Origin of the sequence: Salirhabdus euzebyi (assembly GCF_014207435.1) — a bacterium.
In the GTDB taxonomy this organism is placed as follows: domain Bacteria; phylum Bacillota; class Bacilli; order Bacillales; family Alkalibacillaceae; genus Salirhabdus; species Salirhabdus euzebyi.
The window spans coordinates 1-56,363 of the sequence record NZ_JACHGH010000011.1 but is presented as its reverse complement, the minus strand read 5'-3'; the positions used below and the strand labels follow the sequence as shown (position 1 = coordinate 56,363).

64 protein-coding genes and 1 pseudogene (1 of these 65 running past the window's edge) are annotated in these 56,363 nt (G+C 35.2%); 21 read left to right on the top strand and 44 right to left on the bottom strand.

From position 1 onward, the window contains the following. Positions 1 to 39, top strand: the 3' portion of a protein-coding gene (locus tag HNQ94_RS15605; RefSeq protein ID WP_174497183.1) for a ferritin-like domain-containing protein. The gene continues 393 nt to the left of window position 1, outside the view; 39 of the gene's 432 nt are visible here — the last part of the coding sequence; its start codon lies beyond the left edge, outside the window; it ends in the stop codon at positions 37 to 39. A gap of 171 nt (positions 40 to 210) precedes the next feature. Beyond that, positions 211 to 1,386, top strand: a complete 1,176-nt coding sequence (locus tag HNQ94_RS15600) for a M20 metallopeptidase family protein (protein ID WP_174497182.1) — start codon at positions 211 to 213, stop codon at positions 1,384 to 1,386. A 46-nt stretch (positions 1,387 to 1,432) separates the two neighbouring features. On the opposite strand, the gene HNQ94_RS15595 is transcribed toward HNQ94_RS15600, so the two are convergent. The 3 genes from HNQ94_RS15595 to HNQ94_RS15585 are packed head-to-tail and all read right to left on the bottom strand — an operon-like array spanning position 1,433 to position 4,114. After that, positions 1,433 to 2,140 carry an EcsC family protein gene (locus HNQ94_RS15595; RefSeq protein ID WP_174497181.1) on the bottom strand — a complete coding sequence of 236 codons (708 nt, stop codon included), beginning with the start codon at positions 2,138 to 2,140 and terminating at the stop codon, positions 1,433 to 1,435. Positions 2,141 to 2,151: 11 nt separating this feature from the next. Then, positions 2,152 to 3,378, bottom strand: coding sequence for an ABC transporter permease (locus tag HNQ94_RS15590; RefSeq protein ID WP_174497180.1), 1,227 nt, complete (start codon positions 3,376 to 3,378; stop codon positions 2,152 to 2,154). Next, positions 3,371 to 4,114, bottom strand: a complete 744-nt coding sequence (locus HNQ94_RS15585) for an ABC transporter ATP-binding protein (protein WP_174497179.1) — start codon at positions 4,112 to 4,114, stop codon at positions 3,371 to 3,373. Before HNQ94_RS15585 ends, HNQ94_RS15590 begins: the two co-directional genes overlap by 8 nt. 436 nt (positions 4,115 to 4,550) lie before the next feature. Here HNQ94_RS15585 and HNQ94_RS15580 point away from each other — a divergent pair, with 436 nt between their 5' ends. From HNQ94_RS15580 to HNQ94_RS15570, 3 genes are all read left to right on the top strand, one after another. Then, positions 4,551 to 4,970 carry an HIT family protein gene (locus tag HNQ94_RS15580; protein ID WP_174497178.1) on the top strand — a complete coding sequence of 140 codons (420 nt, stop codon included), beginning with the start codon at positions 4,551 to 4,553 and terminating at the stop codon, positions 4,968 to 4,970. A 140-nt stretch (positions 4,971 to 5,110) separates the two neighbouring features. Further along, positions 5,111 to 5,632, top strand: a complete 522-nt coding sequence (locus tag HNQ94_RS15575) for a tryptophan transporter (RefSeq protein WP_174497177.1) — start codon at positions 5,111 to 5,113, stop codon at positions 5,630 to 5,632. A 182-nt stretch (positions 5,633 to 5,814) separates the two neighbouring features. Then, positions 5,815 to 6,180 (top strand): YtxH domain-containing protein, encoded by a 366-nt coding sequence (locus HNQ94_RS15570; RefSeq protein WP_174497176.1) that lies wholly within the window; start codon positions 5,815 to 5,817, stop codon positions 6,178 to 6,180. Positions 6,181 to 6,548: 368 nt separating this feature from the next. On the opposite strand, the gene HNQ94_RS15565 is transcribed toward HNQ94_RS15570, so the two are convergent. From HNQ94_RS15565 to HNQ94_RS19835, 4 genes are all read right to left on the bottom strand, one after another. Continuing rightward, positions 6,549 to 7,511 (bottom strand): glycine betaine ABC transporter substrate-binding protein, encoded by a 963-nt coding sequence (locus tag HNQ94_RS15565; protein ID WP_174497175.1) that lies wholly within the window; start codon positions 7,509 to 7,511, stop codon positions 6,549 to 6,551. A gap of 71 nt (positions 7,512 to 7,582) precedes the next feature. Beyond that, positions 7,583 to 8,428, bottom strand: a complete 846-nt coding sequence (locus HNQ94_RS15560) for an ABC transporter permease (RefSeq protein WP_174497174.1) — start codon at positions 8,426 to 8,428, stop codon at positions 7,583 to 7,585. Continuing rightward, the gene (locus tag HNQ94_RS15555; RefSeq protein ID WP_282960581.1) at positions 8,418 to 9,617 is read right to left on the bottom strand and encodes a quaternary amine ABC transporter ATP-binding protein; all 1,200 of its coding nucleotides are present in this window, start codon (positions 9,615 to 9,617) and stop codon (positions 8,418 to 8,420) included. The genes HNQ94_RS15560 and HNQ94_RS15555 overlap by 11 nt, the downstream gene beginning before the upstream one ends. A gap of 21 nt (positions 9,618 to 9,638) precedes the next feature. After that, positions 9,639 to 9,755, bottom strand: a complete 117-nt coding sequence (locus tag HNQ94_RS19835) for a hypothetical protein (protein WP_174497172.1) — start codon at positions 9,753 to 9,755, stop codon at positions 9,639 to 9,641. Positions 9,756 to 9,901: 146 nt separating this feature from the next. On the opposite strand from HNQ94_RS19835, the gene HNQ94_RS15545 reads away from it, so the two are divergent. The 4 genes from HNQ94_RS15545 to HNQ94_RS15530 all read left to right on the top strand — a co-directional run bounded on the left by HNQ94_RS15545 (position 9,902) and on the right by HNQ94_RS15530 (position 12,289). After that, positions 9,902 to 10,426 carry a GbsR/MarR family transcriptional regulator gene (locus HNQ94_RS15545; protein ID WP_174497171.1) on the top strand — a complete coding sequence of 175 codons (525 nt, stop codon included), beginning with the start codon at positions 9,902 to 9,904 and terminating at the stop codon, positions 10,424 to 10,426. Between the two features lie 152 nt (positions 10,427 to 10,578). Continuing rightward, a complete protein-coding gene (locus HNQ94_RS15540; RefSeq protein ID WP_376697754.1) occupies positions 10,579 to 11,121 on the top strand; it encodes an HTH-type transcriptional regulator Hpr in 543 nt (180 codons plus the stop codon). 340 nt (positions 11,122 to 11,461) lie between these two features. Further along, on the top strand, positions 11,462 to 12,004 hold the full coding sequence (locus tag HNQ94_RS15535) for a DUF3267 domain-containing protein (protein ID WP_174497169.1): 543 nt from the start codon (positions 11,462 to 11,464) through the stop codon (positions 12,002 to 12,004). A gap of 105 nt (positions 12,005 to 12,109) precedes the next feature. After that, positions 12,110 to 12,289, top strand: coding sequence for a hypothetical protein (locus tag HNQ94_RS15530; RefSeq protein WP_174497168.1), 180 nt, complete (start codon positions 12,110 to 12,112; stop codon positions 12,287 to 12,289). 227 nt (positions 12,290 to 12,516) lie between these two features. On the opposite strand, the gene HNQ94_RS15525 is transcribed toward HNQ94_RS15530, so the two are convergent. After that, a complete protein-coding gene (locus tag HNQ94_RS15525) occupies positions 12,517 to 12,606 on the bottom strand; it encodes a YjcZ family sporulation protein (RefSeq protein ID WP_174497167.1) in 90 nt (29 codons plus the stop codon). A gap of 174 nt (positions 12,607 to 12,780) precedes the next feature. On the opposite strand from HNQ94_RS15525, the gene HNQ94_RS15520 reads away from it, so the two are divergent. Beyond that, entirely contained in the window at positions 12,781 to 13,650 is an 870-nt protein-coding gene (locus HNQ94_RS15520) for a peptidylprolyl isomerase (RefSeq protein WP_174497166.1), read from the top strand. Positions 13,651 to 13,693: 43 nt separating this feature from the next. Here HNQ94_RS15520 and HNQ94_RS15515 read toward each other — a convergent pair whose 3' ends face one another. The 9 genes from HNQ94_RS15515 to HNQ94_RS15475 all read right to left on the bottom strand — a co-directional run bounded on the left by HNQ94_RS15515 (position 13,694) and on the right by HNQ94_RS15475 (position 23,791). Continuing rightward, positions 13,694 to 13,906, bottom strand: a complete 213-nt coding sequence (locus HNQ94_RS15515; protein WP_174497165.1) for a sporulation YhaL family protein — start codon at positions 13,904 to 13,906, stop codon at positions 13,694 to 13,696. A gap of 75 nt (positions 13,907 to 13,981) precedes the next feature. Continuing rightward, a complete protein-coding gene (gene yhaM, locus HNQ94_RS15510; protein WP_174497164.1) occupies positions 13,982 to 14,923 on the bottom strand; it encodes a 3'-5' exoribonuclease YhaM in 942 nt (313 codons plus the stop codon). 121 nt (positions 14,924 to 15,044) lie between these two features. Further along, entirely contained in the window at positions 15,045 to 15,587 is a 543-nt protein-coding gene (locus HNQ94_RS15505) for a GbsR/MarR family transcriptional regulator (protein ID WP_174497232.1), read from the bottom strand. Between the two features lie 95 nt (positions 15,588 to 15,682). Then, the gene (locus HNQ94_RS15500; protein ID WP_174497163.1) at positions 15,683 to 18,640 is read right to left on the bottom strand and encodes an ATP-binding protein; all 2,958 of its coding nucleotides are present in this window, start codon (positions 18,638 to 18,640) and stop codon (positions 15,683 to 15,685) included. A gap of 11 nt (positions 18,641 to 18,651) precedes the next feature. Next, positions 18,652 to 19,878, bottom strand: a complete 1,227-nt coding sequence (locus HNQ94_RS15495) for a metallophosphoesterase family protein (protein WP_174497162.1) — start codon at positions 19,876 to 19,878, stop codon at positions 18,652 to 18,654. A 374-nt stretch (positions 19,879 to 20,252) separates the two neighbouring features. Next, positions 20,253 to 20,765 carry a helix-turn-helix domain-containing protein gene (locus HNQ94_RS15490; RefSeq protein WP_174497161.1) on the bottom strand — a complete coding sequence of 171 codons (513 nt, stop codon included), beginning with the start codon at positions 20,763 to 20,765 and terminating at the stop codon, positions 20,253 to 20,255. Positions 20,766 to 20,792: 27 nt separating this feature from the next. Continuing rightward, positions 20,793 to 21,506 carry a hypothetical protein gene (locus tag HNQ94_RS15485; protein ID WP_174497160.1) on the bottom strand — a complete coding sequence of 238 codons (714 nt, stop codon included), beginning with the start codon at positions 21,504 to 21,506 and terminating at the stop codon, positions 20,793 to 20,795. A gap of 133 nt (positions 21,507 to 21,639) precedes the next feature. Further along, positions 21,640 to 22,899, bottom strand: a complete 1,260-nt coding sequence (locus HNQ94_RS15480) for an ABC transporter permease (RefSeq protein WP_174497159.1) — start codon at positions 22,897 to 22,899, stop codon at positions 21,640 to 21,642. Further along, the gene (locus HNQ94_RS15475; RefSeq protein ID WP_174497158.1) at positions 22,892 to 23,791 is read right to left on the bottom strand and encodes an ABC transporter ATP-binding protein; all 900 of its coding nucleotides are present in this window, start codon (positions 23,789 to 23,791) and stop codon (positions 22,892 to 22,894) included. The genes HNQ94_RS15480 and HNQ94_RS15475 overlap by 8 nt, the downstream gene beginning before the upstream one ends. 144 nt (positions 23,792 to 23,935) lie before the next feature. Between HNQ94_RS15475 and HNQ94_RS15470 the strand changes: the two genes are divergently transcribed. After that, positions 23,936 to 24,118: a YhzD family protein gene (locus HNQ94_RS15470; protein ID WP_174497157.1), complete on the top strand. Its 183-nt coding sequence runs from the start codon at positions 23,936 to 23,938 to the stop codon at positions 24,116 to 24,118. Positions 24,119 to 24,240: 122 nt separating this feature from the next. On the opposite strand, the gene HNQ94_RS15465 is transcribed toward HNQ94_RS15470, so the two are convergent. Next, complete coding sequence (locus tag HNQ94_RS15465; protein WP_174497156.1) at positions 24,241 to 24,588, bottom strand: YlbF/YmcA family competence regulator; 348 nt, start codon at positions 24,586 to 24,588, stop codon at positions 24,241 to 24,243. 85 nt (positions 24,589 to 24,673) lie between these two features. Continuing rightward, positions 24,674 to 25,810: a DUF445 domain-containing protein gene (locus HNQ94_RS15460; protein WP_174497155.1), complete on the bottom strand. Its 1,137-nt coding sequence runs from the start codon at positions 25,808 to 25,810 to the stop codon at positions 24,674 to 24,676. Positions 25,811 to 25,934: 124 nt separating this feature from the next. On the opposite strand from HNQ94_RS15460, the gene HNQ94_RS15455 reads away from it, so the two are divergent. Continuing rightward, entirely contained in the window at positions 25,935 to 26,141 is a 207-nt protein-coding gene (locus HNQ94_RS15455) for a hypothetical protein (RefSeq protein ID WP_174497154.1), read from the top strand. Positions 26,142 to 26,187: 46 nt separating this feature from the next. Here the strand turns inward: HNQ94_RS15455 and HNQ94_RS15450 are convergent, their stop codons facing one another. The 3 genes from HNQ94_RS15450 to fumC all read right to left on the bottom strand — a co-directional run bounded on the left by HNQ94_RS15450 (position 26,188) and on the right by fumC (position 28,585). Then, the gene (locus tag HNQ94_RS15450; RefSeq protein WP_174497153.1) at positions 26,188 to 26,442 is read right to left on the bottom strand and encodes a hypothetical protein; all 255 of its coding nucleotides are present in this window, start codon (positions 26,440 to 26,442) and stop codon (positions 26,188 to 26,190) included. A 78-nt stretch (positions 26,443 to 26,520) separates the two neighbouring features. Continuing rightward, positions 26,521 to 26,733, bottom strand: coding sequence for an alpha/beta-type small acid-soluble spore protein (locus HNQ94_RS15445; RefSeq protein ID WP_174497152.1), 213 nt, complete (start codon positions 26,731 to 26,733; stop codon positions 26,521 to 26,523). Between the two features lie 463 nt (positions 26,734 to 27,196). After that, on the bottom strand, positions 27,197 to 28,585 hold the full coding sequence (gene fumC / locus HNQ94_RS15440; RefSeq protein WP_174497151.1) for a class II fumarate hydratase: 1,389 nt from the start codon (positions 28,583 to 28,585) through the stop codon (positions 27,197 to 27,199). A gap of 242 nt (positions 28,586 to 28,827) precedes the next feature. On the opposite strand from fumC, the gene HNQ94_RS15435 reads away from it, so the two are divergent. Then, entirely contained in the window at positions 28,828 to 29,745 is a 918-nt protein-coding gene (locus HNQ94_RS15435; RefSeq protein WP_174497150.1) for a zinc dependent phospholipase C family protein, read from the top strand. A gap of 41 nt (positions 29,746 to 29,786) precedes the next feature. Here HNQ94_RS15435 and HNQ94_RS15430 read toward each other — a convergent pair whose 3' ends face one another. The 5 genes and pseudogenes from HNQ94_RS15430 to HNQ94_RS15410 form a co-directional block, all read right to left on the bottom strand. Next, on the bottom strand, positions 29,787 to 31,085 hold the full coding sequence (locus tag HNQ94_RS15430; protein WP_174497149.1) for an MFS transporter: 1,299 nt from the start codon (positions 31,083 to 31,085) through the stop codon (positions 29,787 to 29,789). 303 nt (positions 31,086 to 31,388) lie between these two features. Further along, a pseudogene (locus HNQ94_RS15425) lies at positions 31,389 to 32,174 on the bottom strand (M15 family metallopeptidase). Between the two features lie 139 nt (positions 32,175 to 32,313). Then, a complete protein-coding gene (locus HNQ94_RS15420) occupies positions 32,314 to 33,804 on the bottom strand; it encodes a methyl-accepting chemotaxis protein (protein ID WP_174497148.1) in 1,491 nt (496 codons plus the stop codon). Between the two features lie 166 nt (positions 33,805 to 33,970). Further along, positions 33,971 to 34,213 carry an IDEAL domain-containing protein gene (locus HNQ94_RS19760; RefSeq protein ID WP_174497147.1) on the bottom strand — a complete coding sequence of 81 codons (243 nt, stop codon included), beginning with the start codon at positions 34,211 to 34,213 and terminating at the stop codon, positions 33,971 to 33,973. Between the two features lie 247 nt (positions 34,214 to 34,460). Beyond that, positions 34,461 to 35,333: a DUF5667 domain-containing protein gene (locus HNQ94_RS15410; RefSeq protein ID WP_174497146.1), complete on the bottom strand. Its 873-nt coding sequence runs from the start codon at positions 35,331 to 35,333 to the stop codon at positions 34,461 to 34,463. 290 nt (positions 35,334 to 35,623) lie between these two features. Between HNQ94_RS15410 and HNQ94_RS15405 the strand changes: the two genes are divergently transcribed. After that, positions 35,624 to 36,493, top strand: coding sequence for a cation diffusion facilitator family transporter (locus tag HNQ94_RS15405; RefSeq protein WP_174497145.1), 870 nt, complete (start codon positions 35,624 to 35,626; stop codon positions 36,491 to 36,493). Between the two features lie 44 nt (positions 36,494 to 36,537). Here the strand turns inward: HNQ94_RS15405 and HNQ94_RS15400 are convergent, their stop codons facing one another. The 6 genes from HNQ94_RS15400 to HNQ94_RS15375 form a co-directional block, all read right to left on the bottom strand. Further along, complete coding sequence (locus HNQ94_RS15400; RefSeq protein ID WP_174497144.1) at positions 36,538 to 37,065, bottom strand: GNAT family N-acetyltransferase; 528 nt, start codon at positions 37,063 to 37,065, stop codon at positions 36,538 to 36,540. A 66-nt stretch (positions 37,066 to 37,131) separates the two neighbouring features. Then, positions 37,132 to 37,527: a hypothetical protein gene (locus tag HNQ94_RS15395; RefSeq protein WP_174497143.1), complete on the bottom strand. Its 396-nt coding sequence runs from the start codon at positions 37,525 to 37,527 to the stop codon at positions 37,132 to 37,134. Between the two features lie 67 nt (positions 37,528 to 37,594). Next, the gene (locus HNQ94_RS15390) at positions 37,595 to 37,888 is read right to left on the bottom strand and encodes a branched-chain amino acid transport AzlD family protein (protein ID WP_174497142.1); all 294 of its coding nucleotides are present in this window, start codon (positions 37,886 to 37,888) and stop codon (positions 37,595 to 37,597) included. Continuing rightward, entirely contained in the window at positions 37,885 to 38,622 is a 738-nt protein-coding gene (locus HNQ94_RS15385) for an AzlC family ABC transporter permease (RefSeq protein ID WP_174497141.1), read from the bottom strand. Before HNQ94_RS15385 ends, HNQ94_RS15390 begins: the two co-directional genes overlap by 4 nt. Positions 38,623 to 38,752: 130 nt before the next feature. After that, a complete protein-coding gene (locus HNQ94_RS15380; RefSeq protein WP_174497140.1) occupies positions 38,753 to 39,562 on the bottom strand; it encodes a cobalamin-binding protein in 810 nt (269 codons plus the stop codon). A 12-nt stretch (positions 39,563 to 39,574) separates the two neighbouring features. After that, complete coding sequence (locus HNQ94_RS15375; protein WP_174497139.1) at positions 39,575 to 39,967, bottom strand: VOC family protein; 393 nt, start codon at positions 39,965 to 39,967, stop codon at positions 39,575 to 39,577. Between the two features lie 221 nt (positions 39,968 to 40,188). Between HNQ94_RS15375 and trhA the strand changes: the two genes are divergently transcribed. Beyond that, positions 40,189 to 40,836 (top strand): PAQR family membrane homeostasis protein TrhA, encoded by a 648-nt coding sequence (trhA, locus tag HNQ94_RS15370; RefSeq protein ID WP_174497231.1) that lies wholly within the window; start codon positions 40,189 to 40,191, stop codon positions 40,834 to 40,836. A 38-nt stretch (positions 40,837 to 40,874) separates the two neighbouring features. On the opposite strand, the gene HNQ94_RS15365 is transcribed toward trhA, so the two are convergent. After that, positions 40,875 to 41,870, bottom strand: coding sequence for a zinc-binding dehydrogenase (locus tag HNQ94_RS15365; protein WP_174497138.1), 996 nt, complete (start codon positions 41,868 to 41,870; stop codon positions 40,875 to 40,877). Positions 41,871 to 42,061: 191 nt separating this feature from the next. Between HNQ94_RS15365 and HNQ94_RS15360 the strand changes: the two genes are divergently transcribed. After that, the gene (locus tag HNQ94_RS15360) at positions 42,062 to 43,306 is read left to right on the top strand and encodes an MDR family MFS transporter (RefSeq protein WP_174497137.1); all 1,245 of its coding nucleotides are present in this window, start codon (positions 42,062 to 42,064) and stop codon (positions 43,304 to 43,306) included. A gap of 32 nt (positions 43,307 to 43,338) precedes the next feature. On the opposite strand, the gene HNQ94_RS15355 is transcribed toward HNQ94_RS15360, so the two are convergent. Then, positions 43,339 to 43,812, bottom strand: a complete 474-nt coding sequence (locus HNQ94_RS15355) for a YndM family protein (protein WP_174497136.1) — start codon at positions 43,810 to 43,812, stop codon at positions 43,339 to 43,341. 120 nt (positions 43,813 to 43,932) lie between these two features. Here HNQ94_RS15355 and corA point away from each other — a divergent pair, with 120 nt between their 5' ends. Next, a complete protein-coding gene (corA, locus tag HNQ94_RS15350; RefSeq protein WP_174497135.1) occupies positions 43,933 to 44,883 on the top strand; it encodes a magnesium/cobalt transporter CorA in 951 nt (316 codons plus the stop codon). A gap of 14 nt (positions 44,884 to 44,897) precedes the next feature. On the opposite strand, the gene HNQ94_RS15345 is transcribed toward corA, so the two are convergent. Then, positions 44,898 to 45,605 carry a Na-translocating system protein MpsC family protein gene (locus tag HNQ94_RS15345; protein WP_174497134.1) on the bottom strand — a complete coding sequence of 236 codons (708 nt, stop codon included), beginning with the start codon at positions 45,603 to 45,605 and terminating at the stop codon, positions 44,898 to 44,900. A gap of 157 nt (positions 45,606 to 45,762) precedes the next feature. Here HNQ94_RS15345 and sda (HNQ94_RS15340) point away from each other — a divergent pair, with 157 nt between their 5' ends. Then, positions 45,763 to 45,906 carry a sporulation histidine kinase inhibitor Sda gene (gene sda / locus HNQ94_RS15340; RefSeq protein WP_174497133.1) on the top strand — a complete coding sequence of 48 codons (144 nt, stop codon included), beginning with the start codon at positions 45,763 to 45,765 and terminating at the stop codon, positions 45,904 to 45,906. Between the two features lie 99 nt (positions 45,907 to 46,005). Here the strand turns inward: sda (HNQ94_RS15340) and sda (HNQ94_RS15335) are convergent, their stop codons facing one another. Further along, complete coding sequence (gene sda, locus HNQ94_RS15335) at positions 46,006 to 46,155, bottom strand: sporulation histidine kinase inhibitor Sda (protein WP_174497132.1); 150 nt, start codon at positions 46,153 to 46,155, stop codon at positions 46,006 to 46,008. 259 nt (positions 46,156 to 46,414) lie between these two features. On the opposite strand from sda (HNQ94_RS15335), the gene HNQ94_RS15330 reads away from it, so the two are divergent. After that, entirely contained in the window at positions 46,415 to 46,771 is a 357-nt protein-coding gene (locus tag HNQ94_RS15330; protein WP_174497131.1) for a helix-turn-helix domain-containing protein, read from the top strand. A gap of 82 nt (positions 46,772 to 46,853) precedes the next feature. On the opposite strand, the gene HNQ94_RS15325 is transcribed toward HNQ94_RS15330, so the two are convergent. Continuing rightward, positions 46,854 to 48,917 (bottom strand): peptidoglycan D,D-transpeptidase FtsI family protein, encoded by a 2,064-nt coding sequence (locus HNQ94_RS15325; RefSeq protein ID WP_174497130.1) that lies wholly within the window; start codon positions 48,915 to 48,917, stop codon positions 46,854 to 46,856. Between the two features lie 236 nt (positions 48,918 to 49,153). Here HNQ94_RS15325 and HNQ94_RS15320 point away from each other — a divergent pair, with 236 nt between their 5' ends. Then, entirely contained in the window at positions 49,154 to 50,014 is an 861-nt protein-coding gene (locus tag HNQ94_RS15320) for a TVP38/TMEM64 family protein (protein WP_174497129.1), read from the top strand. Positions 50,015 to 50,069: 55 nt separating this feature from the next. Here HNQ94_RS15320 and HNQ94_RS15315 read toward each other — a convergent pair whose 3' ends face one another. Next, the gene (locus HNQ94_RS15315) at positions 50,070 to 51,830 is read right to left on the bottom strand and encodes an ABC transporter substrate-binding protein (protein ID WP_174497128.1); all 1,761 of its coding nucleotides are present in this window, start codon (positions 51,828 to 51,830) and stop codon (positions 50,070 to 50,072) included. Positions 51,831 to 51,928: 98 nt separating this feature from the next. Here HNQ94_RS15315 and HNQ94_RS15310 point away from each other — a divergent pair, with 98 nt between their 5' ends. Next, positions 51,929 to 52,825, top strand: a complete 897-nt coding sequence (locus HNQ94_RS15310) for a DMT family transporter (RefSeq protein ID WP_174497127.1) — start codon at positions 51,929 to 51,931, stop codon at positions 52,823 to 52,825. 105 nt (positions 52,826 to 52,930) lie between these two features. On the opposite strand, the gene HNQ94_RS15305 is transcribed toward HNQ94_RS15310, so the two are convergent. The 5 genes from HNQ94_RS15305 to HNQ94_RS15285 all read right to left on the bottom strand — a co-directional run bounded on the left by HNQ94_RS15305 (position 52,931) and on the right by HNQ94_RS15285 (position 56,111). Then, positions 52,931 to 53,251 carry a winged helix-turn-helix transcriptional regulator gene (locus HNQ94_RS15305; protein WP_174497126.1) on the bottom strand — a complete coding sequence of 107 codons (321 nt, stop codon included), beginning with the start codon at positions 53,249 to 53,251 and terminating at the stop codon, positions 52,931 to 52,933. An 81-nt stretch (positions 53,252 to 53,332) separates the two neighbouring features. Beyond that, complete coding sequence (locus tag HNQ94_RS15300; RefSeq protein ID WP_174497125.1) at positions 53,333 to 53,836, bottom strand: DUF1648 domain-containing protein; 504 nt, start codon at positions 53,834 to 53,836, stop codon at positions 53,333 to 53,335. A gap of 178 nt (positions 53,837 to 54,014) precedes the next feature. Then, on the bottom strand, positions 54,015 to 54,827 hold the full coding sequence (locus HNQ94_RS15295; RefSeq protein ID WP_174497124.1) for a bifunctional hydroxymethylpyrimidine kinase/phosphomethylpyrimidine kinase: 813 nt from the start codon (positions 54,825 to 54,827) through the stop codon (positions 54,015 to 54,017). 92 nt (positions 54,828 to 54,919) lie between these two features. After that, a complete protein-coding gene (locus tag HNQ94_RS15290; RefSeq protein ID WP_174497123.1) occupies positions 54,920 to 55,465 on the bottom strand; it encodes a histidine phosphatase family protein in 546 nt (181 codons plus the stop codon). Positions 55,466 to 55,487: 22 nt separating this feature from the next. Then, on the bottom strand, positions 55,488 to 56,111 hold the full coding sequence (locus HNQ94_RS15285) for a YczE/YyaS/YitT family protein (RefSeq protein ID WP_174497122.1): 624 nt from the start codon (positions 56,109 to 56,111) through the stop codon (positions 55,488 to 55,490). Positions 56,112 to 56,363: the final 252 nt, after the last annotated feature.

The following is a 56,363-nucleotide window of genomic DNA, read 5'->3' as shown; positions in this document are numbered from 1 at the left end:
CACAAAGAGGAAATGGAACGACTATTAGCAGATTTTTAAGTGAAACGAACACCAAGTAAAAACACTTTACACAAAAAAAGCCTCTCTCTACATGTAAGTTATTATGGGGAGAGGCTTTATTTTGTTATACTTAAACTATTAGAAAAACATAGTAAAAAAGTTTTTCACATACTTATATATAAAACAGCATTAGTTGCAGGGGGATATCGAATGAGAGAAACAGTGTTCAAGAAAATTGATGAGCTCTATGAAGAAATGGTAGAAATCCGCCGCTACCTACACCAACATCCTGAACCTTCTTTTCAAGAGGAAAAAACAGCTCAATTCATTGTAGATAAATACGAACAATGGGGCATACCATATCAAAAAAATATAGGCGGCTTTGGTGTTGTAGCAACATTAAAAGGGGGAAAACCTGGAAAAACAGTGGCATTACGGGCAGATTTTGATGCATTGCCAATCCAGGATGAAAAAGAGGTACCTTATAAATCGAAAGTTCCAGGTGTGATGCACGCTTGTGGACATGACGGTCATACAGCAACCCTATTATGTCTAGCGAAAGTCCTATTAGAAAATCAAAGCGATTTGGAAGGCACGGTCGTTTTTCTACATCAACCTGCTGAGGAGTATGCTCCAGGTGGGGCTAAACCGATGATTAATGATGGGGCACTAAACGGTGTGGATGCTGTATTCGGTACTCATCTATGGGTAACAGCACCAGTAGGTATTTTACAAACAACAAAAGGTCCTTTTATGGCTGGTGCTGATCGTTTTGAAATTACGATAAAAGGAAAAGGCGGACATGGTGCCATTCCGCATGAAACAAAGGATGCAATCGTCATTGCATCTCAATTAGTTACACAGCTACAACAAATTGTGAGCAGACGAATTGATCCACTTAAAACAGCAGTAGTTAGTGTTGGTACGTTTAATGCGGGGCAAGCCTTTAACATTATTGCTGATAAAGCTACGTTAACAGGAACAGTTAGAATGTTTGATCCTACTATACAGGAAACGATTATAAATGAAATAGAAAAAATAGTGAAAAGTGTTTGCATACCATATGACGCGGATTATGATTTAAATTATCTAAAAGGTTATCCACCAGTTATCAACCATAAAGAAGAGGCTGAAATTATTTTAGATGGATGTAGAAATGTTCCAGGAATTGAGGGAACGGAAGAAATCAAACCTGTCATGCCTGGAGAAGACTTCGCTTATTACTTATTAGAAAAACCGGGTGCCTTTTATTTCACTGGAGCACATAAAGAAGGACATGACTACCCTCATCATCATCCGAAATTTGACTTTGATGAGCGTGCCATGCCGTTAGGTGCCAAAACATTATTTCAAGCGTATCAGTTGTATCAAGAAAAAAATAAATAATATAAAAAACTGAGATTTTAAGTCTCAGTTTTTTTAATACAAAAGTTTAATGAAGTAGTCTTAAACGAAAACCGTTTATTGCCGTTTCTCCTAATTGAGTGAGTAATTTAGAGTTTGCCCAAGCTCCAATGAAAGCACCGAATCCTGGAACTAACTGAAGCATTTTCACAAGATCTATTGTATCTCTATATTCTTGTTGTAAATCCTTCCAGTCTACCTCTTTCCAATACCCTTTTACTTGTTCCCAATGCACGACTCGTTCCAATACTTCCTTTTTCTTTTTGTCACTTGAGTAAGCAAGCATAAATAAATGAAGCAAAAACATTTTTTCTTCATAGGACGTGACATCTTTCCCATATAATTGACCTGCATCAAACAAGAACTTCATTTTAATACTTAAAAGCATAGGAAAATCTGCAAGGCCTAACCACAAACCACCAGCACCCGTGCCAGCTCCTTCAATCATTGCAGTTTTTCGGTATGTTTCTAAACGAGTTTTCACTGCCTCTTCCCTCTGCTGGAAATTCCAATTTGAATCGATGTCCATTTTATAAATATAGGAAGAACTCGTTAAAGCCGCTTCAATCATTTTTTTAATACTGTCAGTAATAACAGCATGCACTTTATCCGGAATCTTGTTGTTTATTTTGGTTTGAACTGATTTGGAAGCAACCTTAAACATCGATGCTTTTTTTAATTGTTTTCGCTCCCATTTTAACGCCTCATACAAAACCTGCTGCTCGTATGTTTGCATAATCAGTCTCCTTAAATCAAACGTTTATCTAATCTCTTCTTTACATATGTCTCCACAAAGACAAACGAGAATAACCCACCAACACCCCAAAGCATCAGCATCTCTTGCCAGGAAGCTGCAAAATACAGAAATATCCCTAGCACTAATGTTTTGACAAGCATTAACAGCAATAAAAAGTCTACTAAGGAGCGTTTCTTTTCTGCTATAGACACTGGATATAAATCAATCCATGCAATGGTTCGATGATGATTCCATAACGTCATTAGTTGAAATCCACTTAAATAAATGAACAGTAGTGCGAAAGCGAGCTTAAACCAAATGTTTGGGATCCAGAAGATAAAAAATATAGCAAGTAGAAACAATCTAACATACATTCCTAAGTAATCGCTGCTACGAACAAATGTGATGCGATACAAATAGGTATATGTGTTTTTTTGATTAAATGGTACTCCTCTTGTTAAAAGGTGAACGAGTAGATGACGTTTTTTTGCCTTTTTACGTAAATGTGGAACATCTGTGAACATATTAGCTAATCGATAAAAAGCTTGCATACGGGCATCTTCCTTTTCGATTAACAAATCCCAGGCAATCCCCTTTTTACCCACAGTATTGTAAGTATATAGCAAAAGTAACACAAACATTACAGTTGTAATGCTTGCATATATATACCCATCTTCTTGTAAAAAGAAGAATAACGTCAAAATGTTTAATATGAGTCTAATAGTCATGTCCATAAATCGACTATTTGCATCCCGTTCCTTCAGCATCCACCAGCTAGATAACAAATTCCAAATTTTAAAGATTACTAAAATAATCCCTAAATAAAGTAACCAAATACTAGGGCGCTCAGAAAACACAGCAAAATATAAAGGGGTTAAAGCTGCTAATGCTAAGGTTACAATATAAAGCTGAATCATAAAGCTATACCAAAAACTTCTTTGAAAGTACTTATCCATCTTGTATTCAGCTGGCAACAGAAACACTGTATCTGCTTCTTTTAATAATGTCCGGATAGGACTGCGAGTTAAGAGAGCTCCTAAAACAATTGCTATAATCCAATCTGCCGGAAAATTATCAGGTATCGTTTGGAGCCATTGCTGATAAAAATAGGCGAAAGCTGCAACAAAAAACAATAAGGCAAAGGCTAAATGATCGTTAAACATTAAGCGCAAATAACGCCCCGTTTCTTTTGCATGCTGACCTAACCTTTTTCTCCATAACTGCGATGCATTAAACATAATCATCTTCCTTTGTTAACTGAACATATAAATCATCTAAAGTTGCATGTGGCATGTTAAATTGTTCCCTTAAATCACTTAACGTTCCCTTAGCCCTCACTTCACCTTCGTGCATAATGACAAATCGATCACAGTATCTTTCTGCTGTAGCTAATATATGCGTCGACATTAAAACACCTGCACCTTGTTCTTTCATATCATTCATCATTTGCAAGTAAGACTGGATTCCTAAAGGATCTAATCCTACAAATGGTTCATCCACAATGTATAAAGATGGCTGTATTAAAAAAGCACACATAATCATTACCTTTTGTCGCATTCCTTTGGAGAAATGAACAGGGAACCATTTCAGCTTTTTTTCTAAACGAAATTCTTTTAACAAAGGCTGGATTCGACGTTCAAAATCTTCCTCCTTTATGTCATAAGCCATTGCTGTTAGCTTTAAATGCTCGTACAAAGTAAGCTCATCATATAAAACCGGCATTTCTGGTATGTAAGCAAATTGTTTGCGGTACATTTCCGGATTTTCCTGAAAAGATTTTCCGTTAATAGTGATAGATCCCTTTTTAGGTTCCATTAAACCAATAATATGTTTAATCGTTGTACTCTTTCCTGCCCCATTGAGCCCAATTAGACCAACAATTTCATGGGGTTTAATATCAAAAGAAATACCGTGTAAAACATTTTTTTGTGTATAACCTCCTACAAGGTTTTCTATATGTAAAAGTGAGTTCATTTTTTCCCCTTCTTTCTTATAGACCTAATCTAAATTTTACCATCATCAAATACAAATGCAAAAGATGAATATTATTTTTTGTCACTGAACAAAATAGGAGTAAGGAACGGGGATTAAGTTAGTCAGTAGTGAAACATTGTCTCAAACGATAAACCATTTAGAAATGGGGTGTCTGTGAAAGACAACTTCCTTTCACAACCAGAAACCATTTAAGAAATGGGGTGTCCGTGAAAGACAACTTTCTTTCACATTGATAACGAATAAAGCATCTGTAGACTTTCTTACGCTGGGCAAGGGTCTCAGCGTAATCCCCATCTCATCGACAGTTGCAACAACCCCGTTCCTTGGGCAGGGCACATGAGGTGCCCTGCTTTTTTCTTTACATATATAGCTTTACTTACTAAAATGAAGTAAAAATAGACCGAGGAGGATATTTATGGAAGACTGCATTTTTTGTAAAATTATAAACGGTGAAATTCCTTCAGCAAAAGTGTATGAAGACGAGGATGTTTATGCCTTTTTAGACATCAGCCAAGTAACAAAGGGACATACGTTAGTAATACCGAAAAAACATGTGAAGGATGTTTTTGAAACACCAGAAGAAATTGCTCAAAGCTTATTCGCTAGAGTACCAAAAATTGCAAAGGGTATTAAAAAAGCTTATGAGCCAAAAGGTTTAAATATTTTAAATAATAATGGTCAATTTGCCGGGCAATCTGTCTTTCATGTACATATTCATTTAATTCCACGATACAGCGACAATGATGGTTTCGGGGCAAAATGGGTGACACATATGGACGATTATAAACCTGAAGACTTACAGCAAATTGCTCAAGAAATAGCAACAAATATGTAGGCTAGAGAAAAATTCAGAATTTTTCCTTTAACCTATTTATATCTTTTGTTATAATACCAATATACCTTTGCAATCGATCATGAGGATACGGTTGAAGGGTAAAAGAGATGAGTTTAGCTTAGAAGAGGAGAGGATTACAAATGAATACACGTGTTTTAGCTGTTTTATCACTTTTAGTTGGGATTGGTACGGTTTTTCATGCCATAACACCAGGTGTTTTTCTAGGGATGAAACCAGACATGCAACTAGCAATGATGTTTTTAGGAATTTTATTATTTCCTAAAGTAAAGTACGTATTTCTACTATCGATGGTAACAGGATTGTTATCAGCATTAACAACTACTGTTCCAGGTGGTCAAATTTCAAATATTATTGATAAACCAATTACAGCATTCGCATTTTTAGGTCTGTATTTATTCCTAACTAAATATGCAAAAGATGTTATTGCTGCTCCAGTTGTAGCAGCAGTTGGAACGTTGATTAGTGGGGCTATATTCTTAACCGTTGCGTTGTACATTGTAGGATTACTCGAAGGCGCATTCCTAGCACTCTTTACTCTAGTAGTGCTACCAGCAACAGTTGCCAACACAGTAATTATTCTTGTACTATACCCTATCTTACAAACAATTATGAAACGATCATCTGTTTCCTTACAAGCATAAAACAACCCATCCCTGACGTATAATATACACGTCAGGGATTTTTATTTAATTTTTTATAAATTCGATATAATATTATTTTGTCATATACTAAACAACACCCAACAAAAACGTTATAATAGAGTGTAGAAAGACATGCTTCATTCCAAACAACGTGACCGGAAATACTAAAGGGGGGTCTGAATATGGCGAAAGGAAAATCTCTATTTTTAGGTTTTCTTTTTGGTACCGTAATTGGTGCTACAACTACTTTATTTACAACACCTGCATCAGGAGAAGAAGTTCGTCGTCGAGCAAAGGAACAAAGCTTGAAATTAAGACAAACAATTTCAGAACTAAAACGTGAAGGTTTAGATTTAAAAGACCAGTTAACAAAAACAACTAAGGAAGGTGCAGCTTTACTGAAAGAATTATCAGAAGATGTAAAGCATTCAATCGATAGTTGGAAAAAGACGATTGAACCACACCAACAGAGTATACAAGAACACTTGCAAAGTGTAGAAGAAAGTCTAAAAGAGTTAGAAGATAAAATGAATCAAAATAAAAAGTAAAAGAAGGGTTGCCCCAAAATGTTTTTACGCTTAGGGGACAACCCTTTTTTGCTACTTGTTAGACGTGATTGTTTCGTTTAATCAAATGTCAGCGCATTAGTAGAGCGATTGTGTTTCCGTATTGATGTTTATGGGGGATTCCTGGCACCATATATTGATTCAAGTATGATCTTTAAAGGTTCAGCTAGAGTTTTATCTATTCAAGCATTTCAATTGAAGGTTCAGCCTCATTTTTTACCAATTCATGCACTTTATTTGAAGGATCAGCTTCACTTTTGTCAATTTAGGTATTTTGTTGCCCCGCAGAATTTCAAGACATAAAAAAACGACTCGCACAAAATGCGAGTCGTTTTTAACATTATAAATTATTACTCAAGTCCTGAAACCCATTCGCTAACTTTATCTTGGTTATTTTCTACCCAAGCTTTAGCAGCTTCTTCTGGAGTTGCACCGTTTGAAACTTCAAGCATAACAGATTCCATGTCAGCAGCAGTCCAGTTGAATTGATCAAGGATAGTGTAAGCAGCTGGGCTATCTTCCTCTAAACCTTGACGTACCATTGTGCTAATATGCTCTTCTCCACCGAAAGAACCTTCTGGATCCTCTAAGTATTTAAGATCATATGCAGCAAATTTCCAGTGTGGAGTCCAACCAGTTACAACAATTGGCTCTTCGCTATCTACAGCATCACCTAAAGCGGCAGCCATTGCACCACTTGAAGAAGTTTGAACTTCCCAACCATCTAAACCATAATCTGTGATAGATTGCTGTGCTGCTTTAACAACACCAGCGCCTTCTTCAATACCAGTAATTTTGCTGTTTAAATCTTCAGAGAAATCTGCAAGGTCTCCGATTGTTGTAGCATCCATGTATTCTGGTACTACAAGACCAATTTTAGCTCCTTCTAGGTTAGCACCTAGATCTACTAAATCTCCACCAAATTGATCAAACAAATCACCGTGTGTAGCTGGTAACCATGCAGCTACCATACCATCAGCATCGCCTTCTGCTACTGATTGCCACATTAGTGCATTGTCAATCGGTGTAACTTTTACATCATAACCTTGATTACGTAATACTTCTGCAATAACGTTTGTAGATGCAATTTCAGAATCCCACTCAACGTATACTAGCTCAATTTCTTTTTCTCCAAGAGCAGTACCTTCACTAGCTGCATCTTCACCTTCGTTATTATCTTGCGTATCTTCCGTATTTGTATCATCGCCAGTTGTGTCTTCGCCTTCTTCATCAGAAGATCCACAAGCTGCTAACACTAAAGATAGCATTAGAACTGCAATTAAACCTAAATGTTTCCATTGTAGTTTGAACATAATGAAAATCTCTCCCCTTTTGTTTTAAATATATATAGTAAACTTTTCGAATGAAAAGTTACCAACAATAACTAAGCCTTACCTTTGTTCATGTATTGTGTAAATCGGTCAATAATAATAGCCAAAATAACAATACCTAAACCTGCAACAAAACCTGCCCCAACGTCTGCACGTTGTAGAGCTCTAATTACTTCTCTTCCAAGTCCTGGTGCTCCAATCATGGATGCTACAACAACCATGGATAGGGATAACATAACCGTTTGGTTAATTCCAGCCATTATGGTTGATTTCGCCATTGGTAGTTCAACCTTTATTAGCTTTTGTAAACCAGTACTACCAAATGCCTCTGAAGCTTCAACAAGCTCTTTCGAAACTTGACGGATTCCTAGATTTGTTAAACGAATAGTAGGTGGTGCTGCGAAAATTAAAGCAGCAAATACACCTGGTGGCATACCGATAGCAAAAAATGCTGCAGTCGGAATTAAATATACGAATGCTGGCATCGTCTGCATAAAGTCCAATACGGGGGTCAAAATCGATTGGATAACTTTACTTTTGGACATTAAAATCCCAATTGGTATACCTATAATAATTGCGAGAAAACTGGCTGCTATAACTAATACAAAGGTAAACATTAGTTCTACCCATTGTCCTTGGTTATATATAAATACAAGTCCTAGTACAGAGAAAATGGCAAAACCAAACTTTTTCCCACTAACAAAAAATGCTAGCACAGCTACGATTAGAATGAAAAGCCATGCCGGAATCGCAGCTAACCATTCTTCACTTAGTTTTTCTAAAAATGGTCCAAAATCATCTTTAATTGGATTAAATATAAATTCGAATTTTTCCTTTATCCAGTCAGTAAGATCCCTTACAGGCTGTGCGACCTCTAACTTAGGTAATTTATCCAACATCTTCTGTATTCACCTCACTACCTGCTAACGCTGCAATCACAGCTCCTCTAACTATAATTCCTTTTAAAGTACCGTCATCAACAACTGCTACTGGAACAGGTGAATTATAAATAATATTGAATATTTCAGTCATCGTTGTCGTTGGTGTAACTGTAGGTACATCTGTTCTTAATATTTCATTTAAATCTTTGGTATCTTTCTTTACTGCTGCAGAAGCATCATCTGCCGTTACATAACCATGTAACTTACGCTGGCGATCCACAACATACATGCTAGATAATCCTTCCTCTTTCATGCGCTCTAATGCCACACGAGGACCATGTTTTTCAATATTAATCGTTTCTGGACGCTTCATAATATTCTCGGCCGTTAATACTTTCGAACGATCGACATCCTCTACGAATTTTTCTACATATTCATTTGCAGGATTTACAAGAATATCTTCTGGTGAACCAATTTGAACAATTGATCCATCCTTCATTAACGCAATTCTATCGCCTATTCTTAATGCTTCATCTAAATCATGTGTAATAAAGATGATTGTCTTTTTCATTCGGTCCTGTAAGTCTAGTAATTCATCTTGCATTTCTTTGCGGATTAATGGATCTAATGCAGAAAAAGCTTCATCCATCAATAACACTTCTGGATCGTTCGCTAATGCCCGCGCTAATCCTACACGTTGTTGCATACCACCGGATAATTGAGCAGGCAACTGATTAATATAACCACCTAAACCAACTAATTCAAGTGCTTTTTCAGCTTTTTCTTTCCTTTGTTCCTTATCAATACCTTGGATTTCTAATCCATATTCCGCATTTTCTAATACAGTACGAAATGGAAACAGAGCAAATTTCTGAAAAACCATACTCATTTTTTCTCTGCGAATTTGTCTCAGCTCTTTTTTATCCATTTTTGCTAAGTTTTGTTCATTAATATATACGCTGCCTTCTGTAGGCTCTATTAATCTATTAAGTAATCGAACAAGTGTAGACTTACCACTACCAGATAAGCCCATGATAACGAAAATCTCTCCTTCTTCTACATCAAACGTTGCACGATTAACCCCAACCGTGTTTCCTGTTTGTTCAAGAATTTCGTCTTTTGATTTACCTTCATCTAAAAGTTCAAGGGCTACCTGTGGCTTTTTTCCGAAAACCTTTGATAGATTTTCTACTTTTATAATCGGCACCATATTTCACCTCACTACCTTTTATTTCGTGTCAAAAATAACGAATTTGGGCATATTCCCAATCACTTGTATAACTATATCCTTTACATACCCAAAGTACAAACCGTAAAAACCTTTGTTTTTGTATATATTTTTCATACAGTTAAAACTGTACGAACTAATCATAATGAATTCTTTGTTTTACTTTCATTTCCTAAGAATTACTCACCACCTTGTCGTTTCCATATTTTCTTAACTTTTAGTAAGGTGATACATAGAGCAGAGTTTAAGGAGGCCTCCCCGTAATGCCCGAGACAAATCATGAACGATTACTAGAGCAAATACACAATCAAATGATTTCTGAGTTCTCTAAAACATTAGAGATGTTTGATCTGTCTCCATCTGATGCAAGGCTTTTCGTCACACTGTATATAAATAAAAAACCTATGACTTTGGATGAAATGAGTCACGCTCTTGGTAAAAGTAAAACATCCATGAGTACAGGCATTCGAAGCTTACTTGATTCCAATTTAGTTGAACGTGTATGGAAAAAAGGTGTTCGAAAGGATCTTTATCAAGCAAACGAAAACCTTTACCGTAAGTTTATGCGGACTTATGTGGATAAATGGCTTGATGCGGCAGATAGACAAAAACAATCGTTAAAAGAAATTAAAACCCAGCTAAAACAACAAACAAAAAGTGAAGAAGTTAGAAATTTTGAGTATGTTCAATCCTTACAAAAAAGAATTGAGGATATGATTAAGTTTCATTATTTAATTGAAGAAACATTTCAGGATATGGACCCTAATGACCCTTCTACAAATTCTTAAAAAATCCCTCGATTTCGGCAGTTGAAATCGAGGGATTTTTTCTTTTTCTTCCCCTTTTCCCCCTAATTATTTCGATGTTCGTGATAAACTTTATTATTCTAGTATTTACTGGCATAATAGAAAAAAAGGGATGTTAAGATTGGAGAGTTTATCTGATGGAAGAAAAAGTAGAGTATTCAATTCAAGAAGCCATCCTGTACAGTCATAAAATGGCACAAATGAGTAAAGCATTGTGGAAAGCAATAGAAAAAGATTGGCAGGATTGGGTCAAGCCTTATGGCCTAAATATAAATGAGCATCATATTTTATTGATTGCTTATCATTTAAAAGGTTCTAGTATTTCAGAAATCTCCAAATTTGGTGTTATGCACGTTTCCACAGCGTTTAATTTTTCTAAAAATTTAGAGGACCGTGGTTTACTTACTTTTTCCAAAAAAGAAAACGATAAACGTAATACATATGTAGAATTAACAGACAAAGGCGTAAATCTTCTTTTAGAAATCATGGAAACCCATGATGTTGAAAGTAGACAAATTGTAAAAGGATCTTTATCCTTAAAAAAACTTTACGGTAAATTCCCTGAATTTTTAGAAATGGTTGCTGTAATACGTGATATATACGGAGATGAATATATGGATATTTTTAACCGTACGATACAAAATGTGAAACAAGAAATGGTTGAAGAAGAGAAGTAAAACTCCGCACAAGACCTAGAAATATTTTCATTTTATTTATTATAATGTATATTGATTGCGAAATTATTACTTTCTATATAGTCACGATTAAGTAATTACATCGCATCCCTTTTTTTACTAGTAAAAAAAAAGACATAACTTAGCTTACTTGTCTATATTTATATGATAAGCGTTTCCCTACTAACAAGATTAATATTCTTCTTAATATCATTAACTTTTTTTTGAAAAACTATTGATTTAGATAATAAAACAAAGTATGATACGACAGTGGAAAAAATGAAGGTTTATTATTTCTTACGACTAAGGATAGGAACAACACAAGTTAAAGGGGGACCTGGAAATGAATAATTGTTGGAAAACAGTGAACATTACCAGGGAGTTGGGTCAGGGTAGAATTTACATTATGTCCTGTTTAATCGGTCTTTTTGCCTTTATTCTATTATTTTTACCTTACTCCATTCTACATCAACATACACCAATAAAAGATCTTGGTTTTGGGGCATTATTAATCATATTAGTACTGTTACCTACTCTGCATAAAATGACTCATGTACTTCCTTTAGTTTTATTAAACAAACGAATGAGAGTACGTTGGCAGTTAGAAATGGGATTTATTCCTACTATTTCTTATCAGACGAAGACACAATTATCTAAAGGTAATTCCATTTTCATGTGGCTTTCACCTACTATCTTTTTAACAATACCTGGGTTAGTAGTAGGTTTCGTGACGCCGACATATTATCCGTATATCATTGTATTTACAGCAATGAATATCGGTATGTCTTTCAAAGATTTTTTGTATATTAAACAATTTATTTATGCACCCAAAAAATGTATAATTGAAAATGCAAAAGATGGCTACGATATACTAGTACAAAGATAGCACCCACTTTTGGGTGCTTTTCCTTTTTAAAAGCATATTTTACTGTTCAATAAGCATATTTTTTGGTAAAGTGATACTCACAAGGACATGGAGGAGGGTTGAGACGTGGAATTGTTTTATGTACCATTTGCCGTTTTCATTCTATTTATCTTTAATTCTTTAACACACTCATTTTGTTTGAAGTCTGAAATGTCTAACGAACGTTCTCACAGAATGTTCCGAACCATTAATGTCTCGATCACCATCTTACTTATTTCATCTTATATGAAGGTACTATATACGTAATGGACTATGTTATATAAGGACGAAAAGAAAGGAGCTATTTTCTTGGCTTCTTTTTTTTATGCCGAAATATTAGAAAAACTTGGCTTGTCGCCAGGTCCTTATGGCGAAAGCCTTAATTTTTCTTATACTTTAACCCTTTAACAAAGGTAAACTTTCTTAAAGTACAAAAAAGGAAAGGCTCCTTAAAAGAAGCCTTTCCTTTTTCATTCCCATATGCCTGTGATGAATTAATACCAAGCTGCTCCAACAATGATTAGTAAAATGAACAATACAACAATTAACGCAAATCCTCCTCCGTAATATGCACCGTGGCTCATTGAAGCACCTCCTTTTATTTGTTTCTGTACTATCCTATGTTGTTGTCTCGGTTTATGAGTAGGCACTTCCCTAGAAGTTACCATATTTCTTATAATAAAATGTAATATGACAAAAAATATGTTATATTGGTCAATGATACAAAAAATATTCGGATAAAGATTAGGAGTGTTATCATGAAGAAATTCATCATCGCATTAGTCCTAGCAACTAGTGTACTAGCTCTTACTGGATGTACTTCAGGTGATGATAGTGACCCAGTAGTTGAAACAGAAGCAGGAAATATTACAAAAGAAGAATTTTATCAGCAATTGAAGGAACGTCATGGAGAAGAAATCCTTCAAGAAATGGTAATTACAAAAGTTCTTTCTGATAAATATGATGTTTCTGATGAGGAAATTGATAAAGAAGTGGAAAGCATTAAGGAACAATACGGTGATCAATTTGAAATGGCATTAATGCAAAGTGGTTATGCTACGGAAGATCAATTACGTAATGCACTTCGCTTTAATAAGTTACAAGAGCTTGCTGTTATTGAAGACATTGAAGTTTCTGATGAAGCAATTCAAAAGCAATACGATAGAATGACATACGAAGTTAGAGCAAGCCACATTTTAGTGGAAGATGAGGAAACAGCTAAAGACCTTGTGCAACAACTTGCAGAAGGTGCAGACTTCGCTAGTCTAGCAGAAGAGCACTCTATTGACGAAGCATCAGCTGTGCAAGGTGGAGATGTTGATTTCTTCGGTATTGATGCTAATATGGTTACTGAATTTAAAGATGCTGCTTATGAACTGGAAGTTGGCGAAGTCAGTGAACCAGTTCAATCTCAGTTTGGCTGGCACATCATTAAATTAACAGACACGCGTGATGTTGAAGATGTAAAGCCTCTTGAAGATCTTAGAGAAGAAATTAAAACATCTTTAGCACAGGAACAAATAGATCCACAAAAGGCACAGGAAAAGATTCAACAGTTACTTGATGATGCTAAAATTGACATTAAAATAGACCAATTTAAAGATTTATTTAAAACGACTGAACAATAGATAAAAAAAGCAATGTCCCCTAAACTGGACATTGCTTTTTTTCTTAACCTACTGATTTCATTTCATTTACATTTTCGGTTTCTTCTTCGCTTCCTTTGCTAGTTCGGGCATGCTTGATTCGTTCCATATATACTTGCCCTTCTTTTTCAATATACTCTTGCTCTAACTTCATTTCTGCACGCATTGCACGAAAGGACATATATCCACTGAAAAATATAAAACCAATTATAACTAGCACCCACCAGGATACGACCATTAAAGTTCCCCCTTGTCTACTTTTTGTACAAACTTATGCGGACAAAGGCAAGTTTAGAACTAAATGACCTTTACTCTATTCAAATGTAGGTTTATAAAAACTACGATTTTCCATAGCAAATAATCGTTCCGTAAAGTCACCTGGTTTCACTTTATTTAAAGCACGATTCATCATGTTCATCTTCGCATCTATTAAATCGATTAAATGTAATATCTCCGCTTCCCGAACAAGTGGAACTTTTGGACTTCCCCATTCCCCTTTCCCGTGGTGCGATAAGATCATATGCTTTAAAATAGTCACTTCTTCTCCAACTATGTCAAGTTCATCAGCTGCTTTCCCAATCTCTTCAGCCATAATCGGAATATGTCCTAGTAGCTTTCCTTCTAATGTATAGCTTGGTGCAACTGGGCCTGAGAGTTCTGTAAGCTTGCCTAGATCGTGCAAAATAATACCTGCATATAAAAGGTCCAAATTAATTTCAGGGTAATTGCGTTTGAAATCCCTTGCTAAATTTAGCATCGTACAAATATGATGGGCCAATCCCGAAACGTATTCATGATGGTTTTTTACTGCGGCCGGAAAAGAAAATAGGGTAGATTCATATTTTTTAATAAAGTATCGAACAATACGTTGAATATTAGGGTTTGTCATTTCAAATATGACTTCTGTAATGCGTTCTTCTAGTTCTTCTAAGGGAACTGGGGCTTTTTCAAGAAAGTCCTCTACTCTCACGCCATCTATCGGTTGAGCAGGCCTTATATGTTGGATTTTTAGTTGTGGTTTTCCTCTGAATAGAGTTATTTCGCCAGTAATTTTTACAACTTCCTCGGCCACAAAAGTTTTTTCATCTTCTTCTGTTGCGTCCCAAAGCTTTGCCTCAATATCTCCAGAACTATCTTGCAAGATTAAGGTAAGAAAGGGCTTCCCATTACTTGCAACACCTTTTGTTGAAGATTTAATTAATAAAAAGTTATCAAACGGCTGCCCTACTTCAACATGTCCAATTTCCTTTAACATTCTATTTCCCCTCCCTAGATAAGAAAACCTATATTTGAAAAATCTCTTAAAATACTAGAACTAAAATTTATGGTCATAAACGCCTAAAGAATAAACCAATAGAGCGTGGGTATCTCACGCTCTATTTATTCGTTGGTTCTTTCGGTATAAAATTAAAGATTTCACCGGTCTCAACGACTCTTATAAATTTCATTAACCAAGTGTAATAATTTTTCGCATATTGGAGTTTTTCTAGGTCTATCTCAATCTTTTGCTTTAATTCCTCATTTTGCGTTTCTTCTTGTAATTTCATTAACTCCATCATTGCTTCTTCTGCTTCTTCAATATTTGTTTCTGTGTGATGGCGCCAGCGATTCCCAAACAATGAAGTAAAAGATTTATACCAATCTTCTTCCGATTTATACAAATCCTTACGTACTCCCTTTTTAAAAGCTGTTTCGACCATCTTCATTTCAGACAATGATCGTACCCCTGTGGACATACTTGTTTTACTCATTTCGAGTGCATCACGCATATCGTCTAAGGTCATTGGTTCATCAGCAAAATATAATGCCCCATACAACCGCCCCACAGATGCAGTAATTCCATAAAGTGTCATGTTCTTCGCAATTACTTGTATAAACTTATCGATTCTTTCTTCATACTTAATCCAGTCTTCATTCATTTCTTCTTTGTTTGTCACAGGAAACCCTCCATGTGAATGCTCCGTTGGAATTTCTGACTGTATTTTACCATTATTCTGCTAAATGTGCGAATCTATTAGCTAGATATGACAAATTCATTAAGAAATATATGACATGTTTCCACATCTTTAAATTCACTTTCTTTACAAGTAAAGTAAATAATCTGTTTATGTTTAGCAATTGACCTTAAAATAGAAATCATTTCCTCTTTTCTTTGGCCATCGAAATGAACAAAAGCATCATCAATAATGAAAGGAACAGGAAAAGCATCACTCATCACTTCACTCAGTGCAATCCTTAAGCTCACATACAGTTGAGCAATTGTGCCAGTTGATAACTCATGGACTTCATAATTCACCATCGTATTATGCCTTACTTGAAATCCGTCCTTATCTTTTGGAGGGATAATGGCAGTATATTTACCTTTTGTTAATTGCTGAAAATAAAAGGTAGCTAGATTGATTATTTCCGGTAAGTACTCTCTTTGGTATGTCTCTTTCGTTTTTCGTAAAAAGGATTCAGCAGCCTTTAATGTTATCCACTGTTTTACTTGCTCCTTTAGCTCACTTTGCATCATAGCAAATTGATGTCGTAAATCTGATAACTGTTCACTATCCTCAAGTTGTTTCATTTCTGCTTTTCGATCAGCTAAACTTTGCCTTTGTTTATCAAGCTCTATATTTAGGTGATCGATTTCTTTATCGATGTTTGTTAATGATAGCTCTAACTCGTCCCAATTTAGAGACTCATTTATCACTTCATCTGCTTTATCATGAAAAACCATGTGAATATGGTTTAACCATTCCTCCATTTTTACTTGAAGTTTCTGTTTTTCCTCTACCCGCTTCCCTTTTTCTAAAAATTCTTCCTCATTGTTAACAAACGCCAATTCAAATAATTCCTTTTGCTCTTGTTCGTATGGTTCCTTCTTATGCTTAAGGTCATAACTGTCTTGCTTCAACTGATCAACTTCTTCTTCCATTCGGTAAAGATTCTGTCTACATTTGTCTTCTTTCTCTTTAAGGCCTATTAATTCCTCTACCAAGTCACTATTCTTAGAAGTATGTAACTTGCATTTTTGTGCTATTACATATGCCTTTTCTTCCACGTTTGCACGCACAATTTCCAAATTTTTAATTCGTTCTTGTAGCTGAATGATAATTTTCTCATTATTTTGCAGCTTATTCACTCTATGATATAAACTTGGCCAGTGTTCTATATCAAAATCATTTAAAAATGGATATTTAGTTCGTTCGTTTTGAACGTGCAAATCGAATTCTTTTCTTTTTCTAGCTACTTTCTCCATTTTTTGCAACTCAATTGTTATCGAACTTTCCAATTCATTCGCTCTCTTTTCAAGCTCCTTCTGTTCGGCAATTTGAAGCTCCATTTCGTACACTTGCTTTTTTAGAAGATCATGTTTTTCCGTCGTCAATTGATTAGTTAGAAAATGTTCGTTATCTTGCGTCCGCTTCATTTCCTTATGAAGTTGTTTCGTGTTTTTATTCATCATCCAGAATACACTTCCACCAACTAAAAATGCCACACCACCAAATATGCTCCACATAAATTGGGAAGTTATAATACTTGTGAAAACCGCCCCAAACAAAATGACCAAACAAATCACGAGTATGGTTTTACTTAGTTGATTGGATCGTTTTAACATAGTAGATAGCATTTGTTCATGTTCATTCACTTTATGTTGATTATGTTCTACTAACATTAGAGTTCTCTCATGTTCTTGAAGCTTCTTTTTGAGCTTTTCATACTCTTCTTCGGTAATGAACGACTGCTTAAGCTCATTTATTTTGTCCATTATTATACTAAGTTCTTGCTCCAATACGAAAAGCTCTTCTTCTATTTGCTCTTTTTCATAGCTAAGCTGTTGTTGTGCCTTAAAGAGTGATTTCCATTTTTCCTCTACTAACATAGACAACGTATAATTGGAAAAGGTTATTCCTTGCTGCTCAACTCCAAGCATATCTAACTCATATTGATGTGCTAGTTCCTTTTGCTCTAGTTCCTTCTTTTTCTCAATTAATTCTTTTTGTATCCCTTCCATATCTTGAATTAGATTATCTATTTCTTTTAGTTCTATATATAAATGTTCTGGTAGGCTGGAATCGTTGAGGGTACAAATTTCACTTTCTTTACTCTCTATCTTTTTTTGGAGTTTATTCCATTCACTATTTACAGGTAATAACAATTCTTTAATTTGTTGAAACCTTTTTAGACCTTCATTTGGAAAACTAGTTAAATTACGATATTCTTTTACCTTTGAATGCAAGAGGTAATATTGTTGAATTGGTTCCTTTACTTGAAAATACTTTTGAATTCGTAGTCTAGCTTTTTCTTTTGAATAAATTTCCTCTTTCTTATGCTGTATATGTAGCGTTAGTTGATGTACCTGTTCTTTCACTTGGTTATATTCATTTTGTTGAGAAGCATAGAAATCTATTTTTTTCTGTATTTCTTTCATTTGCTGCAAGTGCTCATTAATAATTGGCTTTTTCCCTTTAGGTTTAAACAAATCTCCTAATTGCTTTGTTAAATCCTTCTCCAATGATGCAATCTTCTCCGAACCAGATAAGCCAACACCAAACAATACTCTACCTAAATCATCCTCGTTCATATGTTGAATGTTTTGTAATTCACGATCATCAAATGTAAAAATATTCTCAAAGGTATGTCTATCCATCCCATTTAGCAAGTGGCTTAACCATTCTTCCCCTACTTGTTGGCCATCCTGTAAAAGACATAATGCTTTTCCTTTACGTTTGTTGGCAACACGTTCAATAATAACTTGTCCATATTTACCATCAGAAAGAAACAATCTGCCACCTATCACATTTCCATCCTTAGGTTCATATTGTTTTTTAATAGAATGATTAAATAGGATAAACTGAATAAAGTACTTTAAGGAAGTTTTCCCTGACTCGTTAGGTCCATTAAAAACAGTTAGTGATGGATCAAGGGAGAATGTGGTATCTTTCCATTTTCCAAAATGGTAAATATGAATTTTTTCGATAATCATCCTATACACCTTCAATCCTTTAATAACTCTTGTAATAAAAGTGTTTCTGCATGTTCCTTTATTTCTGCTAACTCATCATCAGAAAGGGACCCAACATACTTCTTTATATCTCTGTTTGCTGTTAATTCCTCTATATTCGTTTCCAAATCTGTTGTTTGTTGAATTGTTCTTAACAGTTCTCCTGTAAAATGATTCCCCTTTAACAATTCAGCTCTATCCCAAGAAACTTTATTGTTTATTTGGATACTTTCTAACCAGACCCACTTCTGTTCTTCTTCCTCTATTTCATTGAGTACATCCGTTAGCTCCCGTATGACGTCAAGATTTACATTACCTAACTGTTCTTGATCAACCGTTAGTTGTAATCTAATAAATGCTTTACCGTACTGTTCTCGCCATTCTTCTTTATAAGTAGAAAGAATCGACTCTAATTCATCTAAGCCTCGACAATCTGTCACATCTATTGATTCCTGTTCAAATCTAATAACCTGTGTGGAATGAAAGGAAAGATAAGTTTCATTTTGATCCAAATCAACAACATAAACTCCCTTTTCACCCGTTTCCTTTATATGGCGACCTTGTATATTTCCCGAATATAGGACAGAAGGAGATGCTTGTAGTTGCTCTCTCTTATGAATATGACCTAACGCCCAATAATCTATATTTTTTTGTTGTAAATCCGATAGAAGAAATGGGGCATAGACATCATGCTCATTATTCGTTGAAAGGCTACCATGAAGCATTCCAATATGATAGACCGCTTCACTAGTGATGGTATACTCTTTCACCTTTGGCTCGGTTACTGCTCTGTTTTCATAGCTAAAGCCATAAATATTAGCCACATGTTCTTCACCCTTATAAAAAGGAAAACAATCAACCTTCTCGCTTTGGAAAACTTGTACATTGTCTGGGAAGTCAACATCATAATAATCTCCGTTAACAAAGTCATGATTTCCGTAGCTGATAAAAACTGCTATATGGTGCTGTTTTAATTTTTCTAATCCCTTTTTCACTTTCATTTGCGCTTTTAAACTGCGGGCATTTTCATCAAAAAGATCACCGACAAATAACACAAAATCTACCTCTTGTTTGATGGCTAAATCAATTATCCGGTCAAATGCCTTAAAAGTACTCTGTTTTATTTCTTCAAATATATGAGTTGGTACATGGGATAATCCTTTAAAAGGACTATCTAAATGTAAGTCTGCACTATGTATAAATCGAAGGGCTTTTTTCATCGAAAAGCTCCTTTCTTATCCTTTTAAGTCATTTTATCAAAAATGTTATACGAATGCACGTTCGCACGGATATACTTTTTATTAGAACAAAAGCGTAAGTACCTTGCACACCCCCGACAGACATAAGACAAGACCTGCCGTGGCGGTTTTCTGCCACAGAAGGGATTAACTTATGTCCCGAGGGGGTAGGTGCTGGAGCTAGACGTGGCTCCCCCGTGCAACTAACTTATCCACAAGTCCAACATTTCACAATTTCCTTAGCAACAAAAAAGGGGCTTGGATTTCCAAGTTCCCCTCTCATGTGTTCTTACTATTCATAGTTAAACGCATGCATCCGTTAAAGAACATAATGATTAAATAGTTTATGAATCCATTTATACCTTACGTTCTGTTTGGAATTTACCAGTTTCTTCATTATAATACATTTTATTAACAATAAGGCTGGGAAGCGATTCTTCGTTTTTTGGTCCATATAAACGCATCATTCCATCAGTCGTAATAAGCCAAGTGGATTCAGACTTTTTCACTTCATGATTCTCGAATTTATTCCGCTCAATAGCCTTTCTAATTGTACTCCCGTCACTTAAGCCCCATCGCAATGCTGCTTCCTTTAATGTGTACACATCTTGTATTGGAATTGTTTCCCGCTCCGTGATGGGAATAGGCCCTATCACCGTTAAGATTTGGGATGTTAAGATCTGTTGATAAGAATCCACTTGTACTGAAAAGTAAATTTTATTGTTTTTCTTTAGCCAATTTCGAACTTCTTCCAGCGTATGTAGTTGGTGATAAGTATGATCGTCATTTCCAAAAAGGGTAACTGGCCACTTTTTATAACCTTCCAATTTCCCAGGCCATTTTATATATACGATGAAGGATTCACGCATTTTTCTTCTCCTTTTTCTTTTACAAACTTATACCACTTGTTCCAATGTGCCTATTTCCATTCCATCCTGATAAACAATAAATTTTTTCCACTCTTCATATGTTAAAGTCTCCCCGCCTAAACGCTGGGCCCACAAATCACATTGACGTTCAATATCTTCTCCGTGCAGCCTTTTTTCAAGATTGTAGATTAAGCTATGTCCAAGTTCATGACCGAGGGTGTGCAGTAGCTCTTTTTTGGCCTGCTCCTTCGTTAGAAGAATATAAGGTCTGTCCTTAATGTCATCTGTTACAGGGAACTTCACTTCTAGTTCTTTTAAATAAAGGTACATTCGGTAAAACTCTCCCTCTTTTTTCAAGGGGTATATATCGATAATAGCTCCTTTGTTGGAACGGTGTGATTTATAGGAATGATAAGCTCCGTAAATGCTAAGGCGTAGTGATTCGGGTCTATTCCATAACCTAATGGTCTCAATCCCTTCCACTGCAGTTGGTCGCTCATTACGGGCTTTTTCCACAAAACCCTCCACTTCCTTGATTGATAATGGAAAGTTAACTCCTTTATCCGGTGCTGCTTCTACATATTGAATTTTTTCAAATTTCTTATGCTTGATAATCAACTTTAACCGTCTTTTTTTCATCCACCAAGATGTAAGGATCTTGTCTTTTAAAATGGCATACAAAAAAAGGACAAAGATAACGAGACCAACTCCCAACATCCCCCACATAATCTCCAAATACACAAATTACACCTCTTTTTCCAAAAAACGACTTGTGATAATTATTGTAGACCACAAAATAAAAAATGTCACGAACTAAGGATTTTTTTAAAAAAACACGTGAATCCATTTAGGAATCCACGTGTTTTGTGTGCTTTTAGCCTTTTTTCGTTAACTGTATCGCTTTTTTAATATCTTTAAGTGAAGAAGTGCGTCCATACATGAGAACTCCACCTTTATATACACGAGCACTAATACTCGCAAAAATATAGATGGTTAACATTAAAATACCGATAGAAATTCCTACTTCCCACAATGGAACATCTAACATTCCTACTCGCATAAACATGATAATTGGTGTGAAAAATGGGATAAAGGATGTTATTGTAACAAACGTAGAATCTGGATCATTTAATCCAAACATCGCAATCATAAAGGCTGCAACGACTAACAAGACCATTGGAGTAATGGTTTGTTGCACATCTTCAATCCGACTAACTAAAGAACCTAACATCGCTGCAAGCATCGCATAAAGTAAATATCCTAAAATAAAGAATACGATCGCATACACAAATGTGCTAATTGGGACTTCGCTTAGTCCAAAGTATTCAAACATACCTCCCACAAGCTCACTTTGATTCATTTTTAGAGAAGTATATCCTATTAGAATGATTAACGAAAATTGTGTAAGCCCAAGTAATGCAATCCCAATAATCTTGGCAAACATTTGGGTAATTGGTGAGACGCTTGAAATAATAATTTCCATTACACGGGATGACTTTTCTATTGCTACTTCACTTGCAATCATATTACCGTATACTAATACAGCAAAATAAATTAAAAACAACATGAAGTATACAAGACCACGTGCTTGGCTTAATTCTTCTTCCGTCTTTGCACTTTCCTGCAATGCAACACTATTAACATCAACAGGTAAGAACATTTCCTGCATTGTCTCTTGATCTAAGTTAGCTTGTTGAGCGATTAAACCTATCTTCACTTGACTTAGCGCTTGCTGTATTTGATTTACAAGTCCAGAATTAGATACTTCCATCGCATATAAAGTTGCTGTTGGAATGTTTTCCTCATCCAAAGCTACATGAACAAACGCTTCAAATTCACCTTCTTTTACAGCAGCTTTTGCTTCTTCCTCTGAACCTGTATGTTGGACTAATTCTGTATCTTCATCAAAAGCCGTAAAACTTTGTTGAAGAGGGGCAAATATCGTATTGGACTCATCTAAAACAGCAATTTTATCGCCTTCACCCTCATCGCCAGCACCAAATATATTCAAGATGTTATTAAAATTTGTTAAACCAAGGATTAATAACAACGTAATAGCGGTCATAATAATAAACGATTTACTTTTCAAATGACTAAAATACGTATATCGGAGAATAGTGCCGAACTTATTCATAGGAAGCACCTACTTTCTCAATAAAAATATCATTTAGAGAAGGCTCTTCTAAACCGAAAGTTCGAACAAAGCCTTTGCCTTGTATTGCTTCAAAGATTTTTTGTGAAATATCTTCGTTTTCTATTTGTAATTCACAGCCCTCAGAAAATTTTCGAAAACGTGTAACTCCCGGAACATTCTTTAAGAAGGATAGGTCAAAGTCAGCTCGTAGCATAACATTTTTCTTCCCAAAGTCACGCTTAATTTGGCGAAGACCACCATGAACTACAGGCTTCCCATGGTGCATAATACAAAGATGCTCACAAAGTTCTTCTACATGTTCCATACGATGTGAGGAAAATACGATTGATGTACCGCTCTCCTTTAAATCAACAACAGCTTCCTTCAGCATTTCAACATTTACTGGATCTAGACCAGAAAATGGCTCATCTAAAATAAGTAGCTTTGGCTTATGTAAAACAGCAGTAATAAATTGAATTTTTTGCTGGTTCCCTTTTGAAAGTTCCTCTACCTTTTTCCCTTTATATTCAGGAACTTTAAAACGGTCTAACCAATAATCAAGTTGCTCTAGTGCTTCACCTTTGTTCATCCCTCGTAAACGACCAAGATATACCAATTGATCTTCTACTTTTTGTTTAGGATATAACCCTCTTTCTTCCGGTAAATATCCAATCAAATGACTTTTATTATAGCTAATTGATTCTCCATTCCACGTAATAGAACCCTCTGATTTTTCAAGTAATCCTAATATCATACGGAACGTAGTCGTTTTACCCGCTCCATTAGCACCAAGAAAACCAAACATCTGACTTTCGGGAATTTCAAGAGACAATTCATCTACTGCGGTAAATGAACCAAATCTCTTTGTTACTTTATCTAGTATTAAAGCCATATTTCTCTCTCCCCTCTCGTATCACCCTATGTGCATACGAGAATATTATAGAGAAAGTTTCAATTTTTAACAATATTTTGCAGGAATATTTACATGAAAGTAAGAATTAAAATAAAGTGTGAGTCAGAATAGGAGGGAATCAACATGAAATCATATACGTTAACGGTATTTGAAAAGGATGGAAAGACTCTTTTAGATGAATCGTTTGAAGCAAATAATGACCAAGAAGCAAAAGAAAAAGGGACAAAATTACTGGAAGAAAAAGGATATGAAAACCATACCCACCGTTGTGTAACGGAAGGTCGTCTCGTTTTATTTCATCGATAAGCAAGCCATTATATAGAATTTTTTTTACACGAATCAAAAAAACCACCAATATAGGTGGTTTTTCATTTGCACGATAAAACAGTATAAGAAAAATCTAAAGATTTCTCCTTACATTTTTCTATTTAGCTGTTTTCGCTATACAATTCTTCCAATGGTTTTGTAATGATACGACTAACATCATTAATTACTGTGTTAAGGTGTTGTTCTTGTTCCATTAGTTTGGAAATTTGCGGATGTTGTTGAACAAGTTCTACTGTTTTACGGGCTTGTTCAATTTCTTCTTCCGTAATTTCTTCCCCTTGCATTTGTTTTTGTTGTAAGACAATTTGCGTTTGACGGAAATTATCAAACATCTGCTTTGCAGCTTCATCAGCCATAACCGCATCATAAGCTTGTTTCAACCCTTGAAATTCTGCACTTTCTCTTAGACCCTTTTCAAGATCATAAGCTAAATCATATAAATTTGGCATTATATATACCTCCTCTGTTATTTTCCCAATAAACGTCCTTTACACTGTAACAAACATTCCCTGCCGTGTATAGGCATAACTCTAACTAGCTAATCAATAATACGACAAGCCCTTGCACAAAACCAATTACTCCACCAAGTACAGCACCTAAATAAGTAATCATTTTCAGTTCACGCTTTGAAATTCCTAATACCATGGATTCTAAACGCTTCACATCAAAATTTTCTACTTCTTCTTTTACAATGTCTTGTAAATTTAATCTATGCATAAACACCTCAATCTTTTCCGTTAAATAAGATTGAATCGACTGAACGATAGTCGGAATAACTTTTTCATTTAAGATAATGGCATATTTACTGTAAAGAGAATACATTTTTGTTTGAAGCATGGATTCAAATGGAATTTGAGCAATTGCTTGTTTTACTAACCTTTCCTTTATATGCATTTTATCTAGAAAAGGTTCGAAATCCTTTATTTCCTTTTGTAACAGCTTGTCCCATTCTACTTTTAACAAACCTATGACTAAATCTTTTGCTTCATTAGAACGTAAGTATTGTGATAGTGCTGGTTGGATTTTATCAGCTAACCCATCCCCTCCTAAAAAGGAGGAAATCATATTCCCGAAAAAACCACGACCTCCTAAAAATTTCTCTGCTACTTCACCTATTTTTTCCTTTCCTTGATCACTAGAAAGATAACCGTCAATTTTATGTAGAGCATAACTACCGATTTGAGGAATATATTCTTCTCCTTTGTTTATTAAATCATCCGGGAGTATACTCTTAAGGGAATGGTGTCTATGATCAGACATCCAGTCCGTTAATTTACTCATTAAAAACTGTTCAGAAACATATTTAACTGCTGTTTCATCCCACTGTAAATTCAATTTTTTTACGATATCCTCTACCGTAATATCCTTTTCCACAAAAGACTGTAACGCATCTTTTAACCATAGTAAAGACTGCTCATAGAACAGATCGTTTTGGATTTTCCTTCTGATTCCCTCAGGTGTTAAAAGATGCTCAACAACCGTTTTTCCCATTTGCTCTGCTAATTCAGATTGCCTTTTTGGAATCAAACCAGGTGTGAATGGGATTTTAAATGTACCAATATATTTTGCCTCATAAGGCCTAAACAACATTTTTATCGCTAGGGAGTTTGTTAAACCACCGATTACCGCTCCAATAATGATCATAAATAAAATCACGAATAATACTTCCATATTAGACTAACCTCTCTCCAATTTCTCTTTTAAAAGTATAGTACAAATTTCTTTTATAAACAAAACGATACGAATAGAAGTTAGCCCATTACAAAAAATAAACATAGCTTTAAGGAGGGATTACATGCCAGATCCAAATAAAGAAGGAAAGTTTTTAGATAGTAGAACAAAATACGATAATGACGTAGATCGCATGATTAACGAAGGAATGGCTGGAGGTACAGTAGGAAAAGACTACAACCGCGTACAAATAGAAGAAGCACGAAAACTTCCGAAGCAAGGGGAAGATTGGCCCGATGCAAGACAAGCACGGACAGAGGAAGAAGAGTAGTATAAAAAATGCTGTTGACTTGTAGTCAACAGCGTTTTTCAAAAGCTTATAACCAATTTTGCTCTTTAATTTCCACTTTTTCTTCTGTATGGCAGGAGTGACAGTGGAATACATGGACACAAATGTGTTCTTTTTTAGAATTCATATATCCATCTACGAGCTTTGCATCTTCGTCTTCTAAATATGGACTATAATCATCAAAAAAATCGATTAGTCTACCATTATCGTCCATCTCTTGCTGACAAGATTGACAATTTTTTTGTAAAACTTTTAAGCCGTTACAAAGAGGACAGACATGCACACTGATTCACTCCTTACACATCATTATGTAAAAGGAGGAATCATAAAAGATTCCTCCCTATATCCATTTAATATTTTATTATTGGGATTGTCCTCCACCCATTTGTTGTTGAGCGAAAGTTACAAGACGTTTAGTGATTTCTCCACCAACTGAACCATTAGCACGAGAAGTAGTATCGGCACCTAGATTAACACCAAACTCTTGAGCAATCTCCGTTTTCATTTGGTTGATTGCTTGCTCTGCACCAGGTACTACTAATTGGTTACTGTTGTTGCTGTTGTTGTTAGCCATGTTATATCACCTCCTCCTGTGTTAATTATTGTGAGCAGGGAAGGCCAATCATATGAGTATTTTTTATTGGTAATTTTTATGGGGACATGATTAAATTTTCCAGTTGCTAATTTATAAAGGATTTTCCGCATAGATTATTACTATTTTCACTTAAACTGCGAAGTAATTTAATGTATGTGAGCCCTTCTGTACAAATTGAGTGGTACCAGCGCCGCGGAAAAATACGCGCTTTCGACTCCTGCGGGCCAGCACGTGTCTGAAGTCCCCGCAGCGGTGCTTTTCCGCGAGGAGGCCGAGGCCGTGCCCGCGGGAAGCGAAGTATTCTGCCGAAGTGGCTGGTTAGCACCTAGCTTTGAAATGATTTTTAAGGTTAGTACCATCTAAAAATGGATATAAGAAAAAAGCAAAGGCTAACGCAATAATCGTTATAATAACGAATTTTTGCATTAGCCCTTATAAAAAATTAAGCTTTTGGCTTTGTCATCTCTTTTGGATCAATATACTGGTCGAATTGCTCTTCTGTTAAAATACCTGTTTCGATTGCAGATTCTTTTAAAGTAATTCCTTTTTCATGTGCATTCTTAGCAATTTTTGCTGCTTTTTCATAACCGATATAAGGATTCAGTGCAGTAACGAGCATTAAAGAATTATTTAAATGCTCCGTAATCTTTGCTTCATCAGGTTCGATGCCGACTGCACAACGGTCATTAAATGACACGATACTGTCAGCTAGTAATTGACTTGATTGTAGGAAATTATAAGCAATAACAGGCTTAAATACATTTAATTCAAAATTACCTTGGCTAGCAGCAAAACCAATTGCCGCATCATTACCCATTACTTGTGTAACGACCATTGTCACCGCTTCACTTTGTGTAGGGTTGACTTTACCTGGCATAATAGAACTTCCTGGCTCATTAGCCGGAATAATAATTTCCCCTAAACCAGAACGTGGACCACTTGCTAACCATCGTACATCATTTGCAATTTTCATTAGATCTGCAGCAAGTGCTTTTAACGCACCGTGAGCATAGACTAATTCATCATGACTTGTTAAAGCATGAAATTTATTAGGAGCTGTTACAAATTCCTTATTTGTAAATTTGCTTATATAACCTGCCACTTTTTCAGCGAAGTCTGGATGTGCATTAATTCCTGTTCCAACTGCAGTGCCACCTAATGCCAATTCACGAATATAGGATAAACTACCGGAAATCATACCTTCCGATTTTTCAAGCATGCGGTGCCATCCGCTAATTTCTTGTCCTAATGTTAAGGGAGTAGCATCCTGTAGATGAGTACGTCCAATTTTCACGATATCTTTAAAAGCTTCTGCTTTCTCCTGTAGGGTATTCTTTAAAACTTTAATAGCAGGTAAAACAGTATCTTCTAACTTTATCACTGCAGCAATGTGCATAGCTGTTGGATACGTATCGTTAGAGCTTTGTGATTTGTTTACATCATCATTAGGGTGTAACCGAAGTTCACTACCCTTTTCCTCTAACCATTTATTCCCTACATATGCCATTACTTCATTAACATTCATGTTGGACTGTGTACCGCTTCCTGTTTGCCAAACAACTAAAGGAAAATGTTCATCTAAATTTCCAGCCACAATTTGATCTGCGGCATATGTAATAGCTTCTGCTTTTTCTTTTTCTAAGAGTCCTAGCTCTTCATTTGCAACTGCTGCGCTTTTTTTCAGTATCGCGAAAGCACTTACAATTTCACGTGGCATTTTCTCGTTACCGATTGGAAAGTTCTCTTTACTTCTTTGTGTTTGAGCTCCCCAATACTTGTCAGCTGGAACCTTTACTTCACCCAACGTATCTTTTTCAATGCGATAATCCATGGAAATCCTCCTTTAAAGTAACAACATGATTAGAAAAATTAGCTAACGCCATATCTAAATGACAAAAGCCTTAGATTTAAAGTTCTAAAAATTCCTCACCTTTTACAATACCAAATGTTTAGAAAAATGCCTACTTTTCTATGCTAATTTTCTCCTTGTACATAAAAATGTCAGACATTCCTAGTCAACCATTTTCTATTTCCTTTATAATGGAAATAGAAACCATATTGGAGGGAGTAGGAATGCCGAATATTTGGACGCACATTATGTTTTGTGAGGAAATTTTAGACTCAATTGAAGATCCTATATATTCCCAAGATGCACAGGTTTACTTTAATTTAGGTGCTCAAGGTCCTGACCCTTTTTTTTACCATAATTTCTGGCCATGGAATAAAGATGAGCGAGTAAATAACATCGGTAGCGTCATTCATCAACAATATTGTGGATTCTTCTTACTTGATTTAATAAAAAATAGTCTAAATAAATCAAATAATACAAAAGCATATGTACTTGGGTTTGTGACACATCATATTTTGGATCGAAATACTCATCCTTATATACATTATAGAGCCGGATACAAAGGAAGTGATCACCAAAAGCTTGAGGTGATTATCGATACGATAATGATGAATAGATTTCGAAACGCAGACACTTGGAAAGTTCCTGTCTATAAAGAAATTGATGTCGGGCCAACATTAGATAAAGAAATTGCAGATTTACTTCATCACAATATAGAGAACTATTTTGGGGAAGAAATTGCGGATGTAACAGAAGAATATATTCAGGAATCTTATCGTGATATGAAGCGTGCCTTGAAAATTTTATTCGATCCATATGGTTGGAAAAATCGGCTACTTTCCTCCATGATTTCGTCCTATTCACATCAGCCATTAAAAACACAGAAGGACTTTCTGAATGACGAATTATCTACTTGGTATCACCCATCTACTAACGAGCCTCAACAGCATAGCTTTTTAGAACTATATGAACAAGCCAGAAAAGAAGGAATCGAGATATTAACAGCTGTAGTTGCTTATTGGGAATACCCGAATGAAGCAAATATGGAAAAACTAGAACAACTTATCAGTAATATTTCCTATGACACCGGTAAGCATTTAGATGAAAATTTAGAACTGCGGTATTGTGATCCAATTGTTTAAAGAAATAATATAGGTCCTAAAAACCAAGCCTAGCATCATTGCTAGGCTTTTGTGATTTCTACTTTATCCAGTACATTTGTTGCAGCTTTCGCCTCTTTTTCTCCTTTTTCAATATTGACAAAATGAAGAAGAATAATCCCAATGATAAAAAATAGTACGAGAGCTAAAATTCCGAGACGACTAGATCCAGCTAATAAACCAACAGTGGAAAAGACAAACGGACCAACAATTGCCGAAAACTTCGCCGAAATACCGTAAAATCCAAAAAACTCAGCATGTTTATTTTCAGGAATTAATCTACTATAAATGGATCGACTTAATGCTTGGGCTCCCCCTTGCACAAAGCCTACACACATTGCCAATAAATAAAAATGTAGTGCAGTAGTCATGAAATATCCTAAAATAACAATGCCGACGTAAAACCATAAAGCTATGATCAAAGCAGACTTCGCTTTCATCTTTTCAGCAAGCCAACCAAACAGAAAAGTAAACGGAATACCAACAAATTGAGTAATCAGCAATGCTGCTATTAAATCATTCGTGCCTATTCCGATTTCATTCCCATATACTGTAGCCATTTTAATAATGGTTGAAATGCCATCATTGTACATCCAAAACGCGATTAAAAAAATTAATAATTGTTTATATTGTTTGATTGTGCGAAATGTATTGCCAACCCTTTTAAATCCAATTACAGCATAGGAGTGTTCTCGTTTTTGATTAACCTTTTTACTCTCTTTCACATTTTTAAAAAATGGAATAGAAAATATAAACCACCAAAGTCCTACTGAAGCTACGGATATTTTTGTTGCTGCCACTTCACTAGAAAACCCAAACATTTCCCATCGCATGATTAACAATAAGTTAATTGCTAGTAAAATCCCCCCACCTATGTAACCAAACGCATAACCAGACGTAGATACTCTATCAATTTGTTTCCCTTTTGCTATTTCAGGTAGAAACGCATCATAAAAGATATTCCCACCTGAATAACCAATTGTACCTACAATCATGATAATGGAAGCCAATAAATAGCCCCCTTCACCAACAAAAGCAAACAAAACACTTGCTAGCATACCCATATATGCGAAAAATTTCAAAAACTGCTTTTTTGATGCGGAGTAATCACTAATAGCTCCCAAAATCGGTGCCAAAACAGCAACAATTAATACAGCAATAGATTGTGTATAACCCCAATAGCTTGTTGCGACATTTTCTGGTAAGTCTGCTGCATAATACTTCGCGTAAAATACAGGTAACACAGCAGCCATAATCGTTGTAGCAAATGCAGAATTTGCCCAATCATAGAGCATCCAGCTTCTTGTTAACTTTTTATCCATTGGCACACCACTCTTTCCTTTATGTATTTTCTAAAGCATAGCAAAAAAGTTAACAAAATTGTTAAAATATTTAAGCGTTTACAAAAACTTAACTATAAAGAACAAAGCACAAGCGCCTTGCTCAGCATAAGGCAGGCATAAGACAAGACCTGCCGTGGAGGTTTTTGCCACAGAAGGGATTGACTTATGTCCCGAGGGGGTAGGTGCTGGAGCGAGACGTGGCTCCCGTGTGCAACTAACTTATCTTATAATTTCCTAAGCAATTAAATAAGGGCAACCCATCTGGGTTACCCTTTCCATTCTCTATTCCATTAAACCGAAATACTCTTCTAAAGTAAGTTGTTGCTCAAATATTTCCGTTGCCGTTTCTATGCCGACATAGCGAATATGCCAAGGCTCATAGCTATAGCCTGTTATCTCTTCTTTACCTTTAGGATAACGTACAATAAATCCATATTCATGAGCGTGGTTAGCTAACTATTCGCCTTCTTCTGTTTGTCTAAAATCTTCCACTAAATTGAATGACACGGCTACAGATGAAACATCCATTGATAAGCCAGTCTGATGTTCGCTATGACCTGGTTGTGCTGAGTACATTTTGGCATGCTCAAGACCATTCGTTTCTACGTTATAATTATAAATCGTTTTTTGTCTTTCAAAAGATCGAAAACCAGAAACGGCAACAAGATCTACACTAGCATCTTTTGCAGCAGCAAACAACTCTTCTAATGGCTTAGCAGCAATTTCTCGTATTTGCTTTTTTTCGTTCCAACCATCAAATGAAAATGGCACATTAGGTACGACTAAATCCTCGGGTTTGAAACCATCAGGGAGTCTTCTTTGTTTATTAACAACAAGATGAACGTCCGTGGGATTAGATATAATAACATTCCCATCTTCATCCCTCACTTCTTCTATTTCAGGATTAGTAACTGGTTCTGAAGGCTCCTCTACTGGTTCCTCTGGTTCTTCTGGTTCGTTTATGTCTGGAACTTCTTTTTCTTCTATATCTTGTTCTTTATCTGGATTGTTTTGGGCCTCTTTTTTTGTTTCTTCGTTATTACTACAAGCTGATATGATAAGAAGCATGATAAGTGCTAACAGTAAATAGTACTTCTTCTTCATTTATAAAAATCCTCTCTAGTCAATCTGTTCTGTATATCCACTATATCATGCTTAAAAGAAAGCTATCAAAGGATTTTTTTGCCTATTCTTAATGTAAAGCAGTTTAGGAGATACTTTTCTGTTGACCCTCTAATCGACTAATCACATCATTCGTCTCGTTTACCGACTGTAAAAGTAAGCCTTGGCGTACAAGATGTTCTTCTACAGTAGCCCGCATTTGTTCCATCGTAGCAGTAGATTCCTCAATAAGAGAAGCTAACTCATTAACAGATAAATCTATTCCTTCTGAAGACTTTTTAATAAATTCTGCTTCATCACCAAAGGTATTTAATTGTGAAATAAAGGAACTAATATTTTCACCAATTCCTTTAAGTGAATGGGTTACCTCATTTGTAATCGTAATACTTTCTTTTAATTTATTGTTGTTTACCTTCACTTCAGATTGCGTATCTTTTGCATCGCCTTCTACATTTTTTAAAATAGAATCAATTTGTTGTGCTGTTCTATTTGATACTTCTGCCAGCTTTCGGATTTCATCAGCAACTACTGCAAAGCCTCTTCCTGAATCGCCTGCTCTTGCTGCCTCGATGCTTGCGTTTAAAGCCAATAAATTTGTTTGTTCTGCAATTTGTTGTATTTGACTAGTAAAACTGGTTGATTCACTAATTTTTGCGGCCAAATTTTCCATCTTAACTTGCATACTAATAAACGACTCTTGGAATCCTTCAATCGTAATTTTTAAATCGTTTAACGATTCTTCTCCTTGACTGGAAGAATGATAAACTTTTTCTCCCGCTTGAGCCAACACTTTAAAGGAATCCATTAATTGTTGTATTCTTTCGTTTGATTGGCTTGATAATTTTGTTATGTCAGATACTGCCTCCACTTGTGAGTCAGCCGCACTCCCTACCTCATTAAAGGATTGACTCATTTCAGTCATTGCTCGTGACTGGTTTTTACTATCGTCATGAATTTTTTGTATAAGATTATTAACAACACTTGCTGTTTCTCGAATCTTAGTACTTTGTTGGTTTCTTTCTTCTAATAATGCATTTGATTTATCCAATGACTCATTAACATTCTCCAATAAACTTTTTGCCATTTGTACTTGAATATAGAGCACGATGTATACTAAAACAAAAAAGACCATTGTCATTACAATCGTTCGACTATTAAACCCTAATGCTTCACCTTTTTCGATGACAAAATAAGCAAGTACACCTATTCCAAAGAAAGCACCTGTTGTTAAAACTCTAATAGATAATGAAACCGCTGCCACTCCAAGTAAGAAAAAAGCAAACAGCATATTGGTTACATAAGGAGAGGAGTGAATAATAATCACTGCAACAACTGCTACTCCAATAATTGCTATATAAGGAATAAATTGTGGCCCGATATTCTTTTTATATAAAATGGTGGCTAGTCCTAACATCAAAAAACCTACTCCACCTAGAGCAATCATATTCATAAGTGGAGCACCTACAACTGCCTCCGCCCCTAGCCCTAACAAAACACCAAAAGTTAGTATTTGAATCAACGTTCTATTTTGCTTTTTCGTTAAATGATCCCTCTTAAATGATTGTTCTTCTGTCATACTCCGCCCTCCATACCAATAAAAGATAAATACTACTGTTCACATTCTTCAAAGTTAGACAAAATTCCTCTTTCAAAGGATGAAAAAAAATTGGGATCACAAAAAAATCCTTTTGCCTATAAATAGACAAAAGGATTTCTTTCTACACATTTATTTAATTACTCACTTACTCCCAAGTATACGGTTCATAATGTTTGCTTAATTGTTCAAACTTTTCCCGATTGTTCATATCAATTGCTTCATTAATTTTTGATTCAAGTCTTGCTTTATTGCCATTGTAAATAATCTCATCTAAAGCTAAACGGGCTGCTAACTTAATTTCAAATGGAATTTCTTTCTTTGCTACGAATGGCTGAGGAGAACAATTTCTATATTTGACTAGAATATATGATGTTTTTTGTTTTTTCACGGAGCATACCCCCTTGTTCCCTTTTTTCCATTATCTTAGAAAATGGTCATTAATGCAATAAATTTTCAGAATATTTTTATATTATATTTATTACCCTTAAAAAATGTTCAATAAACGTTCACTTTTACTTGTGCTTATTAACTATATATATGGATTTTGTCTTCTGTTCTCTTGCACGTTTGTACCACTTTTTAAATATTTAAAAAGCCTAATTTAACTACCGTTAAATTAGGCTTTCGATTCACTATTATTTAAATTTTTCTAAACCTTTTCCTTTACCAGGAAAGTCACCATTCTTGTTATGGCCCAGCTTTTTACCATTGTTTCCTTTATTGTCATTGCTATCTCGATCAGGGTCATCTTTCGCTATTACAGATGTTTCTTCCTTTTCCATACTCATATCTGTTTGTTCTGTTTCTTCTACTTCTTCTTCCTCTACTTCTGTCTCTTCATCAGATGCATTAAGCTCGGCAAGTTTTGCTTTTAATTCGTCAATATTGCCATACTTCGCTTCCAATCTTTTAAGTGATTTTGCAATATTACGTTCCAGTGCTGCTTTTGCATTTGGATTGCCAACTTTTTCTAAAGCAAGTGTTAACGCAATAACGTTTTGACCAATTTTACTTTCCAGATCATATTCTTCCTGTTCTTCCTCTTCTTCCTGAACTGGAGGAGGATCAAGTACAATTATTTCAATTGGATCTTCAATATCTGAAATTGTTTCCCCGTCCGTATTTTCTTCCTCTTCCTTGTTATCTGCTAGTTCATCTGCACTTTTTATTGCTTCAGCCGCCTTATTTAATAAAACACTAGCAGCCTCTTCATTTCCTTCTTCTAACAACAATTGCGCCTTCGAAATCGCTTCTTCACTAATACCAACTAAAATGTTTGCTCTTTCTACTTGGTCATCTGATAAAGCTAACTTTAATTGGTCAAACATTGCGTGTAAGTAATAAAACAAATCTTGCTCGAGGTTAATTGTTTCTTGTTCAGCGCTTAAGTCAAGTTCAACGACCTCAATATCCTTCTCATCTTCTTCTGCGAAAATCGTAGTTGGTAAAGCTAATGAAACGATTAATGCAGAAGCTGACATCGTTTTTAGCCATTTACTTTTTTTCATTATTTTTTATCCCTCCATCATTAGTCTGTTATATCTTACGGGCTTGCCACTAGACTTTTGGGGGGGAGTTTCTGATTTATTAAAGAATAACAATAAAGATGAATTGATTATTCTTTTTTCTTTCGTACAAAATAGAGATGTTATCATTTTTGTGGACTAGGGTTGACTATTACCAAAAACATTTACATGTAGCAATTTAAGTGAATCGGTCTATGTTTTTTTCTCTAGACTCAATGAGACAAGTTTTGATAAGCTATGTAAATGTACTGAGTAGTATCGGAGGAAAAGCTATGCAAGAGTATGACAATCTAAAGCGGGGAGAAAAAGGTGCTTGGTTAAGTATTTCCGCTTACCTAGTTTTATCTGCCCTTAAGTTAACAGTTGCATATATCGGTGGCTCTGCTGCCTTAAGAGCAGATGGGTTAAACAATGCGACTGACGTCGTTGCATCTGTTGCGGTTCTAATCGGTCTTAAAATATCACGTAAACCACCTGATAAAGACCATCACTACGGACACTACAGGGCAGAATCAATAGCGTCTCTAATTGCTGCATTTATTATGATAACTGTAGGTTTAGAAGTCGTAATCAATACAGTAACGAAGCTCATTCAAAACCAAACAGAAACACCGAGTATCATAACTGCTTATGCTGCTGGTTTTAGTGCCATCGTCATGTTTGGTGTATATCGTTTTAACAGGAAATTAGCAAAAAACATTAATAGTAGTGCCATTTATGCACAGTCTCAAGATAACTTATCAGATGCTCTCGTCAGTATAGGTGCTGTTGTCGGCATCTTGGGCAGCATAATGGGAGTACATTGGTTAGATTTGGTTGCGGGTATCCTTGTAGGTTTACTTATTATTAAAACGGCAGTAGGTATTTTTTGGGATGCTACTCATACATTAACAGATGGGTTTGACAGTAAAGAAATTAAAGAAATAAAGAAGAGTATTTCAAACGTTCACGGAGTGGAAAAAGTAAAAGATATAAAAGCACGGAAACATGGTAATCAAGTTTTACTAGAGGCCACCATTTTGGTTAACCCACAACTAACCGTAGAGGAAAGCCATCACATTACAGATGAAGTGGAAATACATTTAGAGAAAAAATACGGGGTAAAGCACGCTCACCTTCACATTGAGCCTTATCCGAGTTAAGAAGAAAAAGCAGGGAAAGGTATAGAACCCTGCTTTTTCTATGCTCATTCACGAATAGACAATATGTTTTCCCAACCGTATGCAGTTTCCTCATATGTACCATCACCAATTGTAATTTCATCTGCCTCTATTGGTTTAGCGCCAAACCTTTCATAAAACTTTTTGGAAGGATTCGCTGTTAATACCCATACTAATATGGATTGATGCCCTTTTTCTTCTGCTTCTTTTTTAAAAGCATCTAGAAGCATCTTCCCAATTCCCATACCTTGATAATCCTCTAATATATAAATGGCATAAATTTCTCCATCATAATTGAATTTTTTTGATCGTTCCGTACCACCAGAAATAAAACCAACTATTTTTTGATCTTCGCTTTCGGCAACATAAAGGATTTTATCATTCGAATTAGATTTTAAAACCGTTTCCCATAACACTTTTCTTTTTTCATAGGATAAAACATGATTCAGATCTTCTTGAACTACAATATCTTTATAAGTAGATTTCCAGCTTTCTACATGAACCTTAGCTATTTGACCAGCATCTGGAAGACTAGCCTGTCGAATAAAAACCATATTCCTCATCTCCCCTCAAAAATAATATATGCTGCAGAGAAGTTTTCCCATGCAGCATATAGAACATTAATAACATTGAAAAGAATCAACGCTGTTTGCATCAAACCCTGTGTAAATCCACCTTTGGGACCGTCTATTCCACCTATACCCAGCTACAGACACCCTCCCAATATAGGTTGGATAAAACCAAAACCTTCTGCCATTTGTCAAACGAACAAAAGTGACCTTTCTTAAACATCCATAAAATGATCCAGGATCAACAGCTTGAACAGTAGGTCCACCAAGCTGAGCTCCAAATTGCCCTTGGTCAACCTGAGAAGGTAACATAGAAGGTGGTCCAGGTAATTGACTTGGGGGTTGCAATGGCTGCTGATTAGGAAATTGTCCGCCTCCAAATGGAAAATCCATTAGTGATTGTTGTAGAGATAAGTTAGGCATTTCTCCAAAATTTTGCCTGTACATTTCACACATTCCTCTCCTAAGTTAAAAAGTCTATACATTTTATGAGAATGAGGAATGTATGGTGATATTACACGGTTAATAAAAAGACAGTTAAAATGGCACCTAAAACAGAAAAGATAACATTAACTTCAAAAAAAGCAATGCCTATCGCGATAATTCCGCCTAATAATCCAAAAAGAGGTTTATCAGGAATAACACTCATGATCCCGGGGAAAATCAATGCACCGAGTGCAGCATATGGAATCGCATCCAACCATCTATTTACCCAAACTGGATAAGAGGCTTTGTCCACGATAAAAACTGGGATTAAACGCGGAAGCAAAGTCACAATCGACATACCTATAATAACGGTCCATATCATGATTTTTCCTCCTTTAACAAAAAGATACCAAAGGAACCACCAATAATTGTTGCTAGCACAATTGCCCAACCTTCACTAATATGCAAATGCACAAAAGCAAAGTTTAGTAGCATACTAATAAGAGCAATAAGTCCCACACGCCACTCTTTTTTTACGGAGGGAACGAGGAGTCCGATAAACATAGCATACAAAGCAATCCCCATACTCTGACTTAAACGTTCAGGAATAACTTCACCAAGAACCCCACCTAAAAAGGAACCACCAACCCATGATGAATAAGCAAAGATAATTAAAGTAGCGTAAAAAAGCTTCCCCTTTTCTTTTTTTGCTTCCTCTCCATGTAAAGAGGAAACAGCAAAGGTTTCATCGGTTAAACCTAACGAAAGAGGAATCTTCCATTTAAGTGGCAATGGTCTGGCCTTATTCATGAATGACAAACTCATCACAAAATGCCTAAAATTTAAAACAAAAGTTGCAATAACAATTTCAATAGCTGCTGCACCTGTACCAATCATTTTAGCACCCATGAATTGGGACGCACCTGCAAATACTAAAACACTCATTAAGGTTAATTGCAAAATACTCAAACCCGACTGAACTGCTAATACACCATATGTAATAGCGATAGGCAAATAACCTAAAAAAATCGGAAAACCAGCCACTGCACCTGCCCGGATTGCTTCACCGGACCGGTTTATAGTTGGTGTTACTTTTTCATACGAATTAACTTCCATATATTTAACCTACCCATGATGATAAATTTTGAAAATTGGTATAATTATATATGATATATCCACTATTGAGAAGTATTAAATCTTAGTTATATTTAAGGCAAGATAAACTCCAAATGATATTAGCCTTCTATCAGTCCAGAAGGGAATCTCCCAGTTCATACGGTGGAAATTTTTCAGGATGGAGGATTGCTGCTAACTTTTGTAATCCTACCATTAGGCGTGGGGAAGGTCTGCAATATAAATCTTCATCTAAAATAATAATTTTATCCCCTTTTATTGCTCTCATCTCGTGCCAGCCTGGTCGTTTTCTAATAAGTGAAGGATTCATTTTTTCTGTTTGGACCCCAACCCAAACCATACAAATATAATCTGGATCCCTTGATTTAACATCCTCCCAACTAGTGGAAAAACTAGCAACATTTTCAGTAGAAAAAACATTGATTCCCCCAGCCAACTCACTAATTTCCGTTAACCAATTGTGTTTTCCAGGAGTAAATACGGGCTTCGGCCACCATTCCCAATAAAGCTTTCGTTTTTGTGCGATGTCATGGGAAAGTTTTCGATAGGTTTCTAAAATACGATTATATTTTTGGAATACATGCTTGGCCTGATCTTCTACTCCGAGATGTTTCCCAACGAGAAGAAGGCTATTACCGATTTCTTCTAAAGAATTTGGATTCAACGTAATATGGGGAATTTTTCTTTTTTCAAGTTCTTCAACCATCTTTTCCATGCCTGGTACACTAAGAGAAGCAAGGACTATGTCTGGTTTTAATTGTTCTACTTTATCCATGTTAATATTTAGGTCGGGACCGAGGCGCGGTAAATGGTTGATTCCATTTGGCCAATCAGAAAAATCATCTACTCCCACTACTTGAGAAGTCAGCCCTAAATATGCAAGTATTTCCGTATTACTTGGACAGATTGATATTATCCTCATAAGTTCACCCCCCTATTTCCAAACAGTCATCCGTTCAGATAAGTTAGAAGTATGTAACTCTAATTGTATACCATCAGGGTCCAGGAAATTAACAACCCAACCTTTTCCTTTTTCAAAAGGCTCTCTTACGATTGGAACATTATTCTTTTTTAAATGTTCTACTGCATGATGAAAGTTAATTTCCTCTATTGAAAATGCGATATGATCCACTCCTATTTGCGGAACTCCGTAGTTAGGATAGTCCTTCCTTTCCTGTAAACATATCCATACACTTCCCCATTCTAAATAGGCATCCATCCGACCTTTATGCACTAACTCTATTCCAAGTATTCCTAGATAAAATTCTAGTGATTGCTTAAGATCCGAAACGTTAAGTGTTATATGATTAAAACCCGTAACCTTCATTTTTCCTATCCCCTTATATGATGAGCGTGAAATTTTTCCATTACATGTTTCAAACAAATACTACAGGATGATTCGTTTACATTCAATAGATTGCAAAAGATGATAAATTGATTTTATTCCATCAAGCAGTAGTTCTTTAAAGATTTAGTGTAATGAATTATAATGGGATTTGCATTAGCATTATTATGTAAAAGATGAGATGAGGAGAGTGAAGATTGGTTATGAGTTTTTTAAAAATGAGAGAACCTGTTAATACGTTGACCCATTTTATTACCTTTCTGGCTGGTATTGTCGGATTAGTGTTTCTTATCGTTTTATCTTGGAATAGTCCTTCAAAATTAACGACTATGACGATATATGGAGTTAGTTTAATTTTATTATATGGAGCAAGTTCCCTCTATCATTGGGTCCAAACATCTCCGAAAAAACAATTAATGTTAAAAAAAATTGATCACATATCCATTTATATTTTTATTGCTGGCTCCTATACACCGGTTTTTTATTTTGGTCTTGAAGGTGTCTGGAAATGGACGATGCTATCTGCTGTATGGGGGTTAGCATTAATGGGAGTCTTACTAAAAGTTTGGTTTATTCACGCACCAAGGTCTATTTCTACTATTTTCTACATTTCACTAGGCTGGGTTGCTGTCGTGCCATTCGGACAGCTTATGGATAAGTTACCAATTAACGCTATTATTTTAATGATTGCTGGAGGGGTAGCTTATACAATAGGTGGAATTATATACTCTACCAAAAAACTAGATTTCTTCCCAAACAAATTCGGTTTCCATGAAATTTTCCACTTGTTTGTTATGGCAGGTTCCATTGCTCACTTTTTTATGATCATATTGTTTATTATGCCGTTATAAAAGAAGCAACCCACTCTATTAAGAGTGGGTTTATATGTTTATTCTGCAATTTTGATGGCAACTTTACCAAATTGTTTGGCACTCTCTAAGTATTCAAATGCTGCTTTACCTTCTTCTAATGGGAAAACTTTATCTATTATCGGCTTAATATTGTGCTTTTCTATAAAGGTTAGCATTTCTAGAAACTCTTCATGTGATCCCATCGTGGAGCCAAGTAAATTATATTGCCCATAAAAGAAACTACGTAAATCTAACTTCACCTCATCACCTGCAGAAGCACCAAATGCTACAATTGTGCCTCCCTTTCGCAATTGAGATAGAGAACGATTAAAGGTTGCAGCTCCAATACACTCAATCACAATGTCAATATGTTCGTTCGATAATTCATCATCCCAGTTACTGTTTGTATGAATGGCAAGATCTGCTCCTAGTTTCTTGGCCATACTTAGCTTATCTTCCTGCCGTGAAGAAACAATAGCCTTTGCCCCCAGCGCTTTAACATACTGCAATATATACGTTGCAACACCACTACCAATTCCAGGAATAAAAACAGTTTGTCCTTCTTTCACTTTTGCCCTAGTAAAGACAACTCGATAGGCTGTTAAAGCTGCGAGAGGCATAACAGCTGACTCCTCCCATGTCAAAAACTGTGGTTTTCGTGCTACACTCTCTACAGGCACAACAACGGTTTCCGCAAAAGTTCCGTGAGCCGGCATACCTAATATTTCAAAACCATCTGGGGGAGCTTCACTATTTTCTTTCCAACCAATCCCCGGATTAATGACTACCTCATCACCCACCTGAACATTGGTAACTCCTTCTCCTAGTTGTTGAATAATGCCTGCACCATCTGAGCCTAAAATTAGTGCAGGATCTTCCTCAGACCTTCTATTCGGAATCAGTAAATCCCGATGATTTAATCCAGCTGCTTTCAATTGTATTTTTACTTCACCTTTTTTGGGAGAATTCTCCTTCATTTCTGTCATATAAATGGATGATAAATCGTTAAAGCCTTTATGTACTATAGCCTTCATGACGAAACCTCCTTTTTACTATCGTAAATGCATTTGATATCACACTGCAACTAATCCATTTTATCCCCTATTAATAATGTCATATGCAAAACACTTTTATTTAGACCAATACAAAATACGATTCTAAAATATAGTGACGTCACCTTTGTTGTGCTAAAATCTTAATACTCTATTTCGGAAAGGAGTCTCGAATGGCTAGATTTAGAAATTATCATCGAAATATTAAAATCCGCATTGCTCATATCTTTTTCTCAGACATCGTCGCAGGAGCCATTTTTCCTTTTATGGCAATATACTTTTCCCAACATTTTGGGGCGAAGTTAACTGGTATTTTGCTAGTTGTTAACGTAATTATTGGTATGATTGTTGGTCTTTACGGTGGTTATTACGCCGATCAAGTAGGTAGAAAAAAGTTAATGGTCTTGGCAGGATTAATTAGAATGGTTGCATTTATTGTAATGGCTATTGCCAATTCACCTATCTTAACTTCTCCAGAGCTTACATTCTTAATGGCGCTTTTAGTAGGGGCTTCATTAGGTTTAGATGGCCCAGCAGCCGATGCCATGATTATAGATATTACAAAACCAAAAGAAAGAAAAGGTGTATACTCCTTAATTTATTGGAGCTTTAATTTAGCTTTTGCTGTAGGTGGAATTATAGGTGCCTTAACATTCAAAAACTATTTATTTGAATTATTAATCCTCCTATCCTTTACTAGTTTTTTGGCTAATATACTTGTTATCTTTTTCATCAAAGAAACACTTCTTATAAAGGAAGCGAAAACAAAACAAAAGAAGATTATTAGAAGTATGGTGAAAAGCTACAAAGAAGTAGCAAGCGACAAACTATTTCTCTACTTTGTTTTAGCTGGTATGTTAATGCAATCTGTAGAAAATCAGATGGAAAATTACATAGGGGTCCGTTTAAATGACGAAATGCCAACACAACCGATCTTTCATTTTGATGTTACTGGGGTAGAGATGGTTGGTTTCTTAAAGGCTGAAAACACTATTATTGTGGTGCTCTTAACCGTTTTTATAACACGATGGATTATGAAATTTAGAGAGGATCGAACCTTATTAACAGCTATCTTTATTTTTACTGTTGGATACACTGTCGTAAGTTATGTAAATAATATATGGGTACTTTTTTTCTTTATGACAGTTGCAACAATAGGAGAATTAATGAGAGTACCTATCCAGTCCGATTTTTTAGCAAGTATCCCAACCGATGACAAAAGAAGCTCGTATATGGCCATTAATGGCTTAGTATTTAACGGTTCTATGATGCTAAGTGCCATATACATATCTCTCGGGGCTATTTTCAGTAAAGAATTAATGACTTTTCTTATTTTTGCATTGGGGATGAGCAGTTTACTTATTATTAGGCGAATACTACCCGATTTGAAAAAAAGAAGAGAGTTTCAGCAATCATGATATTCGGCAGCCACATTAAATGGCTGCCTTTTTTAATCCTCTTCTTTATCTTCTCGCTTCCTTTTTACATCATATGGAAATACCTCTTCTGAAGTTTCCACTCTTAGTTTTCTTTCTGGTAACGACCTTATATGAACATCTTTATCTGAGTAGCTTGGTTCACCAAAAACTCTATTCTGTAAATAAAAATGGTATAACGCTTCTGCCATTGCAACAAAAAAAGCACTAAATAAAGCTGCATTACCTACTGCCCATGTCGGCTCATTAAGGAAAGTTCCATAAAAAAACAATACTAAAAATGCCAATCCAAAATCAGCCAAAGTAGCCATCAAATTCCCGAAACGTTTAAGTATGATTAAGTCACCTACGAAATAGCCTATTACAACAAACAAAGCACTAACAACGAGTACATTCCAAACAGTAGCGTTATCAAAAGCTGCAAATATAGAGAAAAAAACGATTGCTATGATTAGAAATTTTATACCCAAAGGTAACGAATGCTTCAAATCTAACACCTCCGATTTTATTTTCTTCTAAATGAACATTTTATATGCAAAGTTCTCTTCTTTTAAGAAATGTACATTTGGAAATACTGATTGTAGACAAATAAACAAAGAGGTTGTTTTATGATTAAAATTGTAGCAATAAATAAACATGGGAAGATAATATCTAATGCAACACTACAAGGGTTAAGGGATAAAGACATAGCTTGGTACTGGGTAGATTTCAGTTCACCTACAAGAAATGAAATCGAAATGTTAGATCAACACTTTGGCTTCCATCCCCTTTCAATAGAAGATTGCATTAATAAATTACAAAGACCTAAGCTTGACTATTATGATAGTTACACATTTTTTGTAACCCATAGTGTAAATGAGGTTGAACTTTCAAAGGAAGAAGTAAATTTTTTTCTAGGTGAAAATTTTCTTGTTTCTTTTCATCTTCTACATTCAAGTCATGTTGATGAGGTATGGGATAGATTTATCGCTACTGCAAATCACGAAATATGGAATCCACCCATTATTCTTTATCATCTAATAGATAAATTTGTTGATTATTATTTTCCGATTATTTATAAGCTTGAGGATGATTTAAATCAAATAGAAAATAACACTAGGAATCTTTCCATGGAGGAAATGCTGGACCAATTATTTGAAATAAGGCATTCCTTCCTTAAACTCAGGCATACTGTACTACCTATGAGGGATTTAATTTACAGAATGATTAATTCCAATCACTTGGATGGAATTAAACAAAATGAAAAATATTTTTCAGATATTCATGATCATCTATTAAAACTTACTGAAATGATTGAAGCTAGCCGTGAACTAACGAGTGATATCCGTGATAATTATCTATCATTAAACTCACACCAAACGAATAAAGTGATAAAAGTATTAACAGTGATTACTACTATTTTCATGCCCCTCACTTTTATTGCTGGTATTTATGGAATGAACTTTGAAAATATGCCAGAACTTAAATGGGACTATGGATATTTTTTCATTTTACTCATGATGTCTGTTATTGGATTTGGAATGTTTTTTTGGTTTAAGAGAAAAGGATGGTTTAAATAAATCACACACTTCCATTAGGGATTGTGTGGTTTATTTGGATTCATAATTAATAAAATAACACTTTTGTCCACGTCAAAATCCCAGTCAACAAAAACATCACTAACCTTCGTTTCAAGAATTTTATTAAACAGCGTGTTGTTATGCAGAAGTTGTTTTTCGAGCTTCCTTTTAGCAATCCTTAAATGTTCCTGAAAACCCATTCTGATGATTTCTTTTTCAATTCTTACTAGTATGCCATTTCGAATAATAAGAATAGTTCTGGGATTTAATTGACAGGAATATATATTCTCCGGTGTCTTTTGAGCCTCCTTGGAAATTTCTACAATTTCCTCTTCTAGTTGTTCTTTTCCTTTGTAATTTTCATTAACTGGAAAATTAGTTTGCGTCTCATCTGATGAAAGTCCAACCATCATACCTGATCTGTTATGCAATCCCCAATCATAAAAAAAATAGTTAATTTCCATACCTGTAACAACTTTTATATATCCCTGAATTTGTGGTATAAGATTAGACATAACTGTATCTCTTGTCTCTTGTACTGTGTTTTCTTTATCTTTTTGCATTAAAACTTTTTCAGTAGGCGAAAGAAAATTCTTTAGATAAAATGTTATGTAGTTTAAGCCTATAGAAACATATACATTTTCAGGTCCCTTTCCGAAGTTATCCCGTAACATTTTACTTATATAATTACTTAGATCTGCTGTTATATTTTTTTGTTCCAAGATATCACTACCTTAAAATAGAATCTTGAATAGGATACCCAATACCAGCTATTTTATAATGGAAATAATTTCATATAGAACATAATTAGTTAAAAATTTATACTTATGTATAGGTGAAGGGATAGAATGCCATTCGCTAAAAGGGGATTTTTTAAAATTGTTTTATTTAACAGATGAATTACTAGTTGAGATTTTTACGAAAGCAGTATTGTTGGATAGTGACCAGGAGCTAATTAACATGTTGGGAAACGAAATGCAACACAGAGGGATAAACATGAAGGATATAAATAGTGGAGAGTAGTTTTGTTTTTCAATAAATTAACAGACTTCTTAAAGAAAAATAATTCAACTAATATGGGACGAATGGCTTTCACCTTTTACCCCGAACTTATTTTTTCTTCTACTCTACCTTTTTATTAATTTCTTTTAAATTAACACCTCTATTTTTCAATTCTTTCTCTAATAGAATAATAAAATCTTTTTCTAAATTTAATTGCAAAGCTTTTTGATAGGCATTTATAAGGGCATTATCTGATAGTTGTATAAACATGCAATCATCCTTTGTTTTTTATTAATCTAAATAAGTTTATTTTTTTGAAAATAGGTTATTTAATAATGAAATGCTTTTCTAACTCAATAAAAAGCGTTTCTGTCAAACAAACCCGAATTATAGCAATTGGTGTATAAATACCCCTAATTAAATATCTTACGTTAATATTTATAGTATTTCAATACAAAATAATTAGATTTTAAGTATCTTCGTCTGGATTATAAAACGAGGTATAGTAATAACTGAGGTGAAAAGTGGCATGCAAGAAAAACAACTGTCTAAAATTATTGGTGAACGTATAAGAATGATGAGAAAAGCAAAAAGATTAAGCCAAGAAGAACTCGCACATAAGGCTGGATTACATCCAACTTATATTGGACAATTAGAACGAGGAGAAAAAAACGCTACAATTGAGTCTGTAAGTAAAGTTGCAAATGGATTACAAGTTAATTTAGAAGAAATAGTTAGGTTTGCACAACCTAATGATTATACAACTCAAAACGAAACGATTGTTCAGTTAGTCCACCAACTATATAAAGTTAGTGAACAAGATCAGCAGACTATTTTAAACCTAATTAAAATCTTACTGGATTGGAAAGAAAGAACACCTTCATGATTACTAAATTACTCTTATTAAGAGGCATGCAGCATCATGAATTGTCCTTTTTATAACAGATGCTGCATGCCATTAGGTTCAATTAATTATCCACCTCTTCTTCGCCTTCTCCTTCCTTCTCTTCATTCAACTCAAAGTAAGCATCCAAAATCCTCTCGCCGATCTTGTTATTAATACCCGTCCTTGTTCTGACTCCTACATTCGGTACAATGATGGAGAAAGCAATTTCAGGGTTATCGTAAGGTGCATAACCAACTAACGTTAGGTTTTCTGTTTCTTCCACAAGTTGACCATTTTCATAAATCATATTTTGAGCTGTCCCCGTCTTTCCAGCTGCTACATATGGTTTATCTGCAAAAGTTCCAGCTGCAGTTCCTCTCGTTCCATTAAAAACGCGATATAGCCCGTTCTGCACGGCATCTATATACTCCTGATCCATTTCAATACGGTTAATCACTTCAGGTTCCATCACTTTGTATATCGGTCCAAGCTCACCATTATTATTAGACTCCCTTATTTCTTTAACCAAATGTGGTTTTACACGATAACCATCATTGGCAATCGTCGAAATATATTGCGCTAATTGAAGAGCAGTAAATGGTTCATATTGTCCAATAGCATAGTCCATTAAAAAACCTGGAGAATATACTTCTCCCTCATAACCTGTAGCTTCATAAGGTAGATCTATACCTGTTTCAATACCTAAACCAAACTGTTTAAAGTAATTTCTCATTTGTCTAAATGCGTCTGAATCGTAATCTAAAGGGGCATTCTCAACATAAGTGTAGTCCCCTCCCATACGCATCGCAATAAAATACATAAAGACGTTTGAGGATCTTTCTAAAGCACTTAGATAGTTAACTGAACGTAATGTATCATAGGAGCTTTTCCATGGTGTTCCAGCAATCTTAATAGGTCTGTCAAAAAATGTAGTCGATTTATTAATTACTCCAGATTGAAATCCTGCTAACACAGTAGCCCCTTTAATTGCAGAGCCTGGTAAATGAGCGTCATAAACAACTCGGTAAGACTCATCCTTTACATGTGCAGGTTCTTCATCTGTTGCTCGGTAATAACGTTTACCTGTGATAGACAAGACCTCTCCCGTTTTCGGATTCATCATTACGACCAAAGCATCCTTCATAAACCTATTTTTACCTGGATGGTTTTCAATTGCTATTGTCAATTCTTCCTCCACAATCTGATCAATTTTCTTCTGAAGTTCCATGTCTATTGTTAAGACTAAACTTTTCCCTTGTTTTCCTTCATGTACAAGCTCTGTACCTAAAATATTATTCTGTGAATCTGTTATATGACGATAAAGTTCTTTTTGACCACTTAGAATAGTTTCATATTGTTCTTCTAAAAAGCTTTTCCCTACTCGATCGTTTCGACTGTACTGTCTGGTTAAATAGAAATCTGCTTTATCTCTCAAGATTCCTTCGTCATGTGAAGTTAAACCACCAACAAAATTTGAGAATGTTGGATGAAAGGGTAAATGTCTTTCCCAATCTGTTGTTACATTCACACCTGGCATTTCACTTAAGTGTTCTGCAACTGTCGCATATTCTGTATCCGTTACTTCTTCATTTTTAACAATATGCGGTGTCAATTCTATTGCCTGATCAAGCTCTCTTTTAACTGCTATCACTTCTAAGTCTGCTTCTGTCAGCTGAGCAAGCTCCCCATCTGTTATTCTATCTAGGACAGCATAATATTCTTCCTCGTTATCCATTTCCGCCTTTTCTTCATCTGAAAGCTTGGCATAAGCCTCTTCATGGTTTATTAGTATCCAATAATCTTTCTTATCGCGTTTTGTGACGTCACCATCATCCTTCTTAATATAAGAAGCAAGTTTTTGAGCAACATCTAGCTTTTCATCTGGTTGGACATGTTTTGGAGGCGTATAGGTTATTGCATATTTCGGTGTATTTTCGACAATTATATTTCCATTGCGATCATACATTTCTCCCCTTGGAACAGGAACGCTTGTAACTGTTTCTTCCGTTTCGTCGAGTACTCTTTGGGCCTCTTCCCCTGTTAAGATTTGAACGACTCCTAATTGAAGAATTAATAAAGAAAATAACAAGAAGATAAGAAAGAACAACACATTAAGACGAAATGGTAAATGTGATTTTTTCTTCATGATTCGTCCCCCAGTAAAACCGATTTATTAACCTAATTTTACCATTACTATGAAACTCAAACACTATGTATATTTAATTTTTACAAGATTATTATAACACAAAAACAAGAACTGATGTTCTAGTTTTTGTGTTTTTTTACCTTTATCAGGAAAAATTTTATTTTATTTAAATTATTTAATGACTTATAATAATGTTAAGTCAGCTGGGAAGCCAGAATGAGAACAGGGAGAATATTATGGGCTTACGATCAATAGCTAAAATAGAAAAACAAAGTTTTACAAAAGGAATAATATTTCAGTTAGTGCTTCTTATTTCTGCACTATACCTTCTATATGAAGGCATGCCTTCACTTTTGCCTCTTTATCGTAATATTGGTTTCTTTTTGTCAGTCACCATTTTCACCATTTGGATTACGGCCCAATTGCTTGGTCGAAAGGAATTTATAAAAGTAATTAAGCTTACATCCATTTGCTATGGCATCATTTTGTTCTTAACCTGTGTCATCTATTACGTTAGTAGTTTTATTGTATTAGTGGAGGATTTTGGAATAGAGTCTATATTGGGAGAAAATGAAGTTTTTGCAAAAATAACCTATTTTGCCATTTGCTTTATTCAGCCTATTCTACTACCTATACCGGAAGCTGTTACAGTAGTGGCTGCTAGCTCGGTCATGGGCGCATTATCAGCCTTCTTACTCGGCTTTACTGGTACATTACTTGGGATTTTTACGATGTTTATGGTTTCAAGAATTGGAGGTATGAAGTTTGTTGAGAAGTTTGTTAAACCAGCAAAAATAGAACAATACCATAAATACGTAGAGAAGAATGAAGTTTTCATTTTAGTACTACTATTTATTATACCGATTCTACCCGATGAAATTATTTGTATTGGAGCAGGAGTTAGTGGTGTATCCATCAAACGGTTTTTAATTATTGCAACTCTATCAAAATTAGTTACTTCCTTTACATTTGCCTATTCTGTTGAATTAGCATCCATGATTTCCCTTACTGCTACGGAAATTATAACAACAATATCTATAGGGATATTCATTGTAATAAGTCTCTCCTTTTTTGTGAAAAGACTTTTGTTAAAATAAATAACTTAGCTACACCTTCTATGGTAGTAGCTAAGTTCGTCAAGGACCTGATCCACTAATTCCTTCTGAAAAACAATTCTTTGAAAGAGACTAATCCATGATTTGTAATATTTACACCTAACAGGTTTTGATTAAAAAATCCACGTTGATATGTGCTGTATAAAGGAAAAACAAGATGATTATGGAGAAGAATATTTTCTATAGCAATGAAGAATTTGCGACGCTGTTCTTCCTCTTTCTCACTCCATATTTTTTCTAACAAAACATTCACTTCTTTACGATAGTTATCTGGCAGTACCTTATCTAATGTATTTTCTTTTGACATAAATAAGCTTAACAACCCCATTTCATCATTTTCAGCAAGGACATATTCGGATAGTATAAGGTCTGCCTTTTGAACATATTTATCCTTTGAAAAATCCTCAAATGGAACTATAACAAGTTTTATTTGTATCCCATTTTGTTCACAACGCTCCTTTATATAATAAAGGTCATCTACATCCGGCTTTAAATCATGAGCTAAAATAGTTAATTCCACACTACCCGAATTCAATCCAGTTTTTATAGGGACATTTGTCTCCACATTTCCCATTAAGAACCCAACCGTTTCTTGCCTTGGATACCCTAAATCTTTTACTAGAAGTGACTTGTCGATCACTTCTTCCACCTTTTTTCGCTCTTCTTTGTCTAACTCCGTTTTGGTAACATTCCACAATAAATACTTAATAGACAAATTTCTTTTTTCAAAGGATTCATAATTACTTTCCGCACTATCCATTAGGTGGAAAGGTAAATAATCGGCTGTATTTTCTGTAGACTGATGATATGTAAAATACTTTTCCATCGTCGGTAAAAACAAAATATTTATCCTATCCAAATGAGCTCTAGCTTCAAAATAACTAGTGTGTGCTTTTAGCATCAAGTAATCATCTTCATGCCTATCCACACGAAAAGGACCTGTTCCAATTGGTTTAAGTTGAAATTCCTTCGCACTCTTCCCACCATAATTAAATGGGACAATAGCACATTTAAAAGAAGATAAAATGCTTAACCACATAAATTGGGGCTTTGAAAGTGTAAACCTAATCATATAATCTGTTACACATTGTATCGATTTAATAGATTGAAAAATCCAATCAAAATCAGTGCCCTTCATTCTTTCAAAAGTAAACTTAATATCTTTGGAAGTAAGTTCTTTTCCGTGATGAAAGAAAACACCCTTCCGTAAATAAAATGTCCAGTTACATCCTAGTGAATCCCTTTCCCAATAATGGGCTATGTTAGGACTATATTGAGATGCTTTAGCGTTATAGATAACTAGGGTATTAAAAATTTCTCTAATCAAATGTGATTCCGTTTGCCTCTTTACTTGTATAGGATCAAGCGAAAATAATTTCCGGAAATATGGAAAAGTAAGACTCTCCTCATTAGAATCACCTTGTATCCCATCAGAATTGTTTAAACCAAATAGTAGCACCATAATGCCCTGTGCATTTTCACCTAGCCAATAGTATTTCTCTAATAGTCGAAATAAGTTAACACTTTCTTCATTACTTATAGCTTTCTGTACATTATCCAAAAGAATTTCTTCAATTGTCTTTAGAAAAGAAATCCTCGTTTTATTACCCCGTCCGTTACCTTTCTCACGTAGAATCCAACCTTCCTCTTCCATTTTGTTAAGTAGATGGATGACATTTCTTCCAGAGCATTCAAAAATATCACTTAAATCTCTTCTTGTTGTTCGTATAGAATTGTCCGTTTTTTGCTCATCAAAATTACCTAGTAATGTAACATAATAATATAAGAGCTTGATCATTCAGATCTTCCTCCTCAAAAGGGTGAAAAAACTAATACTAATTTACACTTTTTATTCTCCCTTTTGCAATTAAAATAAAAATGGAGGGGGAGTTACTCATGCAAGATAAACGATTATTAGCTTTACTAGCAGCCTTTCTCGTTACAATTCTTTGGTCATCGTCCTATTTTTTCAACAAATTTGCCTTTGAGGAAGGAATTGAACCTTTAACACTAGCCGGGCTTCGTTACTCTATCGCTTTTTTGACCCTATGGAGTATAACAAGCTGGAAAAGCAAATTTCGGAATAATTATGTTAGCAAACTACCAATAAAACATATCCTCTTATTAGGGATTACGGGATATGTAATGGGTCAAGGTCTTCAATACTTTGGACAGTTTTTTATTAGCCCAACACAAACCTCTTTATTGTTAAACATAGGAAATGTTAGTTTTGTAGCAGTTGCAGGAGTTTTTCTGTTAAGAGAAAAAATTTCCATCAGAACAACAGTTGGAATCATAGGCGTTACACTCGGTGTGATCTTATTTAATTACCCATTTCATTTTGATGTTAATGACATTTTAGGTATTGTTTTTGTCCTATTATCTAGCATTGGATATGCAGTGCACCTATCGTTTACTCGTCATTTAGTAAAACGTGAGCATTACACCACGAATCAATTAGTGATGGCACCTATGGGCATAGGGGCATTATGCATGCTATCATATGGGTTTTTAGTTGAAGGTATACCTAATATAACGATTGAATTGGTTTTCATTGTTTTGTGGTTAGGAATTGTAAATGGCTCCATCGCCTTCACGTTGTGGGCCTGGAGCCAAAAATATTTGGAGGCGTTTCAGAGTAGTGTTATAAACAATTTGATGCTTATTGAAATTGCATTGCTAGATGTTATGATATTGAATCAGTCCTTTTCTGTTTTACAAAGTATCGGTTTAATAATTGCTTTTGCCACCATTATTTTCGTTTCTCTTCACAAAACGAAAAGTAGTAGCTAAATTTATAAGAAGATATGTCATCATATGAAGGCCTATAATGCGAGGAAAATAACAAATAAAGGTTTCCCAATTCCATTTGGGAAACCTTTTATTATTTAAACTATTTTATTGTTCAGATGACTCAACCCATCTATCAGACCAGTTTTCTATACCTTTTATAATAGGCTGAAGCTCACGGCCTTTATCAGTTAAGGAGTATTCAACCCTCACAGGAACTTCCGCATAAACGTGGCGATTGACCAATCCTTCTTCTTCCAGCTCTTTTAGTCGCTCGGAAAGAAGCCTACCACTTACGGGAAGTGAAGACTCTATTTCTGAAAATCTTTGAGGCCCAAACAAAAGTTGATAAATAATTAATCCGGTCCAGCGTTTACCTAATAATTTCATTGCTTTTTCAAACTTAGGGCAGAGCTGAAACTGTTCCATCGCCTCTCACCTCTTTATAATCCTATTATACCCTTATTTAAGTTGGTTGAAAACTAGCACGAATAAGATTTTACCATAGCTTCATTTATTTCTTAAACGGACTATTTTTATTACCATATAAAGCATAGTTCCGAAAAGGACAATAATAAGAGCTGGTAAAAACCACGATCCTAATCCTGCCTTTCCAAAGGCCACTTGGACAGTACTCCATGTTGCAAAAGAGAAAAAACAAACTATTTCAAAATTCATTATAACAAGCATTTTTTTCGATAATTCATAAAGCTGCTTAGCGTTTTGTTCTGTCACTTTTATCGGAAAGTTATGGGTAGAAGGGATTTTCGCTAACAAAAATAATAAGACAAACAGAAAAGTACTCATAACCGGTAACATAAATATAGATGCTTTTGGACCCCAAGCGTCTGGTTCACCGAAAGCATTAAAATGCATTGGCATATTTTCAGGTAAGTCTTTCCAAACATACATAATATAAATAAATGTCACAAAGATGATTAATACGGAAATTAACTCTAGTAATTTTTCAAAAGGCGTTTTAGGTATTTCTATCTCAGGTCGATTATAATCCAATTTTCCCACCCACCTAACCTTTTTAATGGAATATGATATATACGTAAACGTTTGCCGTTTAGTTTCATATGAATCTTCGTTAAAATGAAAATTCATGTACCATTATGTAGCTTATATATTAGGTTCTAATTAAAAAACCTTATCCGAAAATTGGATAAGGTCTCAAATTATTATTATTTTACTCTCCGTGAAAACGGGATGCACCATGATTAACAGGGCCAACGTATTGATTTAATCGGAAAGAATGACGAATAGCGGCTGTAATAAATTTCTTTGCACGATAAACTGCTTCTTTTGGAAATGTCCCTTTTGCTAGCTGTGCTGTTATTGCTGCCGAATATGTACACCCAGCTCCATGTGTAAACGTTGTATCTATCTTTTCTTCCTCTAAAAGCTCAAATTCTTTTCCATCATATAATACGTCTACAGCGTTTGGATGATCTAACTTTCCGCCACCTTTAACGAGAACATACTCAACACCTAAATCATGGATTTTTGCTGCTGCTTCTTTCATTTGTTCTACAGATGTAAGATTACCTAGGCCACTAAGCTGACCAGCTTCAAATAAATTTGGCGTTACGATTTGTGCATGGGGTGTGAGAATATCTCTAAGAGCATGTGCAAGTTCAGGATATAATACTTCATCAGCACCTTTACAAACCATAACTGGATCCACAACTACCTTTTTAAACCCGTGTTTTTTTATAGTAGCTGCAGCCATTTCAATGGTATCCACAGTCGGTAACATACCTGTTTTTAGAGCATCCACACCAATACCTTCTGTAATAGTTGCTAATTGTGAACGGACGGTATCAAGTTCAACTGGGAAAACGTCATGTGACCAATTGTTATATGGGTTCATTGCAACAATTACGGTTAATGCAGACATTCCATAAACCCCGTGTTCTTGGAACGTTTTTAAATCGGCTTGTATTCCAGCCCCACCACTACTATCGGAACCTGCAATTGTTAACGCTTTTGGTAAAGTCATCGTTATTACCTCCATTATTTTCTAAATAGCTATGTTATGACATGCCTATTAATCCATGCTTTATTTTACTTAATTTTCTTAATAAAAAGGAACTAATTTGTCCACAATCTACTAATTTTGGCTTCATTATTATTTAAGTGTAGTTGAAAAACATCAGGATTGCTCATATTCTTCCATTGTTCAAACCCAAAAGAATGACAAAAATATTTTATAACTAAAGCTAGTAAATTACCATGACTAACTATTATTATATGATTTGCCCCACTATGATAAACTTCCTCTATGACAGAGTTAGCTCTAACCATTGCTTCTCGACTCGATTCCCCACCGTCAAATTTAAGATCTAGATCTTCAAATGATTGCTCTAATTTCTCCTGCCAACTTGGCAAGTTACTACTACTCAATACTCTTTCTTGGAGTCTAACGTCCAATTCTACATTTTTATTTAATGCCTTCGCTAATGGAGTTATCGTTTGCTCGGCTCTTGTATAAGGACTAGATATTACTCTTTCAATAGGATAACCTTTAAAAAATTCAACTAATTGTAAGGAATCGTGAAATCCCTTTGCCGTAAGCGGGGCTTTGGAATCTTGTCCTTCCGCTTCACAATGACGAACTAAGTATATAAACTTCTCCAATTAACTTCTCTCCTTTAAATGATCAGGTCGTTGATCGATAGAAAGCATTCGCCTGAAATTTGGAAATATAAGGAATAAAAAATGCTATAATTGCTCCACTAAAAACTGCATTTAGAAGCGTCCCTATTCCAATTGGACCATTAAATAAAAAAGCCACAATCACCAACGCCACATTTATAATCGCTCTTGTATAGGCAACATTTAATCCAGTAATATCGCGTAAAATTAGCATTGTCCTATCCATTGGGATTACTGCAAAGTCAGCCTGTAAATAGATAGCTATTCCTAGGCCAGACAACACAATTCCAAGTAACAAACAAATGTATTGCGTCATTATTGCATTAGGTGTTACCCAATCCCTTAAAAGGAAAATCCAAAAGTCAATAAACACACCGGTAACAAGTGAAGTAAGTAGTGCTAAATATTCTGGCCTATTCAATTTAATGAGTGCATTAAGTAAAACTAGCGTTAAACCTACTACAATTTCCCAACTACCAATTGTTAAACCTATCGTTCTATATAAACCTACTAGAAGCGCATCAAATGGGGAGGTACCTAATTCGGACTGTATGGTTAAGGTAATTCCAAGTGTTAGGGTAATGATCCCTAACAAATAAAAACCAACTTTTTCTTTTGTTAGCTGCAAGTTCTCCCCTCCAATCAAGCATTTTCTTTCTTTAAGACTGTTTTCTAATTGATTGTTGTTTTGCAAAATATCCTTAAACTACGACATAACTATAGCTTTGCATTTTGATGAGTGCATACGACCGCTTCGGCAGAATACTTCGCTTTCCACTGGCACAGCCTCAGCCTCCTCGCGGAAAACCACCGCTGCGGGGTCTTCAGACACGTGCTATCCCGTAGGAGTCTGCGTATTCTGCCTACGCTAAGATTGATT

Excerpts from the sequence above, each read along its gene's own strand:
- HNQ94_RS15600 (WP_174497182.1), top strand. The coding sequence starts at position 211 with ATGAGAGAAACAGTGTTCAAGAAAATTGATGAGCTCTATGAAGAAATG.
- HNQ94_RS15595 (WP_174497181.1), bottom strand. The coding sequence starts at position 2,140 with ATGCAAACATACGAGCAGCAGGTTTTGTATGAGGCGTTAAAATGGGAG.
- HNQ94_RS15590 (WP_174497180.1), bottom strand. The coding sequence starts at position 3,378 with ATGTTTAATGCATCGCAGTTATGGAGAAAAAGGTTAGGTCAGCATGCA.
- HNQ94_RS15585 (WP_174497179.1), bottom strand. The coding sequence starts at position 4,114 with ATGAACTCACTTTTACATATAGAAAACCTTGTAGGAGGTTATACACAA.
- HNQ94_RS15580 (WP_174497178.1), top strand. The coding sequence starts at position 4,551 with ATGGAAGACTGCATTTTTTGTAAAATTATAAACGGTGAAATTCCTTCA.
- HNQ94_RS15575 (WP_174497177.1), top strand. The coding sequence starts at position 5,111 with ATGAATACACGTGTTTTAGCTGTTTTATCACTTTTAGTTGGGATTGGT.
- HNQ94_RS15570 (WP_174497176.1), top strand. The coding sequence starts at position 5,815 with ATGGCGAAAGGAAAATCTCTATTTTTAGGTTTTCTTTTTGGTACCGTA.
- HNQ94_RS15565 (WP_174497175.1), bottom strand. The coding sequence starts at position 7,511 with ATGTTCAAACTACAATGGAAACATTTAGGTTTAATTGCAGTTCTAATG.
- HNQ94_RS15560 (WP_174497174.1), bottom strand. The coding sequence starts at position 8,428 with ATGTTGGATAAATTACCTAAGTTAGAGGTCGCACAGCCTGTAAGGGAT.
- HNQ94_RS19835 (WP_174497172.1), bottom strand. The coding sequence starts at position 9,755 with ATGAAAAATATATACAAAAACAAAGGTTTTTACGGTTTGTACTTTGGG.
- HNQ94_RS15545 (WP_174497171.1), top strand. The coding sequence starts at position 9,902 with ATGCCCGAGACAAATCATGAACGATTACTAGAGCAAATACACAATCAA.
- HNQ94_RS15535 (WP_174497169.1), top strand. The coding sequence starts at position 11,462 with ATGAATAATTGTTGGAAAACAGTGAACATTACCAGGGAGTTGGGTCAG.
- HNQ94_RS15525 (WP_174497167.1), bottom strand. The coding sequence starts at position 12,606 with ATGAGCCACGGTGCATATTACGGAGGAGGATTTGCGTTAATTGTTGTA.
- HNQ94_RS15520 (WP_174497166.1), top strand. The coding sequence starts at position 12,781 with ATGAAGAAATTCATCATCGCATTAGTCCTAGCAACTAGTGTACTAGCT.
- HNQ94_RS15515 (WP_174497165.1), bottom strand. The coding sequence starts at position 13,906 with ATGGTCGTATCCTGGTGGGTGCTAGTTATAATTGGTTTTATATTTTTC.
- yhaM (WP_174497164.1), bottom strand. The coding sequence starts at position 14,923 with ATGTTAAAGGAAATTGGACATGTTGAAGTAGGGCAGCCGTTTGATAAC.
- HNQ94_RS15505 (WP_174497232.1), bottom strand. The coding sequence starts at position 15,587 with ATGAATGAAGACTGGATTAAGTATGAAGAAAGAATCGATAAGTTTATA.
- HNQ94_RS15500 (WP_174497163.1), bottom strand. The coding sequence starts at position 18,640 with ATGATTATCGAAAAAATTCATATTTACCATTTTGGAAAATGGAAAGAT.
- HNQ94_RS15495 (WP_174497162.1), bottom strand. The coding sequence starts at position 19,878 with ATGAAAAAAGCCCTTCGATTTATACATAGTGCAGACTTACATTTAGAT.
- HNQ94_RS15490 (WP_174497161.1), bottom strand. The coding sequence starts at position 20,765 with ATGCGTGAATCCTTCATCGTATATATAAAATGGCCTGGGAAATTGGAA.
- HNQ94_RS15480 (WP_174497159.1), bottom strand. The coding sequence starts at position 22,899 with ATGAATAAGTTCGGCACTATTCTCCGATATACGTATTTTAGTCATTTG.
- HNQ94_RS15475 (WP_174497158.1), bottom strand. The coding sequence starts at position 23,791 with ATGGCTTTAATACTAGATAAAGTAACAAAGAGATTTGGTTCATTTACC.
- HNQ94_RS15470 (WP_174497157.1), top strand. The coding sequence starts at position 23,936 with ATGAAATCATATACGTTAACGGTATTTGAAAAGGATGGAAAGACTCTT.
- HNQ94_RS15465 (WP_174497156.1), bottom strand. The coding sequence starts at position 24,588 with ATGCCAAATTTATATGATTTAGCTTATGATCTTGAAAAGGGTCTAAGA.
- HNQ94_RS15460 (WP_174497155.1), bottom strand. The coding sequence starts at position 25,810 with ATGGAAGTATTATTCGTGATTTTATTTATGATCATTATTGGAGCGGTA.
- HNQ94_RS15455 (WP_174497154.1), top strand. The coding sequence starts at position 25,935 with ATGCCAGATCCAAATAAAGAAGGAAAGTTTTTAGATAGTAGAACAAAA.
- HNQ94_RS15445 (WP_174497152.1), bottom strand. The coding sequence starts at position 26,733 with ATGGCTAACAACAACAGCAACAACAGTAACCAATTAGTAGTACCTGGT.
- fumC (WP_174497151.1), bottom strand. The coding sequence starts at position 28,585 with ATGGATTATCGCATTGAAAAAGATACGTTGGGTGAAGTAAAGGTTCCA.
- HNQ94_RS15435 (WP_174497150.1), top strand. The coding sequence starts at position 28,828 with ATGCCGAATATTTGGACGCACATTATGTTTTGTGAGGAAATTTTAGAC.
- HNQ94_RS15430 (WP_174497149.1), bottom strand. The coding sequence starts at position 31,085 with ATGGATAAAAAGTTAACAAGAAGCTGGATGCTCTATGATTGGGCAAAT.
- HNQ94_RS15420 (WP_174497148.1), bottom strand. The coding sequence starts at position 33,804 with ATGACAGAAGAACAATCATTTAAGAGGGATCATTTAACGAAAAAGCAA.
- HNQ94_RS15410 (WP_174497146.1), bottom strand. The coding sequence starts at position 35,333 with ATGAAAAAAAGTAAATGGCTAAAAACGATGTCAGCTTCTGCATTAATC.
- HNQ94_RS15405 (WP_174497145.1), top strand. The coding sequence starts at position 35,624 with ATGCAAGAGTATGACAATCTAAAGCGGGGAGAAAAAGGTGCTTGGTTA.
- HNQ94_RS15400 (WP_174497144.1), bottom strand. The coding sequence starts at position 37,065 with ATGGTTTTTATTCGACAGGCTAGTCTTCCAGATGCTGGTCAAATAGCT.
- HNQ94_RS15395 (WP_174497143.1), bottom strand. The coding sequence starts at position 37,527 with ATGTACAGGCAAAATTTTGGAGAAATGCCTAACTTATCTCTACAACAA.
- HNQ94_RS15390 (WP_174497142.1), bottom strand. The coding sequence starts at position 37,888 with ATGATATGGACCGTTATTATAGGTATGTCGATTGTGACTTTGCTTCCG.
- HNQ94_RS15385 (WP_174497141.1), bottom strand. The coding sequence starts at position 38,622 with ATGGAAGTTAATTCGTATGAAAAAGTAACACCAACTATAAACCGGTCC.
- HNQ94_RS15380 (WP_174497140.1), bottom strand. The coding sequence starts at position 39,562 with ATGAGGATAATATCAATCTGTCCAAGTAATACGGAAATACTTGCATAT.
- HNQ94_RS15375 (WP_174497139.1), bottom strand. The coding sequence starts at position 39,967 with ATGAAGGTTACGGGTTTTAATCATATAACACTTAACGTTTCGGATCTT.
- trhA (WP_174497231.1), top strand. The coding sequence starts at position 40,189 with ATGAGTTTTTTAAAAATGAGAGAACCTGTTAATACGTTGACCCATTTT.
- HNQ94_RS15365 (WP_174497138.1), bottom strand. The coding sequence starts at position 41,870 with ATGAAGGCTATAGTACATAAAGGCTTTAACGATTTATCATCCATTTAT.
- HNQ94_RS15360 (WP_174497137.1), top strand. The coding sequence starts at position 42,062 with ATGGCTAGATTTAGAAATTATCATCGAAATATTAAAATCCGCATTGCT.
- corA (WP_174497135.1), top strand. The coding sequence starts at position 43,933 with ATGATTAAAATTGTAGCAATAAATAAACATGGGAAGATAATATCTAAT.
- sda (WP_174497132.1), bottom strand. The coding sequence starts at position 46,155 with ATGTTTATACAACTATCAGATAATGCCCTTATAAATGCCTATCAAAAA.
- HNQ94_RS15330 (WP_174497131.1), top strand. The coding sequence starts at position 46,415 with ATGCAAGAAAAACAACTGTCTAAAATTATTGGTGAACGTATAAGAATG.
- HNQ94_RS15325 (WP_174497130.1), bottom strand. The coding sequence starts at position 48,917 with ATGAAGAAAAAATCACATTTACCATTTCGTCTTAATGTGTTGTTCTTT.
- HNQ94_RS15320 (WP_174497129.1), top strand. The coding sequence starts at position 49,154 with ATGGGCTTACGATCAATAGCTAAAATAGAAAAACAAAGTTTTACAAAA.
- HNQ94_RS15315 (WP_174497128.1), bottom strand. The coding sequence starts at position 51,830 with ATGATCAAGCTCTTATATTATTATGTTACATTACTAGGTAATTTTGAT.
- HNQ94_RS15310 (WP_174497127.1), top strand. The coding sequence starts at position 51,929 with ATGCAAGATAAACGATTATTAGCTTTACTAGCAGCCTTTCTCGTTACA.
- HNQ94_RS15305 (WP_174497126.1), bottom strand. The coding sequence starts at position 53,251 with ATGGAACAGTTTCAGCTCTGCCCTAAGTTTGAAAAAGCAATGAAATTA.
- HNQ94_RS15295 (WP_174497124.1), bottom strand. The coding sequence starts at position 54,827 with ATGACTTTACCAAAAGCGTTAACAATTGCAGGTTCCGATAGTAGTGGT.